47 protein-coding genes and 1 pseudogene (2 of these 48 cut by a window edge) are annotated in these 57671 nt (G+C 43.0%); 23 read left to right on the top strand and 25 right to left on the bottom strand.

Annotated elements, in window-relative coordinates; translation table 11 throughout:
* The 4 genes in view from ACQEXU_RS10705 to ACQEXU_RS10690 are tightly spaced (at most 54 nt apart) and all read right to left on the bottom strand, a layout consistent with a single transcriptional unit that may run on beyond the window.
* Positions 1 to 322 carry the 5' portion of a type I secretion system permease/ATPase gene (locus ACQEXU_RS10705; RefSeq protein ID WP_367990378.1) on the bottom strand. 1796 nt of this gene lie to the left of the window's left edge, so only the first 322 of its 2118 coding nucleotides appear in the window; its start codon is at positions 320 to 322; its stop codon lies beyond the left edge, outside the window.
* Between the two features lie 13 nt (positions 323 to 335).
* Positions 336 to 2246, bottom strand: a complete 1911-nt coding sequence (locus ACQEXU_RS10700) for a bifunctional diguanylate cyclase/phosphodiesterase (protein WP_427010792.1) — start codon at positions 2244 to 2246, stop codon at positions 336 to 338.
* A gap of 5 nt (positions 2247 to 2251) precedes the next feature.
* Entirely contained in the window at positions 2252 to 2914 is a 663-nt protein-coding gene (locus ACQEXU_RS10695; RefSeq protein ID WP_427010791.1) for a transglutaminase-like cysteine peptidase, read from the bottom strand.
* Between the two features lie 54 nt (positions 2915 to 2968).
* Positions 2969 to 4360, bottom strand: coding sequence for an HlyD family type I secretion periplasmic adaptor subunit (locus ACQEXU_RS10690; protein WP_427010790.1), 1392 nt, complete (start codon positions 4358 to 4360; stop codon positions 2969 to 2971).
* Positions 4361 to 4681: 321 nt separating this feature from the next.
* Here ACQEXU_RS10690 and pdxH point away from each other — a divergent pair, with 321 nt between their 5' ends.
* Positions 4682 to 5317: a pyridoxamine 5'-phosphate oxidase gene (pdxH, locus tag ACQEXU_RS10685; RefSeq protein WP_367990374.1), complete on the top strand. Its 636-nt coding sequence runs from the start codon at positions 4682 to 4684 to the stop codon at positions 5315 to 5317.
* A gap of 28 nt (positions 5318 to 5345) precedes the next feature.
* Here pdxH and ACQEXU_RS10680 read toward each other — a convergent pair whose 3' ends face one another.
* The 3 genes from ACQEXU_RS10680 to ACQEXU_RS10670 all read right to left on the bottom strand — a co-directional run bounded on the left by ACQEXU_RS10680 (position 5346) and on the right by ACQEXU_RS10670 (position 9445).
* Complete coding sequence (locus tag ACQEXU_RS10680; protein ID WP_427010789.1) at positions 5346 to 6059, bottom strand: helix-turn-helix transcriptional regulator; 714 nt, start codon at positions 6057 to 6059, stop codon at positions 5346 to 5348.
* Positions 6060 to 6369: 310 nt separating this feature from the next.
* Positions 6370 to 8193, bottom strand: coding sequence for an SUMF1/EgtB/PvdO family nonheme iron enzyme (locus ACQEXU_RS10675; protein WP_427010788.1), 1824 nt, complete (start codon positions 8191 to 8193; stop codon positions 6370 to 6372).
* A 145-nt stretch (positions 8194 to 8338) separates the two neighbouring features.
* Positions 8339 to 9445: a PEGA domain-containing protein gene (locus ACQEXU_RS10670; RefSeq protein WP_427010787.1), complete on the bottom strand. Its 1107-nt coding sequence runs from the start codon at positions 9443 to 9445 to the stop codon at positions 8339 to 8341.
* A gap of 450 nt (positions 9446 to 9895) precedes the next feature.
* Between ACQEXU_RS10670 and ACQEXU_RS10665 the strand changes: the two genes are divergently transcribed.
* From ACQEXU_RS10665 to ACQEXU_RS10640, 6 genes are all read left to right on the top strand, one after another.
* Positions 9896 to 10714 (top strand): helix-turn-helix domain-containing protein, encoded by an 819-nt coding sequence (locus ACQEXU_RS10665; protein WP_427010786.1) that lies wholly within the window; start codon positions 9896 to 9898, stop codon positions 10712 to 10714.
* Positions 10715 to 10901: 187 nt separating this feature from the next.
* Positions 10902 to 14021 carry a bifunctional proline dehydrogenase/L-glutamate gamma-semialdehyde dehydrogenase PutA gene (putA, locus tag ACQEXU_RS10660; protein WP_427010785.1) on the top strand — a complete coding sequence of 1040 codons (3120 nt, stop codon included), beginning with the start codon at positions 10902 to 10904 and terminating at the stop codon, positions 14019 to 14021.
* Positions 14022 to 14042: 21 nt separating this feature from the next.
* On the top strand, positions 14043 to 14741 hold the full coding sequence (locus tag ACQEXU_RS10655) for a 1-pyrroline-5-carboxylate dehydrogenase (protein WP_427010784.1): 699 nt from the start codon (positions 14043 to 14045) through the stop codon (positions 14739 to 14741).
* A gap of 71 nt (positions 14742 to 14812) precedes the next feature.
* Complete coding sequence (putP, locus tag ACQEXU_RS10650; protein WP_427010783.1) at positions 14813 to 16300, top strand: sodium/proline symporter PutP; 1488 nt, start codon at positions 14813 to 14815, stop codon at positions 16298 to 16300.
* A gap of 173 nt (positions 16301 to 16473) precedes the next feature.
* Entirely contained in the window at positions 16474 to 16701 is a 228-nt protein-coding gene (locus ACQEXU_RS10645; protein ID WP_367990366.1) for a hypothetical protein, read from the top strand.
* 115 nt (positions 16702 to 16816) lie between these two features.
* Positions 16817 to 17293 carry an Lrp/AsnC family transcriptional regulator gene (locus ACQEXU_RS10640; RefSeq protein WP_427010782.1) on the top strand — a complete coding sequence of 159 codons (477 nt, stop codon included), beginning with the start codon at positions 16817 to 16819 and terminating at the stop codon, positions 17291 to 17293.
* 49 nt (positions 17294 to 17342) lie between these two features.
* Here ACQEXU_RS10640 and ACQEXU_RS10635 read toward each other — a convergent pair whose 3' ends face one another.
* Both ACQEXU_RS10635 and ACQEXU_RS10630 read right to left on the bottom strand, forming a co-directional pair.
* Positions 17343 to 18047 carry a DUF445 domain-containing protein gene (locus ACQEXU_RS10635; protein WP_427010781.1) on the bottom strand — a complete coding sequence of 235 codons (705 nt, stop codon included), beginning with the start codon at positions 18045 to 18047 and terminating at the stop codon, positions 17343 to 17345.
* A 121-nt stretch (positions 18048 to 18168) separates the two neighbouring features.
* On the bottom strand, positions 18169 to 20022 hold the full coding sequence (locus ACQEXU_RS10630; RefSeq protein ID WP_427010780.1) for an ABC transporter ATP-binding protein: 1854 nt from the start codon (positions 20020 to 20022) through the stop codon (positions 18169 to 18171).
* 307 nt (positions 20023 to 20329) lie between these two features.
* Here ACQEXU_RS10630 and ACQEXU_RS10625 point away from each other — a divergent pair, with 307 nt between their 5' ends.
* Positions 20330 to 21307, top strand: a complete 978-nt coding sequence (locus ACQEXU_RS10625) for an arginine deiminase-related protein (RefSeq protein ID WP_427010779.1) — start codon at positions 20330 to 20332, stop codon at positions 21305 to 21307.
* Between the two features lie 43 nt (positions 21308 to 21350).
* Here the strand turns inward: ACQEXU_RS10625 and ACQEXU_RS10620 are convergent, their stop codons facing one another.
* On the bottom strand, positions 21351 to 22271 hold the full coding sequence (locus ACQEXU_RS10620) for a DUF368 domain-containing protein (protein WP_367990360.1): 921 nt from the start codon (positions 22269 to 22271) through the stop codon (positions 21351 to 21353).
* A gap of 642 nt (positions 22272 to 22913) precedes the next feature.
* On the opposite strand from ACQEXU_RS10620, the gene gltS reads away from it, so the two are divergent.
* Entirely contained in the window at positions 22914 to 24140 is a 1227-nt protein-coding gene (gltS, locus tag ACQEXU_RS10615) for a sodium/glutamate symporter (protein WP_367990359.1), read from the top strand.
* Positions 24141 to 24211: 71 nt separating this feature from the next.
* Here the strand turns inward: gltS and ACQEXU_RS10610 are convergent, their stop codons facing one another.
* Positions 24212 to 25252, bottom strand: a complete 1041-nt coding sequence (locus ACQEXU_RS10610) for an NAD-dependent epimerase/dehydratase family protein (RefSeq protein WP_427010778.1) — start codon at positions 25250 to 25252, stop codon at positions 24212 to 24214.
* 774 nt (positions 25253 to 26026) lie between these two features.
* On the bottom strand, positions 26027 to 26764 hold the full coding sequence (locus ACQEXU_RS10605; RefSeq protein WP_427010777.1) for a PilZ domain-containing protein: 738 nt from the start codon (positions 26762 to 26764) through the stop codon (positions 26027 to 26029).
* 132 nt (positions 26765 to 26896) lie between these two features.
* On the opposite strand from ACQEXU_RS10605, the gene ACQEXU_RS10600 reads away from it, so the two are divergent.
* A complete protein-coding gene (locus ACQEXU_RS10600) occupies positions 26897 to 27175 on the top strand; it encodes a GNAT family N-acetyltransferase (RefSeq protein ID WP_427010776.1) in 279 nt (92 codons plus the stop codon).
* Positions 27176 to 27177: 2 nt separating this feature from the next.
* Entirely contained in the window at positions 27178 to 28158 is a 981-nt protein-coding gene (locus ACQEXU_RS10595) for an oxidoreductase family protein (protein ID WP_427010869.1), read from the top strand.
* 16 nt (positions 28159 to 28174) lie between these two features.
* On the opposite strand, the pseudogene ACQEXU_RS10590 reads toward ACQEXU_RS10595, so the two are convergent.
* Positions 28175 to 28669, bottom strand: a pseudogene (locus tag ACQEXU_RS10590) (GNAT family N-acetyltransferase).
* Between the two features lie 225 nt (positions 28670 to 28894).
* Between ACQEXU_RS10590 and ACQEXU_RS10585 the strand changes: the two are divergent.
* Positions 28895 to 30073 (top strand): MFS transporter, encoded by a 1179-nt coding sequence (locus ACQEXU_RS10585; RefSeq protein ID WP_427010775.1) that lies wholly within the window; start codon positions 28895 to 28897, stop codon positions 30071 to 30073.
* Positions 30074 to 30106: 33 nt separating this feature from the next.
* Here the strand turns inward: ACQEXU_RS10585 and ACQEXU_RS10580 are convergent, their stop codons facing one another.
* The 8 genes from ACQEXU_RS10580 to ACQEXU_RS10545 form a co-directional block, all read right to left on the bottom strand.
* Entirely contained in the window at positions 30107 to 30949 is an 843-nt protein-coding gene (locus tag ACQEXU_RS10580; RefSeq protein ID WP_427010774.1) for an energy-coupling factor transporter transmembrane component T family protein, read from the bottom strand.
* The gene (locus ACQEXU_RS10575) at positions 30946 to 32640 is read right to left on the bottom strand and encodes an ABC transporter ATP-binding protein (RefSeq protein WP_427010773.1); all 1695 of its coding nucleotides are present in this window, start codon (positions 32638 to 32640) and stop codon (positions 30946 to 30948) included. Before ACQEXU_RS10575 ends, ACQEXU_RS10580 begins: the two co-directional genes overlap by 4 nt.
* A 7-nt stretch (positions 32641 to 32647) precedes the next feature.
* A complete protein-coding gene (locus ACQEXU_RS10570) occupies positions 32648 to 33196 on the bottom strand; it encodes an ECF-type riboflavin transporter substrate-binding protein (RefSeq protein WP_427010772.1) in 549 nt (182 codons plus the stop codon).
* A 156-nt stretch (positions 33197 to 33352) separates the two neighbouring features.
* Positions 33353 to 35155 (bottom strand): tetratricopeptide repeat-containing diguanylate cyclase, encoded by a 1803-nt coding sequence (locus ACQEXU_RS10565; RefSeq protein WP_427010771.1) that lies wholly within the window; start codon positions 35153 to 35155, stop codon positions 33353 to 33355.
* 161 nt (positions 35156 to 35316) lie between these two features.
* Positions 35317 to 36447 carry an HlyD family secretion protein gene (locus tag ACQEXU_RS10560; RefSeq protein WP_427010770.1) on the bottom strand — a complete coding sequence of 377 codons (1131 nt, stop codon included), beginning with the start codon at positions 36445 to 36447 and terminating at the stop codon, positions 35317 to 35319.
* The gene (locus ACQEXU_RS10555; protein ID WP_427010769.1) at positions 36447 to 36839 is read right to left on the bottom strand and encodes a DUF3302 domain-containing protein; all 393 of its coding nucleotides are present in this window, start codon (positions 36837 to 36839) and stop codon (positions 36447 to 36449) included. Before ACQEXU_RS10555 ends, ACQEXU_RS10560 begins: the two co-directional genes overlap by 1 nt.
* Positions 36840 to 36935: 96 nt before the next feature.
* Positions 36936 to 38516 (bottom strand): diguanylate cyclase domain-containing protein, encoded by a 1581-nt coding sequence (locus ACQEXU_RS10550; protein WP_367990345.1) that lies wholly within the window; start codon positions 38514 to 38516, stop codon positions 36936 to 36938.
* Positions 38488 to 39978 carry a hypothetical protein gene (locus tag ACQEXU_RS10545; RefSeq protein WP_367990344.1) on the bottom strand — a complete coding sequence of 497 codons (1491 nt, stop codon included), beginning with the start codon at positions 39976 to 39978 and terminating at the stop codon, positions 38488 to 38490. Before ACQEXU_RS10545 ends, ACQEXU_RS10550 begins: the two co-directional genes overlap by 29 nt.
* A gap of 747 nt (positions 39979 to 40725) precedes the next feature.
* Here ACQEXU_RS10545 and ACQEXU_RS10540 point away from each other — a divergent pair.
* A complete protein-coding gene (locus ACQEXU_RS10540) occupies positions 40726 to 42606 on the top strand; it encodes a S8 family serine peptidase (protein WP_427010768.1) in 1881 nt (626 codons plus the stop codon).
* A 10-nt stretch (positions 42607 to 42616) separates the two neighbouring features.
* Positions 42617 to 43069 carry a hypothetical protein gene (locus ACQEXU_RS10535; protein ID WP_427010767.1) on the top strand — a complete coding sequence of 151 codons (453 nt, stop codon included), beginning with the start codon at positions 42617 to 42619 and terminating at the stop codon, positions 43067 to 43069.
* 363 nt (positions 43070 to 43432) lie between these two features.
* Here ACQEXU_RS10535 and ACQEXU_RS10530 read toward each other — a convergent pair whose 3' ends face one another.
* Together ACQEXU_RS10530 and deoD are read right to left on the bottom strand one after the other, a co-directional pair.
* Positions 43433 to 44902 (bottom strand): transposase, encoded by a 1470-nt coding sequence (locus tag ACQEXU_RS10530; protein ID WP_427010766.1) that lies wholly within the window; start codon positions 44900 to 44902, stop codon positions 43433 to 43435.
* 71 nt (positions 44903 to 44973) lie between these two features.
* A complete protein-coding gene (deoD, locus tag ACQEXU_RS10525) occupies positions 44974 to 45684 on the bottom strand; it encodes a purine-nucleoside phosphorylase (RefSeq protein ID WP_367990340.1) in 711 nt (236 codons plus the stop codon).
* Between the two features lie 300 nt (positions 45685 to 45984).
* Here deoD and ACQEXU_RS10520 point away from each other — a divergent pair, with 300 nt between their 5' ends.
* From ACQEXU_RS10520 to ACQEXU_RS10510, 3 genes are read left to right on the top strand one after another with little or no spacing between them, the layout of a single operon-like run.
* Positions 45985 to 46935, top strand: coding sequence for a YbgA family protein (locus ACQEXU_RS10520; RefSeq protein ID WP_427010765.1), 951 nt, complete (start codon positions 45985 to 45987; stop codon positions 46933 to 46935).
* Between the two features lie 20 nt (positions 46936 to 46955).
* Complete coding sequence (gene phrB, locus ACQEXU_RS10515) at positions 46956 to 48371, top strand: deoxyribodipyrimidine photo-lyase (protein WP_427010764.1); 1416 nt, start codon at positions 46956 to 46958, stop codon at positions 48369 to 48371.
* A 1-nt stretch (position 48372) separates the two neighbouring features.
* On the top strand, positions 48373 to 49278 hold the full coding sequence (locus tag ACQEXU_RS10510; protein WP_367990337.1) for a L,D-transpeptidase family protein: 906 nt from the start codon (positions 48373 to 48375) through the stop codon (positions 49276 to 49278).
* Positions 49279 to 49349: 71 nt separating this feature from the next.
* Here the strand turns inward: ACQEXU_RS10510 and ACQEXU_RS10505 are convergent, their stop codons facing one another.
* The gene (locus tag ACQEXU_RS10505) at positions 49350 to 49610 is read right to left on the bottom strand and encodes an Lpp/OprI family alanine-zipper lipoprotein (RefSeq protein WP_367990336.1); all 261 of its coding nucleotides are present in this window, start codon (positions 49608 to 49610) and stop codon (positions 49350 to 49352) included.
* A 466-nt stretch (positions 49611 to 50076) separates the two neighbouring features.
* Between ACQEXU_RS10505 and ACQEXU_RS10500 the strand changes: the two genes are divergently transcribed.
* A complete protein-coding gene (locus tag ACQEXU_RS10500; RefSeq protein WP_427010868.1) occupies positions 50077 to 51420 on the top strand; it encodes a DEAD/DEAH box helicase in 1344 nt (447 codons plus the stop codon).
* A 148-nt stretch (positions 51421 to 51568) separates the two neighbouring features.
* Here the strand turns inward: ACQEXU_RS10500 and ACQEXU_RS10495 are convergent, their stop codons facing one another.
* Entirely contained in the window at positions 51569 to 53200 is a 1632-nt protein-coding gene (locus ACQEXU_RS10495; protein WP_427010763.1) for a methyl-accepting chemotaxis protein, read from the bottom strand.
* A gap of 375 nt (positions 53201 to 53575) precedes the next feature.
* Between ACQEXU_RS10495 and ACQEXU_RS10490 the strand changes: the two genes are divergently transcribed.
* The 5 genes from ACQEXU_RS10490 to ACQEXU_RS10470 all read left to right on the top strand — a co-directional run.
* Positions 53576 to 54397 (top strand): phosphate ABC transporter substrate-binding protein, encoded by an 822-nt coding sequence (locus ACQEXU_RS10490; RefSeq protein ID WP_427010762.1) that lies wholly within the window; start codon positions 53576 to 53578, stop codon positions 54395 to 54397.
* A 79-nt stretch (positions 54398 to 54476) separates the two neighbouring features.
* Positions 54477 to 55406 carry a phosphate ABC transporter permease subunit PstC gene (gene pstC, locus ACQEXU_RS10485; RefSeq protein WP_427010761.1) on the top strand — a complete coding sequence of 310 codons (930 nt, stop codon included), beginning with the start codon at positions 54477 to 54479 and terminating at the stop codon, positions 55404 to 55406.
* A 3-nt stretch (positions 55407 to 55409) separates the two neighbouring features.
* Complete coding sequence (gene pstA / locus ACQEXU_RS10480; RefSeq protein WP_427010760.1) at positions 55410 to 56285, top strand: phosphate ABC transporter permease PstA; 876 nt, start codon at positions 55410 to 55412, stop codon at positions 56283 to 56285.
* Positions 56286 to 56327: 42 nt separating this feature from the next.
* Positions 56328 to 57077 carry a phosphate ABC transporter ATP-binding protein PstB gene (gene pstB / locus ACQEXU_RS10475; protein WP_427010759.1) on the top strand — a complete coding sequence of 250 codons (750 nt, stop codon included), beginning with the start codon at positions 56328 to 56330 and terminating at the stop codon, positions 57075 to 57077.
* Between the two features lie 456 nt (positions 57078 to 57533).
* Positions 57534 to 57671: the 5' portion of an undecaprenyl-phosphate glucose phosphotransferase gene (locus tag ACQEXU_RS10470; RefSeq protein WP_427010867.1), read on the top strand. It continues 1263 nt past the right edge of the window; only the first 138 of its 1401 coding nucleotides appear in the window; it begins with the start codon at positions 57534 to 57536; its stop codon lies beyond the right edge, outside the window.

Here is a 57671-nt window from a genome sequence, read left to right as displayed (position 1 = left end):
CATAAGAAATCGAGATGGGAACTAAGCCCGATGAACCAGTAACTATTTCAGCCTCACTTCGATCTTTATTGAAGCTGTTTAGTACACACGCATCTCCACTTTTTAGTAACAAAACGACAGGGAGTACGAGCTCAGAAATGTCGTTGAGTCCAGAGCGATTCTCTTTTGCAACTAAGCCCGCTCGCTCAGCTGAGCGAGGAAATAAAAATGGTGTCAGTTTGCCATCAGTGAGTGGCAAACCGTTTATCAGAGCTTCTGGTGAATTCGCTAATCCGTAATAACGGCTAACATAAATTAACGAATTAAGCAGCGGATCTTGCATTCATTACAACCTTTTATTTATCCACTATGAAGCCTTGGAAGACTTCGATGAAGTGCTCGGACAGGAAGTCGAGCTGAGTTTGAGTTTCCACTCTTGATGCGATGGTTTTAATGCCTAAGTTATGCGCAGTTCGAGAAATTGACGTCAGTGTGAATTTTTGTTTCTCATCATCTAAATGGTGAGTGTAGAGGTAATCCAACTTGACATACGCCGGGCGGAACTCGTTGATGTAATCTAGAGAATGGAAATGTCGACCATAATTGTCGACACCGAAGTCAGCCCCAGCATTACGAACAGCATTACAGAACAGTGCTGTGTGGTGAGGTGAATTGATAAAGCAACTTTCCGGGATCTCAAAGTGAAGTTTGTCAGCAACAGATTTGTGCTTGTTGAGTAACTGTGTCACCCAACGAATAAAGCTAGGCTGGGCAATACTGCTTTGAGCGATGTTGACGGCAACTGGCTCTTCATATGCACCTTGCTCTAGTTTATTCACAATCGCTGTAATGACATATTCGTCGAAAATATGACTTGAGTTTAATTGTTCAAGGGCAAAAAGATACTGGTTGGCACTGTAGCGTTCACCATCTTTTTCTATGGTTGAGAACACTTCTCGGTGATATGTTTGCCCCCAGCTATTGTTAGCAGCTTGAAAGCGGAAGCTGAACCATTCATTGTTAATGGCTTCCTCGACAAGGTTCTTCCATTGTTGTTTACCCATTAGGTTCTGAGGTGTCTCACTCGAGACATAGCCATAAAGAAGGTCTGGATTAGCTTTAGATGTCGCCAACGCGTTATCAAGCATGGTGAGTACTTCTGTTGATGTTCGCCCTGACTCGTTGTGGACTACCCCTAGTGATATATCAGCTGAAGCCATGCCTGTTGGGTCGGCACTGATATCTTGGACGTAAGTGACAATGCTTTCAGCCACTAACTTGAGCTCAGAGTCCTCCATATTTGGCAAGATGAAGCCAAACTCTTCAGTTGAGATTCGCGCGATGGTGACATTTGGAGATGTCAGAGAGACTTTCAAATGATCGGCCAATTGGCGGATCATTCCATCACCCGCTTCATAGCCTTTGTCATCGTACAATTCTTTGATAAAGCGCGCTTCTAAAATGGCAACACCGCCGTGGCCACCTTCGCCGAGCCAAGAGTTGAGCTGACTCATGTAGTAAGCTCGGTTGCCAAGTTGAGATACTGGGTCGATGTATGCGCGCTCTCGCAGCTGTTGTGCTTCTTTGGCTTGCGCTTTAAATGCCAGTTCCACTTGCGCTGACATGCTGTTAATACCATCGACAACATAGATAAGATCTTTGGTTGCAGGACGAGGCAGAGGATCGCCAAATTGATTTCGAGCCACTTGCTCCATTTTTTCAACGATGAGTTGTAGTGGACGTAATGCGCGCTTGAGAATAAAAGAGATAGCACCTAATCCAATAAGAAAAATTAGGCAAAATGCGATAACAAGGCGTTCAAAAGCGTTCCAAAGCTGGGTGTAGGCATCCCCAGGGTGGCTGACGATCTCGACTTCCGCGAGCTGCATCCAACCGCTTGTTACTACGCGCTTATCATGGATTTTTTGAAACAAGTTTAATTTAGTAAACCATTGAGGGACATCATTAGGTTTAATTGGGTATGAGCGAATGATCTCATCACCTGTATCGAGAAAAATAAGTCGTACGACGGAGTAACTGCTGCCATCAAATAAGGCGTTAATCACCGATTCAACTGCGACTTGATCCTTATCTTCTAAATAGGGTGCAAGGGCTAATCCAACGGTATTGATGGTATTGTTTACTTCTGAGCGTTGTTGCTGCTCTAGGTTATTTCGCGTGGTGTTGAATTCGATGATAAATACAGATGCCATCAGCATCAAAAACACCGCTATCATTCCCGCGACAAGCTGTTTATATAAAGTCATATTGCCTACTCATCGTAATTGACTATCGGTTTATTCAATTTCAGTGAACGCTCACGTGCCCGCAGATCATTCCACAAGCTGAGACGTGAAGATTTACCAGCCAGTTGGCCTTTCTTCGACTTCATCAGCCAGAGGTTTTTACCGTTAAAACTGTAGATCGGTAGTAGATCCCGTCTCGTAGAAGCGGGCTTAATCACTGGATTAATATTGTCTAAAATAATGGGTTCTGCACTCGGCTTGGAGTAGTACGCGAGAACCATATGGAATTGATTTAGCTCAATAGCTTTAACATACACAAGGCGTAGTTTCTTATCTGAGACACCCAGTTCAAGCAGGGAGAAGTACTTCGCAATTGTGAAATCTTCACAGTCACCAGCGTTACTTCCAAGAAATTCTAGAGGTGTTGCCCAGTAGTCATTCTTACCCCATAAACGAATATCATTGACGAAATTAAGCTGATTAAAGAAATTGTTAACCTTGGTTAACTTATCTCTTTCTCCCAAATTTTTATATTGACTCATTTCTCGTCGCCATGTTTCTACTCGGCGACCAGCTCGGTCGCCATAGGTCGCACGCACCGCATTTACCCACTGTTGTTCTCGGGTATTTAGCGCCATAGACGTGGTTGATGCCGTGATAAGAATGAGAGCGGCGAGCCAATATTTCATTCAATGCCTTTACTGGCAGCTTAGTGTGTAAGTAACGTTTGGTTTGAGCATAAACTATTCCTTTAATGCGTTAGTTCGAGCACTTAAAATCGGTTTCATTAAGTATTCCATTACTGTTCGCTTACCTGTGATGATATCCACCGAGGCTGTCATCCCGGGGATAATTGGCAGAGACTCATCATGGTTGAGTGATGTTTCTTTAGTGCGAACCCTGACTAGGTAAAAACTGTTGCCTTCTTCATCTTGCGTAGTATCAGCACTGATGTGCTCGAGCGTGCCTTGTAATCCACCGTATTTAGTAAAATCATAAGCACTAAACTTAACAATGGCAGGTAAGTCTGGTCTTAAAAAGGCAATATCTTGCGGCGCTATTTTGGCTTCAACCAGCAACGTATCTTCACTAGGGACAATTTCGATGATGTCCATACCCGGTTGAATTACCCCTCCGACGGTATTGAAGTTAAGCGTTTTGACCGTGCCATTGACGGGAGAAACTACTATGGTGCGATTTACACGGTCTTCAAGGCCGACAGTCGACTCGGTCATCGCAGAAAGCTTATCTTGCGCCTGATTCAGTTTCTCTTGTTGCTCTGAGCGAAATTTTTGGGCCGCATCAATTCGGCTTAACATCGCCTCTTTGATCGCAGACTGTAAGACGGGTACCTTGAGTTTACTGGATGTCAACTCACGTCGAGTATCGTTGACTTGTCGTTGTAGTTTCAACAACTCAATACGAGGTACAACCCCTTCATCAGCCAGCGGTTTGGTGATGTCTAACTCTTTCTTGGCGAAGTTATAGCTTTCTCGGAGATTTCGTACTCGAGCCTGAATTTCAATTAAATCCTGTTGCTTTTGTTTGACCTGTTGATCGATAAGGGATATTTGATTTCGTAGATTATTGAGATCTTGTCGGTATTCTGCTTTTTGACGAGCAACTAATCCGGGACGTTGCTTAGCAAACTCCTCTGGGAAAACGAGTTTGCTGTAATCAAGGACGACGTTCTTTTGCCAGTTTTGTTCGTTAAATTGTTCGTTAACCGTTACGCTGGTCATGGATGCAGACAGTTGAGTAACACTTGCTGTTAAGTTGGCGACCTGTTGCTCTCGCTCACGAAAATCTGAGCGGAATCGGGTATCATCAAGTAATAGTAGCTGCTGCCCTTTTTTTACCTGCTGGCCTTCACGAATGAGAATTTCTTTTACAAGACCACCTTCAAGGTTTTGAATGACCTGAACTTGGGAAGAAGGGACGACCTTACCTTGGCCGACTGTCACTTTATCGATTTGTGCCCAAGATGCCCAAGCAATAGCAATAGCAAAAAATAAAACAATCACCCAAAGCATGACTCTTGCGTTGCTAGGCGTATTGAGAAGTAGCGCGGCTGTTTTATCATCAATGTAGTCAAGTTCAGTGGGGGAGAGCTTATTATAATCGCTTTTGCTCATTGTGATTCCTTGTCACTAAAAAGTGTTATTTAACTGATTTTATTACCCATTGACCCAAATGTTAAGGTGTTGAGAACAAAACATCATGCGCTATCTTATGGTACTTAAAGCTTAGATATATACCGATGTAAGCTCAAGATACACCTTTTGTTCTAAAATCGGGATTATTTCCCTGCATTATCATGCTAAATATTGACTGGCTCACTATCGAAAGGTGCTTCCTATGTGATGAACAGGGATGGTACAGGTACAAATCTGGTTTGATGGTTGTTTTCTTCAATTTATAGGCGCACAATCAGCAAAAAATGTTGAGGAGTAAAGATGGAACTTGAAGACATTCGTCGTGAGTACAGGAAAGGTGGCTTAAGACGCAAAGACTTGTGTGCGAACCCAATTGAGCAGTTTAATGTTTGGCTGCAGCAAGCGATAGATGCCCATCTTACCGATCCAACGGCGATGACAGTCGCAACGGTCGACCGCACTGGTCAGCCATTTCAACGTATTGTTCTACTAAAGCATGTTGATGATGGGGGCTTTGTTTTCTATACCAATTTAGGTAGTCGAAAGGCAGATCAAATTGAAGGAAACAGTAAAGTCAGCCTTCATTTCCCATGGCACCCGATTGAACGTCAAGTCCACATTACTGGGACGGCTGAAAAACTCACGGCCTTAGAGAATATGAAGTATTTTGCCTCTCGCCCAAAAGAAAGCCAGCTTGCGGCAATCGCGAGTAAGCAAAGCAGCCGGATTTCTGCTCGAGGTGTATTGGAAGGTAAATTCTTAGAGCTTAAAAAGAAGTTTGAAAAAGGTGAAATTCCAGTACCAAGTTTTTGGGGGGGATATCGTATCCGACCTGAAAGCATAGAGTTTTGGCAAGGTGGTGAGCACCGCTTGCATGATCGCTTCTTATTTTCCAAAACCGATGAACGTTGGGACATCGACCGTTTAGCCCCTTAATCATTGCCTACCTAAATGACTGCGCCGCTTATGCGGCGTAGTCACAATTTAGAACCACAGAAAGTTGTGTTTTTAATAGCGTTTGGGGGATACGTGAACCAAACCCCTTGTCTAAAGCCAAATCGATAAGATGGGCTTTACTATGTGCTCCAAACTTATGCCTTAACCTGACGACGTAGCTTTCAAATGTTTTAATCGAAATGTTCATTGCATTGGCGATGAACTTAGGTTTTTTACCATAAAGCAATAAAAACAGTATTTCTGACTCTCTAATGGTTAGGTTGCATAAGCCATCTTCATGACTACTAGGGAGGTGGTGCAGATTTGGCGGGGCAATCATACCTGTTGCTCGGCAAACCCAGTGTCCTACTTCTAGTACTGCTGTATCGGTTAAGTCTTGCCCATAGAAAATGGTGCCTTGAACGGTGCCATTTTCATCAAACCATGGTGTTTTAGTAAAAATGTGGGCATGCCAACAACCATCAGGATATGGATGTATGTCTAGAACTTTCAATGATTTTTGGGTCTGAATGACATAGCGATCTTGTTCTTGGAAGCTATGGGCAAAACGAGTTGTTGCACTGGGCATGTCAAAATCTGTACGACCAGAGCATTCTCTAGATGAAGCTAGCCCCACTAATGAAGCATAGGCATCGTTGGCGTACAAAAATACAGAATCAAGGTCCTTGCATCCCCAATATCCGGGAAGTTGCTTGAATAGCGATACTAATTGCTTGTCCAATTTATATGCATCCTAAAGACTATCTTAACGATGATAATCGATCCGAAAGTTTTTGTAATTAACTAATTTATTAGTTAATTGTTCTGGATAAAAAAATGCCAGCCACTGTTTTGGCTGGCAAATACAAGATTCTCTCTTGTTGACGTGTAGAAGAGGTTCTATGCACTCAGCGAGGGTCTTGCTGAGGATAGATGTATCATCAGATACAAAACTCCTTTGCTTCGCATGGGGAGTTCGTTGTTAATGTAAGCTTTCATTTGGCAACAAAAAAGGGGGGAATCCCCCCCTTTGTATTAGCTGGATGTGGCCACTAGTTAATTTCTCGAACGATACGGAAACCAACGTAGTTAGAAGTGGATGACGGCGAAAGGAACAGTTGTTGGTGTGCTGCCGCCATCTCTGGAGCTGAATTCCATGCTCCGCCTTTTGCGATGCCTCGACTATCGCTTGTCCATTGCCATACGTTACCAATAGCGTCATAAATCCCAAGTTTGTTTGGTTTGAATGCGCTCACTGGAGATGTGCTCTTGTTTGACCATGGAGTACCACTCCAACCGGTATTCGCTCGTCCTGCTTCGAATTTATCTCCCCACCAATATTGATTATGGCTGCCAGAACGTGCGGCGATTTCCCATTCATCTTCAGTTGGTAGGCGATATTTAAATCCAGTTTGCTTGGTTAGCCAATTGATATAAGCCTTAGCGTCATTGCGGCTGACACAGACAACAGGAGAGTTTTCATATTGCTTAAAGCCAGGGTTGCGCCAGTAACTCCCTGAAATTGGTGTAATTTCACCATCTTTAATGGTTGTACACGTATTTTTTAGCTCAGCATCTGATTGATAGTTGGTTTGATTTACAAAGGATTCAAATTGATTCACAGTGACAGGTGTCGCGCCAATGCCGAAAGCATGATCAAGGAAAATCTGATTTGACGCATGCTCTCCAACTAAATATTCGCCAGGTAGTAACGCAATCACTTCTGGTGCTTTACGCCCGCCACGCATACTGTCGGCAAACTTATCACCAGCCGAAAGAATATTTTTCTTTTCCACTAGGTTTGCGCGCAGTGAGTAATTGGATGTAATGCGAAGCTCTTTTTGGTAGGAGTGGTAGCCGTCTTTCTTAATGACAATGTTATGTAAGCCAACGGGCAACAACACCTCGACTGGAGTACTGCCATAACTTACACCATCTACTATGACTTTATCACCATACTGGTTTGAACGAAGCGATAAGCTGACCCATGCAACTTCTTGTTCACTGCTTTGTTGAGCTGCTTCATAACCAGGCGCAAAACAGTATGTGTTTTTAATACCTAGAAGCTTACAAGCTGCACTTTCTGAAGGGCGTGCTTCTAATTGGACATCCAAAATATTCCGGTAACGCTCACCATCATAGAATCCTTGTTCAACTACGGAGTGTCGTAATACGTGCGTGTTTAATGACACTTGGTCGATATGTTGTTTGGCAAGGCTCGACTCGGTTGTAGAGTCTATCAATGCATTCTGGAACTGCTTTACCGCTTTTTGAAGCGCTAATTCTTTGGTCTGGCTATCGCATTGAGCGAGGGTCATTGAAGATTGGCAGCGATTTGTGAAGCTGACATTAAGAGTTTGACTCTGCTGCAACTCCTCTTTCATGCGCTCTGCGCGTGCACGCAGCTTGGCAATATCAAGCTCATTGATGCTTTTCTTGATGTGTTCAACGGTAGTCTGCTTAGAGAATAAGTTAGCACTGAGCTCTTCAAGTTCTTGTTCTGCTTCGAGGCGGTATTTTTGATTTTGTTTTACTTTAGCCCAAGCATCTTGATAAGCCTGTTGAGATGCAACAATATCGATACTTGGCTCATCAATCATTCGCTGATAATCACGCTCGAGATCAGCTTTGGCTTTTGTCATTTCAGTATCAAAGGATTTCGCCTGCTTGGCCAGTGTCTTCAATTGACGTTGTTGGTCGTCTACCAGCTCTTGTTGTTTATCAAGCTCAGCTTTGGCATTCGATAATTCTGAATGTTTAGTAAATAGCTGGTCATCTATTGCGATAACCGAGGTTGGTAACTCTTCAGCCAAAGTTGGCGTCGCAACCAAGCAAGGAGAAATAGCTAGCAAAATAGCGGATAAACCTTGTCGCATTGTCTTTCTTCTACTTATTAATAAATTGGCTAATGAATTCATTCTAAACGCAAACGCCATCTTGCCTGAAGTTACTTTGCTGTAACTTAGAGTCAACATGGCGTTTTTAGTACATCTTTGTGATTTGAAACCGAAAATGAGTACGTTAGCTATTGGTGTTTGGTCTTAGTTTTACCCATACCGTATCGTTGCTGTGTACGCTGATGACTCGGTTGTAAGTTTGGTAACCATCTTTCGAAACGGTGACTTGATGATTTCCTTTTGGAAGAACAACTTCGACAGGTGTACTTCCGTATTCGATACCATTAATAATTACTGCATCGTTATATTGGTCTGAACGTACGATCACATTCACCCAGCTTTTTTCTTGCTTCTTCGTTTGTGTGGTTTGGCGTTCGCCTTTCAAACAGTAACGTGAAGATACGTTGAGCAACTTACATGCGGCCACTGCTTCCGGTTTAGCTTGAAGTTGTGCTTGCATTTGAGTGAAGTAGCTGTTGTTACCTTCAAAACCACTGCGAATAAGTTGGCTTTCCTGAACGTGAATATTCAGTTGGACATCTTTAGCATTCTGTTTTGCCATTGTGGATTCAGTTAAGCTATCCATCAGCTTGGCTTTAAAGGTTTTGACGGCTTTTTGTTTGGTAAGGTATTTACCTTGGCTTGCACATTCACCCAAGGTCATTGTGGCAGAGCAGGTTGTTTTGTAGCTGGTTTCTAAAACTTCGCTCTCACGAAGCTCAGCATCAAGACGTTTAACGCGCGCCTCTACTTTTTGCTCTCGTAGGTAGGAAAATTCGGTATTTAGACGGGCTTGTTTTTGTTTTACCTGCGATAAGCGCATTTCGTTTTCAGCAATTGCCTGTTGGTTTTCCAACATGGCATTTTGGTTGTTTTTTACTGCTGTCCAAGCGTCTTGGTATTTTTTCTGGAAGCTAACAAGGTCAGTCTCTGGATCATCTAAAAGGCGGCTATACTGTTTGTCCAGCGCAGACTTTGCTCGGTTCCGCTTGGCATCTAAATCCTGTTGTTCACGCTTAAGTTTAGCCTGCTCATTTTTAAGCAGTTGCAACTTATCGGCTTCTGAGTCGAACTCAGTGGCCATAGTATCGATTTCTGACTGTTTATTGCTCAATTTGTTATCGATTGCGGCGACAGGATCTGTCTGTGCAGCTTCTTCCGCTGAAATCGATGTCGAAACCCAAAAAGGGGTTAGCGCAAGCAAGAGCGCTGGGATGCGACGTTTTATCATAAGTCCCTGCAACAATTAACGTTTAACTCACCAATGGTAAAAGTAAATAGACAAACTTTTGACGTTGTTGCTCTAAAGTGTAGAACAACGGATTTTTTCGTCCTTTATTAACCTACTACTTAATAATAATTTAGAATAAATTCTAAATCATTGTAAGTCATAATAAAGTACTGTTATTCATTTTGAGCTGATTCACGAAATATGCAAGTGAAGTTTCTCGATCTATGTTTGAGAAAATCAGCTGAACAGACATTCGCCGTAATTTATGTGCACTTGATCATTGTTCCGAAATAGAAAAGATACAAAATTTCAACATTATTAACTTACAAAATAGCATTCTTAGTGTGTTGCTATGCATATAGTGAATGACAGATAGCGAAAATTTCGAGTTAGTTCACTTTTGTTATACCATTCGAAATGAGAAGTGTTTTTCATTGCCGAGTGTTCCAAATGACAGCTAAGCAGCTCCTAACCACGGTTTCGACTGACAAACTTTTGTCGCCCAAGCCCGCAGAACTGGTCACATTACCTTCACATATGGATTGTCATGATCACAGTTACACTCAGGTCGTGATTGGGTTAAAGGGACAAGCTGAATTTGAAGTAAGTGGGATGGGCAACTTAGTGGGGCCGGGCCAAGGTTGTGTGGTGCAGTCTGGTGCTGGGCATGCATTCGGCGGTGTGGTAGGGCAATCCGATATTTTAGTGTTGAATATGCCTTTACCGAGTGATGATGACCCTTTAATGCTGAAAAAGCTTAATGAGCTGAGTCATTCGGAGACTTACTTCCAATTAGATGGTCAGATTCAGAAGTTGATTCATATGCTGGTCAATGAAATGCAATCGAGCCCTGATGACTTGCTTCTCAGCCGCGCCTGCAATGATACTGTTATCGCTTTGCTGCAGCGGCATATCTCTTCCTTTGAAACTCATCGAAAAGACTCACGTTTTGACCTAGATGCCATTGATCGATATATCGAACGTCATCTAGGGCAGAAAATCTCGGTTGCACAATTAGCAGGTAGTGTATTCCTAGGGGAAAGCCAATTCCATATGCTATTTAAAGAACAAATGGGAATCACTCCACATCAATATGTATTGGGCAAACGTATCGATATGGCCAAGCGTTTTATCGAGCAAGGAAGTTTATCATTAGGGCAGGTTGCTGAGTTAACGGGTTTTTCTGGTCAAAGCACATTTACCCATACTTTTACTCGCCTTCAAGGTTTGTCACCATCTCAGTACAAGAAACAAATTAATGTTAAATAAGAAAACATTTGCCAGATATTATTTTGATTAATTTGGTGTGACTCTGTATTTATTTTGTTAAAAAGCGTAGTTTTTAGCAAAAGACTCGGAGTTTTTGACAAGTATTCCGCACCCGCTCAAAATACACTGCATGCCATTGTAGAAAATCTGAGTAATTTTTGCTCAGGTATGAGATTGAGGAAGACGGATGTTTACTGCGACAGATGTACTGAACGCCGAGTTTGCCCAGCAACCGCTGGATAAGCTGTGGTCGCTGATCTCGCCACTGTATATGGTGGACGAAACTCAATGGCTAAAACAACTTTTACCTTTGGCTACGCCTTCAGAGCGTGAAAAAGAGCAAATCAGCCTAAAAACCACTCAGTTAATAGAAGCGATTCGAGCGGATAAAAACTCGATTCAAATGATTGATGCCTTGTTATTGGAGTACAGCTTGGATACTCAGGAAGGTATTCTATTGATGTGTTTGGCTGAAGCTTTGATGCGTATTCCAGATGCGGCAACAGCTGATGCGCTGATTAAAGACAAGCTCAGTGTTGCGGATTGGAAATCTCACCTTAAGAGTTCAGATTCTGTTTTTGTTAACGCGTCTACCTGGGGGCTACTACTCACAGGTAAAGTGGTTGGTTTGTCTGATGGGGAAAAGCAGAGTCCTGCTCAAGCTGTAAATCGCTTAGTCAATAAGCTTTCAGAGCCTCTGATTCGTAAAGCGATGCACCAAGCCATGAAGATCATGGGGCATCAGTTTGTTTTAGGGCGAAGTATTGCTGAAGCGCAGAAAAATGGCCGCCCAATGCGTGATAAAGGATTCACGTATTCATACGATATGCTTGGCGAAGCTGCGTTAACTTCAACGGATGCAAACAAGTATTTCAAAGACTATTTAATGGCGATTGAAGCGGTAGGTCGCGATCGCTATGGGTTAGATACCAGCCCTGCTGCGTCTGTTTCTATCAAACTTTCTGCTTTGCATCCACGCTATGAAGTTGCCAACGAAGAGCGTGTTTTAACAGAGTTATATGACACGCTGATACAGCTTCTGAGCCGCGCGGTAGAGCTGGATGTAGCCATTACGATTGATGCGGAAGAAGCCGATCGCTTAGAGCTATCATTAAAGCTGTTTGAAAAAGTGTATCGCAGTGAGTTAGTTAAAGGGTGGGGTAAGTTTGGCATCGTTGTTCAGACATACTCAAAACGTGCTTTACCTGTTTTAGTTTGGCTCAATGCCTTGGCAAAACAACAAGGTGATTTAATACCACTTCGTTTAGTTAAGGGCGCTTATTGGGATAGTGAGATCAAATGGTCCCAGCAAGCAGGGTACGCCAACTACCCTGTTTATACTCGTAAAGAAGCAACAGACGTTGCCTATTTAGCCTGTGCTCGATTCCTGTTGAGTGAGCATGTTCGAGGCAATATTTTCCCACAGTTTGCGAGCCATAATGCGCATACTGTGACGGCTATTGCGGTCATGGCAACGCATAAAGACTTTGAATTTCAGCGTTTGCACGGCATGGGAGATTCCTTGTACTTCCATGCGATGGAGAAGTATCAACAATCAGTTCGCATCTACGCGCCTGTAGGGAGCCATAAAGATCTGTTGCCATATTTGGTGCGACGCTTATTAGAAAATGGTGCCAACAGTTCATTTGTACATCGTCTTGTCGATGCTCGCTGCCCTGTGAGTTCACTTACTCATCACCCCGTTGACATGCTGTGCGCTTTCGGAACATTACACAATGCCAACATTCCTTTGCCTCCAAACGTGTTTTCAGAGCGTAAAAACTCTCTCGGAGTCAATATTGATGTCGAAAGCGAAGCACAAGGATTTGAGGCTCAAGTCCATAGGTTTTTATCTAAGCAGTGGAGTGCTGGTCCCGTCATTAATGGAATGATTCTTAGCGAAAGCATGATCAAGGAAAGTGAACGGCTTGATGTCGTTAAAGCGCCTTATGATCGTCGTATTGAGGTAGGGTTTGTTGCTCATTCCAACCTTGATCATGTTTCCGAAGCAATCACAGGAGCGCACAACGCTTTTTATTCATGGCAGCGAAGTGATAAAGCTACGAGAGCATCAGCGTTGGAAAGGTTAGCTGATTTGTTGGAAGAAAACCTTGCCGAACTCGTGGCGCTTTGCCATCAAGAAGCAGGGAAAACGATCCACGATAGCATCGATGAAGTGCGCGAAGCGGTCGATTTTTGCCGTTATTACGCAAAACAAGTGGAAGCGTTAGGCTCACTAGAAGTGACGGGTTTTGACGGCAGCGTTCGAACCGTATCGCGAGAAGGTCGAGGCGTGTTTGTTTGCATCAGCCCATGGAATTTCCCATTGGCTATTTTCCTTGGCCAAGTGGTCGCTGCTTTAGTTGCTGGGAATACCGTAGTTGCAAAACCTGCAGAACAAACCACTCTTATCGCCGCTCGTGCAGTGGAATTAATGAAAGAGGCGGGTTTTCCCGACGGAACCATTCAATTGCTTCCCGGACGAGGAGCGGATATCGGTACGGCGTTGACCTCTCATCCTGCTATCGCTGGGGTTGCGTTTACTGGCTCCACAATCACCGCTCAACGAATTAACCAAACGTTAGCCGAGCGCGATGCTCAACCTGTACCTTTTATTGCAGAAACAGGTGGACAGAATGCCATGATTGTTGACAGTACGGCACTGCCTGAACAGGTCGTACGGGATGTGATTCGTTCAGCATTTGCTTCGGCAGGACAACGTTGTTCTGCATTGAGAGTGTTGTATGTGCAAGAAGATATTGCCGACCGCATCGTTGCTCTTATTCAAGGTGCTATGCAAGAGCTCAAAGTGGGTATTCCTTATCTGCATAGCACCGATGTTGGTCCCGTGATTGATGCGACGGCCAAAGCGAAACTGCAAGGTCATATTGAACACATGACGAATAGTCAGCGAAAAGTTGCTCAACTTGAACTTGATGAGGTGTGTGAACATGGTGATTTCATTGCACCGTCAGCATTTGAAATTAACGGTATTGACTGCCTAGCGGAAGAACAATTTGGGCCAATACTGCATATTATTCGCTACAAAGCGAACCAACTGACTCAAGTTGTCGAAGAGATTAATCAAACTGGGTTTGGGTTAACTATGGGAATCCATAGCCGCAATGAAACGACCTACCGTTGGATTGAAAAGCATGCAAGAGTCGGGAATTGCTACATCAATCGAGATCAAGTGGGTGCAGTTGTTGGGGTTCAGCCCTTTGGTGGACAAGGGCTATCGGGCACTGGCCCTAAAGCTGGTGGCCCTCACTATTTGTTCCGTTTTACTCAAGTAAATTACCAATAATGCGCAATTAAGGAGAACACTATGGTGCATCAAGTAACACGTTTTTCCGATGCGTATTCTGCGTGGGAAAACTGGAATTTAACCGATTTCGATTCTAAAAGTGAGTGTTTACTCTCTTTTAAAGGAGCACTTGAACAAAGTGTTCCGAATCTTGGTGAAGTAGTTTCATATCACCTCCAACAAGCATCGACACTACTGGCGCAGCCTCACGCTTTGGTTGGCCCTACGGGAGAAACCAACGAGTTATATACTGCTGGTCGTGGTGTGGCGTTAATCATTCAAGATGAAAGTAGTCTCAATGCAAAACAGTCTGTGGTGGCGATGTTTAGTGCGGCACTCATTTCAGGAAACAGTGTGATTTTGTGCAGTGATGATTCTGAGCTTACTCAGGCTTTGGAAACGGCTTATTCACACTCTTCTTTACCGGCGAATCTTATTCAATTCGCCCCTTTTGATGCATGCCATCAATTGATGGAATCTGATGTACGTAACGTTGCGTATGTTGGCCATTCCACACTTGAACGCAGCATCAACTGCCAACTTGCAAAGCGTACAGGTGCGATTGTGAGTTTGGTGTCTGAAACGGATCTGGCTGCATTGCCTGTCGCTCACGATCCATACCTTTCTCTTCGGTTTATTACCGAAAGAACAAGAACAATAAATATAACCGCTGTGGGCGGGAACGCGACCTTGTTAGAGCTAGGAAGCGAAGCTCATTAACGCTATACGCCGGTGCCCCTAAAGACGCAGGGGCATCTATGCGAGGCGATCTAATTTAAGAGGACATACTAATGGAAAATAGCTTTGCTATTACGACCACCTTTGTTGCGTATCTAATTTTGATGCTGGCAATAGGTGTGATTGCATATCAACGAACGAAAAACTCGACCGATTATTTCTTGGGCGGTCGTTCCTTAGGGCCATGGCCTGCTGCATTGTCTGCGGGGGCGTCCGACATGAGTGGTTGGTTGTTACTTGGCTTGCCAGGATACGCATATGCTGCTGGTATTGAGGCATTTTGGCTAGCGGGTGGCTTGCTCATTGGTACGTGGCTGAACTGGCTTGTTAATGCAAAACGTCTTCGCACGTATAGCATAACTACCGATGCGTTGACGTTGCCGGAGTTTTTATCGCGTCGCTTTAACGACCATTCGAAACTGATTCAAGTAATTTCTGCCTTCTTCATTCTTCTATTCTTCCTTTTCTACACCAGCTCAGGCTTGGTAGCTGGCGGAAAATTGTTTGAAACAGTATTTGGTCTTGATTACACAACGGCGGTGATCATCGGCACTCTATGTGTGGTGTCTTACACTTTATTTGGTGGTTTCCTTGCTGTGTCATGGACAGATTTAGTTCAAGGATTGTTGATGGCAGCCGCTTTGATGATTGTCCCTATTGCTGCAATGGAAGGTGGCTTTAGCGATCTCAGCCAGCAAATGGAAGCGATAAATCCTGAATTACTCACCTTGTGGAACGATTCAAAAGGTGAGCCTTTATCTGCCATTGCTATTATTTCATTGGTTGCATGGGGTCTAGGGTATTTTGGTCAACCACATATTTTGGCACGTTTCAAAGCGTCTCGCTCAAATCGAGATCTAACAACAGCACGTCGTATCGCGGTGATTTGGACGGCACTTTCGATGGCAGGAGCCATGCTAGTAGGTATTGTCGGCCTGATTTATGTCACTAATTCAGGTGTTACAGTGGATGATGGCGAAAAAATCTTCATGCTGTTGGTGAATTCGTTATTCCACCCTGTTATTGCTGGTATTTTACTGGCTGCTATTCTTGCTGCGGTAATGAGTACTGCCGATTCACAACTTTTAGTGTCTTCATCTGCACTAGCGGAAGATTTCTATAAACAAGTGTTTAAGAAAGATGCAAGTTCTGAAGAGATCGTTATGGTTGGCCGTGTGGCTGTGATTGGTATTTCCATTGTTGCTTTAGTATTAGCAATGACACCAGACAGTTCTGTATTAGGTCTCGTTTCTTATGCTTGGGCAGGCTTTGGTGCCGCATTTGGTCCTGCTCTGGTACTAAGCCTTTACTGGTCACGTATGAATCGTAATGGTGCGCTGGCCGGTATTGTCATTGGTGGGGTTACTATCGTGGTTTGGAAACAGTTGTCAGGTGGTTGGTTTGATGTCTATGAAATCGTACCGGGTATCATATTCTCAACGATTTCTATCGTGGCTGTCAGTTTGCTGACAGGGGAGCCAGATGACACGGTGAAAGCACAGTATGCAAAATTCGAAAAACAGCTTGAAGAGCTCGAATAACATTGGTTCATCACTTATCTAACAAAACGGCCTTAGTAGGGCCGTTTTTGTTTTGCCAGTTTATTTTTGAGGTTAATCTCACGTTTTTGGTGTTTGTTCGCAAGGAAGGGGAACTTGGGCGCTGACTCTGTGTCCACACACTGAATCACACCGTATTACTCAGGGAGAACATCATGCCAAAAGCTTACTGCCAATGCTGCCAAAAACAGACAGCACATAAAGTGGTGATGAAGCGTTGTCAGGATGAACACTCATCTGTTTTCAAAAATATTCAGTGTTTTTTCTCCACACTTATTCAGGGTGATCACTATGTGAAAATGGAACGCACGTATTTTTGCCGCAGTTGTAATCACCAAACACTGTCTGCTGGCGTAAACTTTTCCAATATCAAAGCCGCTTAAACGCCTATCTCTCTTCACTGACCTTAGACCAATAGGTTGAGGTGAGGGACAGCTATCTCTGTGGATTCATTTCTATTATGATGCAATGAGCATCTATAATAAGAAGAGCCACTATATGGATTTAGACAGAATTGATAGAGAAATCCTTCGCATCCTGCATCTTAAAGGAAGGTTACCGGTTGTCGAGCTTGCAAGGATGGTGAATCTGACAACGTCTCCGTGTTCAGACCGAGTGAAAAGACTTGAAAAAGAAGGTTATATCAAGGGTTATCATGCGGAGCTGAATGCAGAGAAGTTAGGCTTAGATGTACAGGTCTTCATTCATATCCGATTAGATCAAACCAGCTTTTCTATTTTTGAAAAATTTGCAGCGGCTGTTGCAGATATGCCAGAGATTGAGGAATGCTATTCGCTCTCTGGTGATTTCGATACCATGATCAAAGTGCGAGTAAAGGACATGAAGGCATATCAGAGTTTTATGTCGACTAAACTAGGAACTCTGCCTGGAGTGATCCAAACTCGGAGTGAAGTTGTGATTGAGGAACATAAGACCAGCTTTGGGCTCAATCCGGATTTAATTTCTTCACTGTAGTTATGCATGCCAAAAGTTAAAAAGGGAAGCCTCTGCTTCCCTTTCTTGGTTATAAAAGCAAGGTGCTAATGACGCCGATAAGACCGCCAAAAACGCCGCCCCATACGACAAGCCAACCAAGGTGCTCTTTGATCATTTTCTGAACCATTTCTTTGACAAGTTGCGGAGTCAGTTCATTGAGACGTTGATCGATGATGTTTTCAATGTTTTGTTTGATCTCATCCATCATCGCAGGTGCTTCTAATTGATCTTTTAGCGCATTCTTCACAGAGTCGCTACGGCTGATCTCAACGACAGATTGCTGCATTTTTTCGACAAAAGGTTCTTTGAGAGGCAACAAAGCTTCTGTTCCACCAAACATGGCTAGCATGCCGCCAAACGAGGAATTCGCAATGACTTCTACTAATGAATCAAATGTTGGGTTGAAATCGATGTTCTCGATGACGGGTTCGAGGTTCAACGTCGGTGTACCAGCCATTTCTTTATTCAAGAATTTATCGATGTTTTCACGAGTAAAGAACTGCTCCATCATTAAGGTCTTGATGGCTAACTTAAAGTCTTCAAAGCGAGCTGGGATAACCCCCGAGCCATACAAGCCGGGTACTTTCTCAAAGAGCATGTGAATGGCAAGCCAGTTGGTGATAGCACCGGAAAAGGCAAATAAGCCTGCGTAAAAGGCAATCTCGTGACCAGTGGTGTAACCACCGGCTAATAGTGCTAGCGCAATAACATTAGTTAGTAAACTTTTATTCATTGTTGTCAGTCAGTTGATGGAAAAATTGGCAAGAGTATATTGAGTCGCGTTGCAAGGGACAAGGGGTAAAATAAAGGCAGATCATATGAGCTGCCTCTGTTTGGTCGTTTAGGTAACTAGCTTAAGCACTGTGTTTTTCTATGGCCTCATCGCCAATAAAACCTCCAGTCTGGTGTGCCCAGAGTTGAGCGTATATGCCTTTATTATTGATTAACTCTTGATGAGTACCTTGCTCTGCGATTTGGCCGTTATCAAGAACGATTAGACGGTCCATTGCAGCGATCGTCGACAGGCGGTGGGCAATTGCAATAACTGTTTTTCCTTCCATTAACTCATTGAGGCTTTCTTGAATCGCCGCCTCAACTTCGGAATCGAGGGCTGAAGTTGCTTCATCCAAGACCAGTAATGGGGCGTCTTTTAATAGTACTCGGGAGATAGCAATACGCTGGCGCTGTCCTCCCGACAGTTTAACACCGCGTTCGCCGACTTGAGCGTCATAACCCACATTGCCAAATGGGTCGTTGAGTGTTTCGATAAACTCGTGTGCATGTGCTTGCTTGGTTGCTCGAAGCAGTTCTTCCTCTGTTGCATCAGGATTGCCATACAAAATGTTGTCTCGGATAGAGCGGTGCAACAAAGATGTGTCTTGTGTCACCATACCGATTTGAGCACGTAGTGAATCTTGACGAACGTTTGAAATGGTTTGACCATCGATCTTAATGCACCCTTCTTCAATATCATGGAAGCGAAGCAATAGATTAACCAAGGTTGATTTGCCTGCGCCTGAGCGTCCTACCAAGCCGACTTTCTCTCCGGGTTGAATGCACAGATTAAGGTTGCTAATCACGCCTTTCTTTTTGTCGCCATAATGGAAACTCACATTATCAAATTCAATGCCGCCTTGCGTGACTTGAAGTGGTTTCGCATCTTTTTTATCTTCAATATCAATCGGTTTTGATAGTGTTTTCATGCCGTCGACAACAGTACCCATGTTCTCAAATAGCGCACCAACTTCCCACATGATCCACATCGACATCCCGTTAAGGCGCAGTGCTAAGCTAATGGCAACCGCAATGGCACCGATGGTGATGGAACCATCCATCCATAGATAAATAGACAGCGCACCAACCGAAAACACCAAAATGTAATTGGTGATCTCTACCGCAACATCGAAACCAGTTACTAGCCTCATTTGACGGTAGACAGTTTTGAGGAAACCCTGCATGCCTTCTTCAGCGTATTCGGTTTCACGTTTGCTGTGTGAGAACAGCTTAACGGTCGTGATGTTGGTATAACTATCCACGATACGTCCAGTCATGGTTGAACGAGCATCCGCTTGTTGTGTCGCGACTTTTTTCAGCTTAGGGACAAAATAAACTTGAATGCCTACGTAAGCGCAGAGCCACAACAACATTGGGATCATTAATCGCCAGTCTGCTTGTGCAAGTAAAAACACCATTGAAGTGAAATAAACTGACACATAGACAAAGACATCCATGGTCTTCATGACAGTTTCACGAACAGCAAGAGAGGTTTGCATCACTTTCGTGGCGACTCGGCCAGCGAAGTCATCTTGATAGAAGTTCACGCTTTGTTTGAGTAAGTAACGGTGAGCCAACCAACGTACAGACATCGGGTAGTTCCCCAACAGCGTTTGATGAACAAGTAGCGAGTATCCAATCACAAGAACAGGCATGACAACCAATAATAGAAGGCTGTAGAAAATGAGTTCACTACGATTGTCTTGCCAGAATGTCTCAGGGTTACTTTGTGATAACCAGTCAACCAAGTTGCCCATCGCACCAAAAAGAGAGACTTCTACAATAGCGACAATGGTGGCTAACAAAGACATCAGAATAAGCGGCCCTTCAAAGCCTCTTGTATAGTGTCGGCAGAAGGCAAAGATCCCTGATGGTGGCTGTGTGGGTTCTTGATCGGGAAAAGGTTTGGTGAAACCCTCGAATCGTTTAAACATGCTAATTCCTAAGCGTTTTAAGTGATTGATTGGTATGCACTTGTCCATTTGGAGAAGGGTGAAGATATGGTATACCGTTGACGTACAAATTGTAACCAGTGAATTTGCAAAACTTATTCTTTGTTATGCATATTATCCGATATTATGCATTGCAAATTGATATGCGCAGTAATATTTACTGTTGTTTGGCTTGTTTGCAGTAAAATAATTAAACCTAACTACCATCATTAACGATAATTCAGTAAATGTTATTTTAACATTATGCTTACAATTGCGATTATCTAGTGAGAATAACGAGTTTGTAGCAATGTTGAAACAGCAAACCCATCTGAAAAATGAATCTATTTCAGTACAGAATGCAAATTGTGTTGTGATGGTTCCGCCAAAAGAGTTTAAGTTCAATGCGGAAACAGCAAAAGATAACGAGTTCCAACATCATGTCGACTTAACGGATGCGCAGATCCGCCGCCAAGCGATGGTTGAGTTTGATGCAATGGTGGCGTCTTTGCGCCGTGAAGGTATTCAAGTCGTGGAATTTGACTACCCGGAAAGTGAGGTTGAAACGCCAGATGCTGTATTCCCTAACAATTGGTTCAGTACGACTTTGGCTGGCGAATTTTTTGCTTTCCCTATGGCATGCCAAAATCGACAACAAGAAGTGCGTTCTGAAAGTTTAATTGCTGCGTTAAACCAAGCTGGTCGTGTCGTGAAGCGACAAGATGATCTTACTTCATACCTCAAGGATGATGCGCATTTGGAAAGTACTGGTGTGATGGTTAAAGACCATGTAAATAAAACGATCTATGCCGCGTTGTCACAACGGTGTGATCGTGAAGTACTTGAAGACTATGCTGAAAGAATCGGGTATTCGCGTGTTGTCTCTTTCCAAACTGCATTACCATCCGGACACCCGATTTATCACACTAATGTGATGATGGCGATTGGCGAACATTTCTGTGTTATTTGTGATGAAGTGATCCCTGAGTTTGAGCGGCGTTTTGTTGTCAAGTCGTTGGCTAAAGACAAGCAAGTGATCTCTATCTCTATCGATCAAATGAATCAGTTTTGCGGTAATCTCTTGCAACTCGAAACGGTGAATGGTGACAAAGTAATTGCAATGTCTAAGTCTGCTTATGATGCATTTTCGCCGTCGCAGAAAGGACAGTTATCCAGCCACGGTAAGCTACTACCTTTTGATGTTTCGACCATTGAAAATATTGGAGGGGGAAGTGTGAGGTGCATGTTAGGAGAAGTGTTCTTACCCACTCGAAACCGAGTCTTGTAAGGTAGATATGAAAAAGGCAGAGCTTGAGCTCTGCCTTTTTGCTTTAGATGTCGTGCTTTTCAGCAAACTTTTCTAAGCCAAGTACCAATGCTATGGCACAGAACATCAATACAATCGCCAAACCAAGTTGAGCGGGTTGTGAAGTGATGCTTTCAAAATCAAAGGGAGATAAGTTGTGCTGCGTTAAGGGTACCATTTCCCCTTTCGAGTTCGTGCGCCATGTCAGTGTTTCTTTCCAAGGCCAAATTTTCGGTAATGTACCTATCATTAAGCCAGTCAGGAACATTAACGCAAAATCGCGATAGTTCTTAAGCAACCAAGAAAGCACGTGAGAAAAGGCCAATAAACCCGTGACACAACCAACCAAAAATAGTGCAAGCACTTGGATGTCCATTCCTTTGACTGCGCCTAATACAGGTGCGTACATGCCAATAAGTAGCAGAATGAAACTTCCAGAGATACCAGGAAGGATCATGGCACATATTGCAATAGAGCCTGCCAGAATAATATTAAATGTGGTTGGCTCTAATTGCAGTGGCTTAAGCACAGTGATGCTGTAGGCAAACGCGATTCCAAGACATAACAGCAAGAACCGGCTCAGTGTTTTGTGTTCGACCTGACGTAGAATGTGGTAAACCGACACCAAGATCAAGCCAAAGAAAAACGACCACAATGGAATTGGGTGCGTCTCTAGTAACCATGAAATTAAGCGAGCCAAGGTCGCAATGCTGGTGAGTATGCCACCAAATAATGCAATAAGGAAAAAACCATTGATATGGTTAAAAGCCGCTGAGAATCCCTCATTCTTCCAAATTTTTAAAACACTCGGATTTACACGACGAATGCTCTCAAGCAACGTGTCGTAAATACCCGTAATAAATGCAATCGTACCGCCGGAAACTCCTGGTACAACGTCGGCAGCGCCCATCGCCATGCCTTTTAAGAAAGTACTAAAGTAATTCATTCTCTGTGGTTTGTTAGGGAAGATGTGCGGAGTATACCGACTCTGATGTCAAAAAAGTACGAAAACGATCCAAATAACTTGCATGTATATGTGAACAGTTGAGTATTGATTTGCAACGTTGTTGCAATATGCATTTGCAATTTGCAAACTAATGCTTGGGTTTGGTTTCATATTGCCGATTTATTCGTCTTTTTATGTATTTCAAAGTTGGCACGCTTCGTGCTCTAGTAACATTGACCCTTATTAAGCCGAGGGTCACCTAGCCAACTGACGTTGTTAGTGAATAACTTTGTTCACACAAAAACATATGCCAAATGCCTTATTGCGTTTGGCTTTTTTTTTGCCTTTTGGTTAGCGTATAGCACACATTCCCTTTCTCATAGGTAAGACCTTGCCAAAGTTTACACTCTGCAGATTGAGAATTTCGGCAATAAACTCGACAAACCCCCCAGAACTTTTTAATAATGCCCGCTTTCTTTTTCCCTGCCCAATTAACACGGGCGTTTAATCTGTTTGTCGAGCGTGGTTAAGCCACCATACAGAGGATACTTTTCGACTAGAAAATCCGTACTAATTTTAAGAGTCAGCTAAGTCTGCTCTTGCTCGTTAAGGAAGATGAGTGAAAAACAATAAAGAGGTTATATGAATCACGTAATTTCAATTGAAACGCTAGAATCTTTCTTAATCGCAATTGGTGTGTTGTTTTTAGGTCATTTCGTTAAAGAGAAGCTGCCCATTTTGAGGAAATTCAACATTCCTGAACCAATTGTGGGTGGATTGATTGTCGCGGTTGCTATTACGCTCATGCATTTCAATGGCATTGATCTGGAGTTTTCTCTTCCTTTGCAAAACACTTTTATGCTGATGTTCTTTAGTACCGTTGGTTTGGCGGCAAACTATACACAGCTTATGAAAGGTGGTGCTAAGGTTTTCCTTTTCCTTGCAGTCGCATCGTTCTACATCATTATCCAAAATGGAGTAGGGGTGTCACTGGCAACGGCTTTAGGGCTGGATCCATTGATGGGCTTAATTGCGGGTTCGATAACCCTATCAGGTGGCCATGGGACAGGGGCGGCTTGGTCTCAAACATTTGCAGATACCTATGGTTTGTCTAATACACTAGAAATTGCAATGGCATCTGCAACCTTTGGCTTGATCATTGGCGGTATCATCGGTAGCCCTGTCGCGCAAAAGCTGATTGACAAGCACGAGTTGGAATCAGTCTATGGACGAGGTGTACACACACATCAACGTCACCCCGAAGTAGTGACTTACAACGAATATGAAGAAGACAAAGTTACTGCAAAAAAAGTGATTGAGGTTTTGTTCATCCTGTTGATTTGCGTAACTGGTGCGAAGTATCTAGAACAATGGGTAAGCACATTTGAAATTAGCTGGCTTATGATCCCAGACTTTGTTTATGCGCTGTTTATTGGTGTGTTTATCACCAATATTTTAGAAGTGACCAAGGTGAGAACCATTGATACTGAAACAGTTGATATTTTAGGCACGGTTTCATTGTCTCTATTCTTAGCCATGGCTCTGATGAGTTTGAAGTTGTGGAATATCTTCGATTTAGCGGTGCCTTTCCTCGTGATTTTGGCGGTACAATCTTGTGTACTGGGTATCTTTACCTACTTCGTTACATTTAAGGTGATGGGTTCAAATTATGATGCAGCGGTCATGGCTGGTGGACATTGTGGTTTTGGATTAGGTGCAACACCGACAGCAGTGATGAATATGGGCTCTCTAGTCAATAAATTTGGTCCTTCTCCACAAGCTTTCATGGTAGTACCGATTGTCGGTGCATTCTTCATTGATATTGTGAACCTGATTATTCTACAGGGATATATTTCCTTCATCGGTTAACACATAAAAAAGCTCTGCACTGCAGAGCTTTTTTTTAAGTGTAGAACTGTTATTCACATATTTAGCTATCGCTAATATGCATTTTCCATATAAAGACGTTCACCTCTGTTATTAACGCTCTTATGAGATAATCGCTTTTTCTCGAGTATTTGGCTTGCTCTCAACTCAATGAGGCGAAGGAGTGATTGTTCAAGTGAAAACTCAGGCTTCCAATTGAGTGCAGTTTGGGCTTTCTGAGTAGAGAATACGCCACTGTGTATTGCATCTCCAATCGGGTTTTCTTGGTGGATTAACTGGATTGTTCGACTCGTCATAGTTTCGACCAGATATATCAGCTCATTAAGTGTTGTTATCCTTTCATTTCCTATACAGAAGACGCGTATCCCTTCAGGATTTAATAAGCATAGATTGATTGCTCGAGCGGTATCTCTTACGTCAAGCCAGTCACGAGTTGCAGAGCCGTCACCAAATTTCACAATGGATTGCCCAGTCAATGCGGCATCAATTAAGATTCTTGGCATCATATCTCGACGGTCACAAATTTGTGGATTTAGCCGGAAGATGGTTATTGGTATCTGATAATTAGCACTAAATGAATGGAGAAGATGCTCAACACTCGCCTTCGATGCGCCATAAGGGTTAATCGGGCTAAACGGGCTAGTCTCATCGAGATGATCGTCAGGAGAGTTTGCTTCCCCTATCGCACTGCGCGTACTCGTGAAGACAATATGTTCTACCCAAGGGTGTTGTTTAATCACTTCAAGTAAATGAGCAGTACCGACAACGTTGTTGTCTAGAAACTCAGCAGCACTAAAGACACTAACACGATCACGGACGAGAGAGGCACAATGTATGACGGTCTTTATTTTATGCCTTTTGAATATGTTTTCCATTTGTGAGCTCTTTATATTGAGCTCAGAGAAAATAAATATGACATTATTTATTTTGGCTAAGGTATTGAGTTCTTGAATATCATGTTTTTTCTCCAAAATAGTTCTGGTTTCTTCATTTAGTAAATCAATACCTATGACATTATTACCAGAGATAATTTGTTGTCGAGCAATCTCAAAACCAACAACCCCAGCAACCCCGGTTATCAATGTGTATTTCATATTAATATGTTCGTAATTGCCAACTATATTAAATCTGAAATATAGTTAACAATTATCCTACCTCTATGCTTGTTATATTTATTGTTTTGAAGAGACAACTCTTTAACTCTTAAGCTACAAATAAATTTTTAGTTTAAGAAATAGGAAATAAGAAATGTAATGATGATATTTCTGTCGACTTAGCATGCTGTAACTGAGATGCGAAAGTTAGCCATCACCACCTCCTATCAGCCAATGCACATGACTAGGATGGGAGGTGATTAGTGTATGCCACGCAAACATAATATTAAGCCTTGCACGCTTTGATGAAGGGGGCCCACAAAATAAGAGAGAACCACATGGAACTCTACCAGTCATACGTGATAAATGACTTTAATATCAATACATTTAATCTTATTTACTATGTAAATGATTTTTTATTGTATGTGATTTACTTATAAATATTATTTTGATATGTTTATTGGTATATGTGATTTTTATTTATAAAGTAAATTAATTTTGATGAGCAAAAACAAAGATACGCTAGTTTGTTAAATGAATAAAGTTATTTGTTTTTGATTGGATGTTTTTAATTGATATGAGAAAAAATCAGGTATTATATATTTGTATAATAAATATATTCTTGATCCGATTATTAATAAATACTTAGCCAAAAGCTTTAGAAACTATAAATATATAGGAAGGTCGTTATTGTGAATCATAGTAATGATGGCACACACGGACTTTGGTCTCTATTCTCTGATCTTTGCTGTTTTGTTTACACCTTAGATATATCTATCTTAAGGTTAATTTAGTGCCATCAAATTTCAGTTGCCCAAGGAGTGATTTCGCGTTGTGCTTACCATTGTCATCAAATGCGACGCCATACCTTGCATAATGCAAGGAACGCTGCAGGTTGCATACTGTTCCTTGCAAAGGAGGAAGGGCTGAATCAGCTCGGGTACCGATACACACTTCAAGTTGAATGGGATCCCCCACTTGGAAGGTTCGTGCCAATGGTGGTGTAATAAAGCGGCAGCCACTCTTAGATAGGTCGCGGATTTCGCAGTCTGAACGATGATTCGCGCTCGTAACTTTTGCAAACAAATTCACCTCATACCTTGGCTCTTTACGAAGCTGAGTTACTTGCATCGTTTGTGGTACGGAAATCGCGGCCATGGCAATTGGCGTCTTATAGATATGTTGCATTTGGCTACGAAAATGAACGACAGCACCTTCGCCTCTCGGAGATATTGCTCTTACTGCAAGCCAAAAACCTTCTTGAAAGAAGAATTCGAGGTCATCATGGGAGATCTTGGGGAGTTCGATGAGTGCAACATTGTTTGAATGAAGACCAATAAACGTTGTTTTACAGCGGAAAGTTGTTCCTACTGGCGTCGTAATACCAACGGTAAGCTCACTGCCATGTTCAACCATAGAGAGCGCATCGGTACTGTTGAGAGTCATTACACTCTTTTCCGAGTTGGTTGGATTTACGTTGTTTTCCTTTAATGCTGACGTTTGAGAATTCATCTAGCCTCCAGTCTTCTTGCCATGGTATTGTTTTTTGTTAGCAAGCAGATTGATTTTATTTCTCCTTTATCCATAGTTCAAACATCAATCTTAGTTATTATTTTGAGCAACTTATCAAAAATAGGAGTTGGTATGGAGGATTTGGTTATTTGGGATGAGAAAACGTCTCAAATTAAAGTAAAGCTGAGTGATCAGCATTATGCCATGGTCAAAGTGATACTAGTGGATGACACCTTGACGATTACATCAACAAGTGTACCTGAATCACTCAGAGGAAAGGGGAGTGGCAGTCAAATGATGGAAACGCTGCTCGTGGATATTGAACAAAAGGGACTGAAAGTGATCCCTGCATGCAGTTATGTTGACTATTATTTGACGAAAAATCCCCAATGGGCTCATTTGAAGGCATGAGGATGCAGTGTGATTATCTATCTTTGGTACAGCAGTTAGGCTGCAGTAAGGTTGTTAAGGTTGAACTGATTCAAACGCTATGGGGTGGCTACGGTGAATTGGTTCGCTTGTTTGTGGAAGGCTCTTCCCTTGAGTCTGTCATCGTTAAACATGTGAAGTTACCTGAAAAAAGTCATCATCCACGTGGATGGAATACTGCACGTTCTCATCAAAGAAAGCTCAAATCGTATCAAGTCGAAATAAAATGGTATCGCGACTATGCTTCTGGGTGCCCAGAGTACTGCTATGTTCCAAAAGGCATTTATGTAGAGCAATCAGAGCAAGAGTTCCTCCTGGTACTGGAAGATCTATCTGCGTGTGGTTTTCCTCAACTATCTAAAGAGGCAACAAAGCCTCAATTACTCGCTTGCTTGCGTTGGTTAGCTTACTTCCATGTCAAGCATATTGGCCACAATGGAGAAGGGCTATGGGAAAGCGGTACGTATTGGCACTTGTCGACTCGTCCTGATGAGTTACAAGCACTCGAAGATCAAAATTTAAAAGCGAACGCCGCTAAAATTGATGAGAAGTTGAATGCGGTTAAGTTCCAAACCTTAGTTCATGGCGATGCGAAACTGGCTAATTTTTGTTTCAGCCATGCGGGCTCAAACGTGGCTGCGGCGGCCGTTGATTTTCAATATGTTGGTAAAGGGTGCGCAATGAAAGATGTGGTACTTTTTATCAGTAGTGCAATTGAACCAGAGCAATGCCAATTGAAAGAACAATGGTTGTTGGACCACTATTTTTCCTATGTACATGATGCTGTTGTTAAACTACGTCCTGAGTTAAATAGCTGCGATATCGAAGCTGCATGGCGACCAATGTTTGCACTTGCTTGGGCTGATTTTCAGCGTTTTGTGAAAGGTTGGTGTCCAACACATTGGAAAATCAATCCGTATACTGAAGCGCTGGCGAAAAAGGCATTACAAGAGCTGGGTAGTTGATACCCAGCCTACAACATTAACCGTTTCTTATTCTTGCCATGAAATAGGTATTAATATATTCACCATCTCGAAAGGCCGAGCATTTGGCTTCCCCTTCGATTTCAAATCCAAACTTCTTGTAGCAGGCGATAGCAACGTCGTTGTCGCTGTTGACCTCTATCTGAATGCGTTTAACTTGTAGCCAGTTGTCAGCGAGATCGACAACAGTTTGGATTAACTGACTGCCAATGCCATGCCCATGATAGTCATCATGGACACCGATGCCAAATGTTGCACAATGTCCGGTTCAGGGGCGCTGTGAATGCTCGAAACCGATGTTACCTACCACTTTTCCATCCACTTCAGCAACAAAACTGTATACGCCGCTAGGGATATTTTCTAGTCGTTTTGTCCACATCTCGATAGAAGGTTTGGGTAACTGAAGTGTCTCACGTTGCGCTCCAGGTTGAGAATAAATATCGCATAACGCTGCAGCATCACTTACTAATGTCGGTCTAATTACAATGTCCATATTCCAGCTCTCTGTCCGTTAAGTGTTTTTTTACTCTATCTATAAGTTATTGGAAATAAAACTCTTATTCACTGAGTAGCGAAAACTTTTTTGTGAGTAACTACACTTTGCCTTAATGTTTTGGGGCTGAATTAAGTGCTCTTGGAAAGGAAATGAATGGTACTCATTGCATAAATAGTGGTAGCGAGGGTAGTATCGCTAAGCAATGATTTATGGAATATAGATATGACCCCCTCAGCCCACTGGAAAACCCCTCAGAATTTTTTATTACTTATTTCGATCGTCGTACCTATCGCTTTTTCGAGTTGGATGGCACTACTGAACAATTTTGTTGTTGAACGAGCAAATTTTGACGGCTCGGATATTGGTTTGCTGCAAAGTGTCAGAGAAATTCCCGGCTTTTTGGCCTTTACCGTGGTGTTTGTCTTACTGTTCATCAGAGAACAAAAGTTCATGTTGGTTGCTTTGCTAATGCTGACCATTGGCACTGCGTTAACTGGTTTCTTTCCTTCTTTATTTGGGCTACTTGCTACCACGGTTTTAATGTCGACAGGCTTTCATTATTTTGAAACCTTAAAACAATCGCTGTCTCTGCAATGGCTGAGTAAAGAAGAGGCACCAGAAATGCTTGGTAAGCTCATTTCTGTTGGGGCATTAGCTTCCCTGATCACTTATGGTGCGTTGTGGGTGATGCTGGAGATATTCGCTCTTGATTTTAAGTGGGTGTATTTGATTTCTGGTGGTACGGGATTGGTCATTGTTTTATGGATGGCTGCGATCTTTCCGACATTTGAAACTAAGGTGTCGCAAAACAAAAAGCTTGTGCTGAGAAAGCGGTATTGGCTCTACTATGGGTTAACCTTTATGAGTGGGGCACGGCGACAAATTTTTACGGTGTTCGCAGGTTTCTTGATGGTTGAAAAGTTTGGCTACTCAGCTGCAGATATCACCATGCTGTTTTTGATTAACTACTTATTTAATTTTTTGTTTGCCAAACGTATCGGTAAATTTATTGGTGTTGTTGGGGAGCGAAAAGCGCTGTTGTTTGAATATGCGGGTTTAATCTGTGTATTTGTGGGCTACGGGATGGTTCAAACAGCAGAATGGGCGGCGGCACTTTATGTAATCGACCATCTTTTCTTCGCCTTAGCGTTAGCGATTAAAACTTACTTTCAGAAGATCGCAGATCCAGCGGATATGGCATCCACCGCAGGTGTATCCTTTACGATTAATCATATTGCAGCGGTAGTCATACCAGTGACATTTGGTCTGATCTGGCTCGTATCGCCCTCTCTGGTTTTTTATATTGGGGCTTTGATGGCCTTTATTTCGTTGCTGCTATCGTTAAATATTCCTGAGAAGCCGGAAAGTGGCAATGAGGTTAGGGTATTGCGTTGGAGCTAAAATAAAAAAAGAGGCCATACATGCCTCTTTTTGTTAGTTAAATGGGTACCAGAATAACTCTGTGTCGGTGTAGCGTTTTGTGATTGCTAGTACAACAACCATGGCGATGATGGCTAAACAGAATGTGTCTTTCTGAGTGAGAGGCTTGTAGCTATACCATGTACGGCTTTTATGGCGACCAAATCCTCTCAACGTCATGGCATTTGAGATTTCGTCTGCTCGGTCCAGACTAGAGAAGATCAGAGGGCCTAGGATTTTTGCTACGTTCTGCATGCGTGTAAATAGTGGCGCTTTTTTGGATAGATCAACTCCACGAGCTTGTTGAGCGTGCATGATGTTTATGAAATCCTGCTTCACTTCAGGCAAATACCTCAAAGTCAAACTTACCGCATAAGCGATCTTATAGGGTATGCCTATTTTATTGAGACTCGCTGCAAACTCAGTAGGGTGCGTGGTAAAAACAAACACTAACGCAATAGGGAACATGCTGAAGTACTTTAAGGTCACCGTAAACAAGTAATAGAGCGTTTCCTGAGTTAAGCTGTAATTTCCAGGTAGGGAGAGCAACAGAGTGTTGCTGCCAATAAGCTCACTGCCTTGCTGGGGAGCGAGCAAAAACATGAACAGTGCATTGAGCATGAGTACACTACCGGTACCAATCAGTAACGGCTTGTATACCTGAAAAGGAACACGTGTGGCCTTCAATAGGCTCAGACCCAGTATGATCATCATTCCGATAATGCGTAGATCAAACGTAGTGAGTACAACGGTTACCCAAGCACTAAATAGCATAAACTTAGTAATACCGTTTAACGCATGTAAAGGAGAGCCAGTATCAACGTAGTTGATACCAAATTTCATTTTGGATGCCTTCATGCTGCACTGCTCTCCTGACGAATAAAATGGCGCATAAAGCTACTTTTATCTTCGATATTCAAGTGATCTGCGAGTTGATATAAGCTGGTTGTGGCTAAGTTTGCACGTTCTAAAAGCGCTGGTTGGCTGAAGACATCCGTCATAGGGGCATCGGCGATCAGTCTGCTGTCTGAAAATACCAGTGAGCGAGTCGTGTACTCCAATACCAAATGCATGTCATGAGAGACAATCACTACAGTGATCCCTAACTTTTGGTTCAGCCCTTGGATAAAGGAGAGCATCGCGGTGTAGTTTCGGTAGTCTTGTCCAGCCGTTGGCTCATCCAAGATCAGCAGTTGTGGCTCTAACACTAGAATTGATGCGATAGTGACACGTTTCTTTTGGCCGTAACTGAGGGCCTCAACAGGCCAATGACGATACTTATTTAAGCCACAGAGCGTTAACGTTTGTTCGACTTTTTCTTGGATAATGTGCTCATCAATCCCGCGATTACGTAAGCCAAACGCAACTTCATCATAAATCATATGGTGTGAAATCATATGATTTGGGTTCTGCATGACCACACCAATTTTTTCACTTCGTTCAAAGATACTCAGGGTTTGGAGATCTTGCCCGTTAAAGTGCATTGTCCCTTCGTCGGGGTCAAGAACTCCCATGGCTAACTTGGCTAAGGTTGATTTGCCAGAACCATTTTTACCTAAAATGGAAACGAACTCACCTTGATGAATGCAAAAGTTTACATCTTCAATGGCATTTTTCTCGCCATCGTAAGAATAAGTAAGCTGGTTGACTTCTAGTAATGGTGCTCGTGGGTCCTCTGGCTTAGCGATAGCAACTGGGTGGTACCAGCTTTTAACCAATTGGTTAAAGGGTTCAAGAGACATTTTCCCCAAACTTGAAGGGTTATGCATGGCCTGAATGTGACAATGGGCGGACTTGAGTGCCGACAGGTACAGTGGTTCTCGTATACCGTGTTGACCTAACAATTCAGAAGCCAGCAATTCGTCGGGGGTGAGATCTGCAATGATTGAGCCTTGATCCATGAGGATAACTCGGTCAATGTCACGATGGAGCACGTCTTCGAGGCGGTGTTCAATAATGATCGTAGTTTTGTCATTGCTTTGATGCAGCTCATCGATGATTTCAATGGTTCGCTGGCCTGTTTTGGGATCAAGTGCCGCTAGTGGCTCATCAAAAAGTAAGATCTCTACGTCATCGACTAAGATCCCTGCAAGGGACACGCGCTGTTTTTGTCCGCCAGATAAATCGTGAGGAGAACGATTGAGCATATCGTCTAAAGCGACCATGCGAGCCGTCGCTTTCACCATAGGATACATGTCGATATTGGTGGTGAGTTGGTTTTCGAGAGCAAAAGCAATATCTTCACCAATACTCAGGCCAACAAACTGACTATCAGTATCTTGTAATACTGTGCCGACTTGTTCTGTGAAGTCATGTAAAGCAAATTTGCGGCTGTCTGCTCCATCAAAGCACAGTGTCCCGCTAATCTCACCTTGAACTGCGTGAGGAATGAGGCCGTTAAGGCATTGACCCAAGGTGGATTTACCACTCCCGCTTGGGCCGATGATGAGGATTTTCTCTCCTTTCTCTATCCTTAGATTGATATTTTTTAACGTCGGTTTATCCAGCGACTCATATCGAAAAGAGAAGTTAGAAAATTCAATGGTCATGAAAAAATTAAGCCTCGCTTAGATTGCGGCTTTGTTTATTGCGTTTAGCAACATTTTTAAGAATGAAGAAACCCACAATCGCGATCAGAAGTGTGTTACCAGAAGCAATAATGGAAAGTTGAGTGAATACTTTGGTAAAAGGTTCGGCGTAAAGTATGGTATCTAAAAATGCAGAGCATCCGTAACCAATAATGTTACCTACCAATGCTAGGAGTACGAATAGCAAAAAGTCTTTGGCTGGTAACTCCCCTTTTTGTAGGCGCTGGCGAGTCATCGCTGGGAAGAGCCCCATAATTAATCCAACAATGCCGGATCCCAATACCCAGGTCACCCATACGCCCCAACCAGCAAAAAGGTCGGTAACCCAGTGGCCGATAAAACCGACAAGAAAGCCTACAAATGGGCCAAACAGGACAGAAAACAGAGCAAGTACAGCCATTGCCGGTTTTAACGTCGTATTGGCGAAAACGGGAATGCCGAACATTGGTAGCCCACCAATGCCATACAGTGCCGCACCAATTGCAATGACGACGACGGTTTTTGCCGAAAGATTCATAGATAACCCCTTGCCCTGAATATTTAAAGAACATTACTGGTCGATTGTTGTTTAAATTTTGTGCGCCAGTAAAAAATAGGCGGGAATTATAACTTTTAGGGGCAGTGTTGGAAAGCGGCATACTTGAACTAATACCGCTTTATCTGTATGTCTAAATCAACAACATACGCAACAGTTTCGACCGTTTCTTTTCGCGTTGTAGAGCGCTTGGTCACTTAACTTAAATGCTTGGTCCAAGCTGAGTGCTTGATTGTGGTGATGGACTCCAAAGCTCGCTGTTACGTTCACTTTACTTCCATTGATGTCATAAAAATTATGTCCGTCGATGCTGGCTCTTAAACGCTCAGCGACATGATTTAGCTCATGCACAGTCAGAGACGGTAAAAGAACTAAGAACTCTTCTCCACCAATTCGGCCAAGAAGGTCTTGGTTACGCAAGCAAGATTTTGCAAGAACCGCGACCTCTTTTAGAACGGTATCACCAGTGTCATGACCAAATTTATCATTGATTTGCTTAAAAAAATCAATGTCAAACAAGATGACAGAAAGTTGTTTAGGGGCGAAGTTTTGCTCTCCCAATTCAAAGAGATAGCGACGGTTAGGTACACCAGTTAAATGGTCGGTATTTGAGAGGCGGTAAAATTGTTGCTTTTGACGATATTGACCGCCTAGCAAAGTTAACACCATCACTAAGACAAAAGCGCTGGAGATAAGACCAACTTGATTCATTTGATTATGATGGCTCAGTACGTTGTTTTCGTGTTGCAAGCGCTGGTTGTCCAATTCGGATTGCAAGAAAGCCAGCTCTTTTTGAATGTTGTTCTGATAATAAATTTCAGCGAGGCGATCAAACTGGCGTTGAGTCAAGTAGGCTCGCTCATTCAGCCCCATTCTATGGTAGATCCCTGCCGCTTTTTTTAACTGATTGATCGCGTAGATAGGGTAGCTTTGCGTTTCATTTTGGAAGTAGTTGGTGGCGGTTTGTAAGTATACTTGGCTTATCGAATACTCACCCGTAGCGAAGAAAAAACTGGCCAATGTAAGTGCATGAGACAGTTGACTGTAGCCGACATAGGTCGCATTCAACGCCTTTAATGCTGTGACATAACCTTCTGCCTTTTGTAGGTTTGAAAGCTCGGTATGGAGAGCAATTAAACCAAGCAGAACGTCGGGTTCTAAATAACGTGTACTTGCTTCTTTAACGTTAATATAAGCCTTATCGAACCAATCTAGAGACTGAACAAGCTCATCTTGGCTTCCTGCCGATAAGCCTAATTTCATGTAGGCATTGGCTAAGTTGTAATAAGCAAGTGTCGTTGCATGTTTGTCGTTTTGAGTCTCAGCCAGTTCCAATACTCGTTCTTGATACTCAATTGCCAGAGGATAGTTCTGGTTAAGGTAATACAAAATGCCGAGCTGACTTAATAAGTTAAGGAGTCGATCCTGATCAGAGGTTGTTGCAAGTAGCTTATAGGCTTGTTGAGCTTGCTCCAATGCTTGATAAAAATTGCCTTGCTGAGAATAAACAGCGCTGTACTGGATTTTGATAAATCCCACGCTTTCCATATCTTCAAGCTCTAACGCTGTTTTCTCAGCCTCTTGATACCATTTCAATGCATTGTCGTATTCAGCTTGTTGTTCATATGGCCATGCGGCCTGAATTTGGAACGCGAACAGCGCTCTTTGTTCTTTTCTGGAGCTGATGACTGGCGGATGGTAGGAGTCTATAAATTGGGTAAAGGCTTGGTGCTTTCCTTGTCCGCCCAATGCAGAAGCTAGGACAGTGGCGTATTGAATTTGCTCTAAAGGTGACAGTTGATCGTAATCGATTGGCTTAATGATCTGAATGGCTTCTTGAGGCTGTAACTTAACCAAACTTAATGCACGATCAATGATCGGATTGGCATAAGATGGAGGGAGAGAGAGCAAAAAAAATAAAAAACAAACAATACGGCTCATGCACAGCTTCCTGCTGGTTGCAAAAAGTTTGTATTCTATAAGTTACGTATCTTTTTGAGAACCTTATCCCATAACCTGTTACATATAAATTTGATCTCTGTCATTAAGTGTAGTGATAAAATGCTCAAAAAAAGCCCACTCTTCCAAGTGGGCTGAATTAATTAGTGATCGAGGTAAAGGTAGTTTTGCCAGCTTTTCATTCGAATGAGCACCTTCCTCATGACGGAGACATGGGTAAAGCTGTCTGAGTAAACAGCAACTTCCACGGCAGTCCCCATAGGCAGGCGGTATTCTGAAAGATCGTCGTTGATTTTTAATGTGACGAATACACGGCCACTGGTCCGTAATGCTTCCGTACCTAACAATGACCCTCTGGCTTGAAATTGGCTTTCACCAATTGCTGGTAACACTTCAATAACCTCACCTTTAAATACCTTACCTGGTAGGGCTCTAAACATGAACTCGGCATCAAAACCCGGACTCAGGCGTTGTAGAGAGTTTTGGCGAAATGCTGCGGTGTAGAGTTTTTCTTCGGTATGAACAAAAGTCATTACTGGAGCGAGAGGCAAAGGCACTGCCATTACGCCAGGTCTTAGCGCTAATTGAGTAACATAACCATCTGTTGGTGCTCGAACAATGGTTTGTTCTAAGTTGAACTCTGCTTTACGCAACTCAGCTAACAGTTGAGCGACTGCGGTATTTTCTCCACCCACTTCGGAGTCTAATGCAATTTGTGCTTGCTCTTGCTTGGATTGAGCGACTTCGAGTGACGCTTGAGCCGCTTTATAAGCCTGTCGACGTGTATCAAGTTGCTGTTCAGTGAAAGCGCCTTTGTCATAACCACGCTGGTATCGGTCATATTCTCTTTTGGCTTTGTCTCGATCTGCGATTGCCTTGATAGTAACGGCTTCAGCTTCTTTCACATTCGACTCAAGGCCCAATGCACCTTGGCTGGCTTCTTTTACTTTAGCTCTTAATTTTGCAACCTCGGCTTCGAACGGAATTGGGTCAATTTTAAATAGAACGTCTCCCTGCTTAAGTGGCTGATTTGGCTGTACAGGAACTTCAATGACTCGGCCACGAACACCAGATACCACAGGGGTTGTGGAGAATACTTGATTGCCCACTTGTGTAAATGGATGGTTGTAGTTCATCAATAGAATCAGAGTTCCCACCAAAACCACACCACCCAATACAGCGGTTGGAACCGTCCATTTATTAAGAGGGATATTGAATATTTTAAAAATGGCGATACATATGGCGGCATAAGTGAGGACAAGAAGTAAATCCATTATTGCTCCTCCTCATGACGTTCTGCGTGGACGGAAACGGTTGAGTGATTGTTGCTTTGATGTGTTTTTAAGCGTGCGACTTCACTTTGTAGCTGATTAACCTGATCGATGAGCTGATCAACACGATGGTGGATATCATGTTGCTCTTCTTCAAGCTTTTGGAACCCCCAGCCGCGCTCTTTGCGCCAGAGGGTGGCCCAAATCCAGAGGAATGGCCAGATAGCATGTAGGGTAAACAGGCTAACCCAGCCTGCATAGTGAATGGCATCCTGATGCGGATGTTCACGCTCTTTTGCAATCTCGTACGGTATATCGTGAATGACGATAATGCCGTAAAAGATTACCAGCGCGACAAAGATCAACAGACCTAGCGCAAAATAATCGAGAAACATTAGTTACTTCCTTGTGACGATGTTGTGATTGTATAGTGAGAATACGTTAGTTAAGTGGATGAAAACAAGCGGTTAGCATTGAAAATCTAGGTTTGTCTATTCCGTGCAAACTTGATTACGACCGTTTGCTTTTGCTCGATATAGCGCTTTGTCTGCACGATAGAAAGTGCGCTGTGTATTTTCGCCCTCACGATGCAAGGTAATGCCGATACTGACGGTAAGGCCGCGTTCTCCGAGTATTTCGTGCCAACCAAATTGGAAAATACGTTCGCGGTAGTTCTCTGCATGTAACTCTGCTTGATCCAGTGTGGCTTTTTCTAGAATGACAAGGAACTCCTCGCCACCGAAACGGACACAAGAAGCACCGCGAAATTTAAAGTAAGCCGCCAATTCTTTAGAGACATTTACAATGGCTTTATCTCCTACCAAATGACTGAGCTCGTCGTTAATCGACTTAAAATGGTCAATATCGATAACCATTAACGCGAATGGGGTATCGTGAAGTAGCAGATCTTTTAGCTTTACATCGAGCCAGCGACGGTTGTGTAAGTTGGTCAATGGATCTGTGAATACATCTTGTTGCAGCTGGGCTACGGTGTGTTTCTGGTTTTCCGTTGTTTCTTTCAGTTCGCGATTTTCTAACTCGGAGAGAATGAGTTTAAGTTGCAATTCGAAACGAGATAAGCGTCGTAGCTGCGCAGCACCAAGCTCACTGATTGGGATGTTCTTCATGAGATCGCTTTCGATGCGAAATGCTCTTTTTTGATAGCTTAATGCACGAACAAAATCCCCTTGTTGCTCACTGATGTCGCTGAGTGAATTGGACAGTTTGAGTGAAAGGAAAGGAGAGGCATATTGCTTGATGCGTTTGTGCGCCGATTCAAGTACCCAGTTCGCCATATGGGGTTTATTTGATTCGGTAAGACAATAAGCGAGTTCTAAACGGATCATATTCGATAGCCAGCTTGAATGGATATTGCCAGCAGCGTATTGGACATTCGCGAGACATTGCATGGCATCATCAAACTTCTTCTTGCGACGATACAATTTTGCACGATAAAGATAGATTTGCCCTGTTAATACTTTATCGCTGACAAGGATGCTTAGCTCTTCGCACTCTCGGATCAGATCATTTGCTGCCTCAGTGCGATTGAGCTCTATGTAGCAAGATAGCATATAGAGTTTATATCGAAGCCTGAGTGAGCGACTAGTAATGGCATGGTCAATACTGTCGATTTTTTGATAATAACGAAGTGCGCGATTGTGATCGCCGTAGGCATCACACAAGTTCCCCATTCCTAATACTGCGGTAACATAGGCATCAATGAAGCTGTTATCAACTGCGATGGTTGAGCTGGTGATGTATTCATTCAATGCGCTGGTGTAGTCACCCGTTTCAACCAATCTTTCGGCAAGGCTTGCTCGAATTTCTAAAATTAACTCTGCATCTTGGGGTAAGCTCAATAGTTTCAATGCTTGCCGTAACTCATCTAAACTCGCTTGAGGTTGCTTAAGCTCATTACGATATTCAGCACTGATGATCAGAGCTTGTGCCTTCTCTTGTGGTGTTGTCGCGACATACTGACGAATGTGGTTCCAGAAAATTAGAGCTTCTTCGCCAGAAACAGAGGAAGCGTCTAGTCCTGACTCACTGATTTTGTTGAGTAACGTTTCCATTTTCTGTGTCCTGAAGTTCTTCAAGTTGTTCTAATGTGAATGGGAAAGCCAAAATATCCTCAAACATAACTCGTGGTAGAGATTGTTTTAAACCTTTGCGATGCCAAGGGTAAATTTCAATCATTTTTGCTAGAACACGAAAGACATTAAGAGCCTCATCCCCTTTGTCTGCCAGCAATAGCCCGAGGCGGTCAGCGCTTAAACGTGAAAGCAGGTCCATACGATTGCATAATGAATGGGCGATTTCTGCACACACATCTAGGTAATGATTATCTTCGTGTTGAATGATGATCACGGAGTGTTTCGATTGCTTAAGTTCGGTTTTGCAGAGTACTAACTGCTCCCACCAAAAGGTTTCAGAAACCATTTGACTGAGCTGCTTGTCAGGGTCGTATTCATGTTGACCTCGAATACGATTAATGAGTTTGCGAGCCCGTTGTTCTAACTGGCGCTTTGAAGCTCTGGCTTTGTCTTTACTGACACGAGCCGTTTGTTCTCGGAGCATATCGATGGAGTGCTTACGATATTTTTTGAACGCAGCAAGGGCGGTTTGGTGATCCTCTTGCTCTTCTGCTACTCGAGATTGCTGGAAACAGATCTGAGAAAGTAGCTCGCCGTTATCGAATGTTGACGCAGAACGCTCGGCTTTTACCAGCAATTCTGCCGCACGTTCTGGATGGCTTCTCAGCAATTCTAGTCTAGCTCGGCTGATGAAAGAGTGAGCTTGCATCCATACTAAGTTGTGTTCTACTGCAAGATCATGGGCTTTTGCCGTCGCTTTTTCTGCATCTTCAATCCGTTCGAGCCCTAATAATGCGAGGCCACGGAAGTCCCATACTTCTGCATGCCATGTTTTATCGTCATGGTGAGAAAGTAGCTCTGATGCGCCGTCTAACACGCTGAGCATCTCAACATACTGGTTTAACAGGTATAAATCCCATGCTAGCAGTATTCGTGCTTTTCCTTCTAACCAAGCAATACGTGTATTATTGGCAACAGTAACGGCAAGCTCGTGAGTTGTACGCGCAAGTTGATATTCATGGGTGATACGCCAAACATTGCCAAGCCCAATGAGGCTCTCTATTTGGTACTCAATTTCATCAACTAAGGCTGATTGCTCTAACGCATTAATCCAAAACTGTTGTGCGGAGTAGTATTTTGCTTGTCCCCAGTAATGTAAGGCGTGGATATGAAGAATTTCAGGGAGGTAATCATCGCTGTCCATTGTGCTTAGCTTACTGTGCGCTTCTTTGATGTATCTTAGTCCTTTCCGGTAATCCATCAGGCACCAGCAACAACGAGACATGATGATTAACCCTTGGATGACGCCGTCTGGGTAAAGTATCTGATTTGCTCGCGTAACACACTGTTCAGCTGTCGCTAACACTTTTTCTGGCTCAGATTCAACTTTGTCTCTGAGTCGTGTGATTTCCGTTTCTAAAAGATGTTGGCTTTTGTCCAATTAATCAATCCCTTAACAGCAAAGTGTTGTGTTAATACCAAAGCATTATAAAAACAGCCATTGCCATATCTCCAGCAAAAGCAACGTTGAGCGTACGGTTTACTGGCGAGGTTCACACTAATGCTAATTATATCGCAGCTCGGAGTTTTTGAGTGAAACCGTTTATGCCCAATTTATATTTAAATAAAGCACAAATTGTGCCAGTAATATTCATTTTGGAAATGTTTATATAAACCAGCATGTTGTGTAGGCAAATGTAAAGCAGGAAAGAGGAGTTATTCATTTATTACATATAAGGACAATATTTTGACGCCAATTTAACTTACATTATATAGAACGGTATCGGTGTGAAAAATAATTAACTTACCTTTCAATTGTAATTAAATTTAATACCAATTTTAGTTTCTATTGTAGAGGTGTCTTAATTTATTGTTGTTTTTGTAATTTTAACTACTTGTCCAATATGTCGAAACTAAATATTGTTAGTTTAACTATAAATATGTTCTAAATTAAGGATTAACTCATTGTTAATATTAGATTTGTATTTAGTTGTTATGTCTGGGTATTGCTAGTTTTTAAGTTTTATTGTTGATAGTAAGAACCTGAACCTAAAAAATATTAATAATGTATTTTCTAACTGCGCTTAAGATCACAAATGATATTTTCGATGGTTTTGAATGGTGTTTTTTTATCTTAAATATGTTCGTGCTTGGTATTCAATCAAGCGAATATTAGAAGGATATAAAAATGTATAAACCAACATCAGTGGCGCTAGTTATTAGTGCATTGTTAGGCTCCGCATCCTTTATGTCGTATGCAGGGGTATCAACGACGGTTCTCGAAAACTCAGGAGAGCCGGCAAGTGTTGAAGCTTGTTCTGCGTTAAATGTGGACGACAACGTCGATATTTCGCGAAACAGCTTGTTACGCTGCCTTCCAGGAAATGACCCATTGACCGAACACCAATGGCACCTAATGAATACCGGTCAACGTGCATTTGCACGTAATGGCGGGGTTGCAGGTAATGATATGAACGTGTGGTGGGCGCACCGTGTCGGCTTTACTGGTCAAGGTGTTAACGTTGCCGTTGTTGATGATGGGTTAGAGCTTGCTCACCCAGATCTTGAAGGCAATATTCGTCAGGGTCGTTCAGCGAACCTTATTGCAGGAGCAAATGATCCTAGTGACCCAAGTCCAATTCGCCGTCTAGATGCACATGGAACTTCTGTTGGGGGAATCATTGGTGCAGTAAGCAACAATGGCCTAGGGGGTATTGGGGTTGCCCCAGAAGCGAACTTGCAGGGTTATAAGTATCTAAGGAAACGGTATGAATCTAACATTCCAGGTGCATGGTATATCAGCCATGGTAAACCGGGTTATACGGATGATGTAAGAGTATTTAACCAAAGTTATGGGCGTTCAGTAATGGGATCAGAATCATACGTGGAAGGCTTTCAAGAACAAACTCTGAGGCGCATGTCGATGGACTCCAACGGTCAGCTTGGTGCTGTTTTCGTAAAATCGGCGGGTAATGGCTACAACCGGACAGGTTATCGCCCTGTCGACCAAGCCGCTAACTTGCCGTGGGAAAACAGTAACCAAGAGAACTATAATGCAAACTATTGGAACGTAACCGTGAGTGCATTAGCCGCTGGTGGGACGCGTTCGTCATACTCAACAGTAGGCAGCAGTGTATTTTTAACCGCACCTGGAGGAGAGGGTGGGAGGAATTTCCCTGCTCATGTGACAACTGATCCGACAGGTTGTGAGATGGGGTACAATAATCATCCACTCTATTTTCCATATGACGGCCACTTGTTACACGGTGGTACTCCTTTAGACCCAACTTGTAACTACAACAGCACTATGAATGGGACTTCTTCAGCGGCGCCCAATACATCAGGTGCTTTTGCGGTCATGATGTCTGCATTCCCTAATATGCATCAGCGTGATATCCGACACCTTCTTGCTTCAACCGCGACACAAGTTGATCCAAATTATGGCGATCTCCAACTGCGTTACGCCACTGCAGCGGGAGCAAATCGTACGGTTGTTGGCTTAGAAGGTTGGGAAGAAAATGCGGCTGGTTATCAATACAGCCCTTATTATGGTTTTGGTCTAATTGATGTAAGTGCTGCAATTAAGGCTGGACGAGACAACTACGTGCCATTACCGTCACTTGAAATTAGCCCTTGGATTAACAGTAACCTTGAAAACCCACTTGCAATTGCTGATGCAGGAGCGAATGCAACGTCTACTACACTGGCGGTTGAAAGTGACAATACGGTTGAAGCGGTTCAGATCACCCTCAATGCGAATCATGAGCGCATTTCAGATCTGCTGGTTGAACTGGTTTCTCCATCTGGTACTCGCAGTGTGTTGATGTCACCACGTAACAGTATGATAAAAGAGCGAGCTGGATTCAGAAATAAGCTGATGTTAAGCCACAAGTTTTATGGTGAGTCAGCAAGAGGAAACTGGACACTACGTATCACCGATACCAGTAAAGATACTCGCTACGCTATAGATCTCGAGTCAAATAGACGAGTGCGTATCAATAACAATACCGAAAATGGCGAGCTGTTGGGTTGGTCATTACGTATTTTAGGTCATACAGAAGCGAAATAAGGAATCAAACATGAAAAATAGTAATACTTTGTTCACAATGCTTGTGATCGGCTCATTATGTTCGTTTTCTGCGATAGCTCAGGAGCCAACCATCAATATTAATGGTGAAGCGTACTCCGTTGTACCATCCAATCACTTATCAACAAGGTCTGCAGGTGCAAGTGCTGAAAAGTCGAATACCGTTCGTGTCGGCGACTCAGTTGTTCTTTCTGCGAATGCCGACAGTGTCATCCAACCTAAACCTAAGACGATTTCTGGAGAAATTGAGATTGTTACTGACGAGCAGCAAGCGTTAGTGATTGCCGAAAAATTTGATTTGGAATTCCTTGGCTATGAAGGGGGAATTGCATTGCTGTATGCGAAAAAAGGAACGGATGTGAAAGCATTACGGAGTGCGCTGAACACAGAGTTAAATGTTCCCGTTCGCATTCATTTGCAACCAAACGACATTAAGCCGCAATAAGGAGTGAAAAGGCCTGAGTTCGCTTGGGCCTTTTGCTTTCATCCATCCAAAGTGTAATAAGCAGGTTGTAAAATGCTTAGAAAATGGCAGAAGCTGGATGAGAGATTCGCTCGGTCTTTAGACAGAGCGCTCGAGTCAAAAGGATATATTTCATTGAGTTCAATTGTGGAGAGCCAATACTATTTCCCTCAAAAGCATCCCATGAACTTATCTCGTAATAGTCAGCGTTTCGCAAGTGAAGATAAGTTACATGAGAAGTTTGAAAGGAAACATTGGCGGTCCATTGTTGAATATGTCAAACCCATATCATCCCCATAAAAAAGAGCCGCGTATCGCGGCTCTTTTTTATGCAATTTTTAGTGATTACTGAAGCAGCTCTCTCAGTGTCAGTGGAGCGTCAGTCAAACCGAGATTTTGTGCCGCGGTTTTTCCGCATTTATCTTGATAACATAGGTTGTGCCATGCCCTGAAAATATCCAGCATCGGTAATAAGCCTCCGGGGCGAAGCTTTCGTCTAGGCTCATTAATAAATGCACCAAACAACAGTTGGAAACGTTGTTGGTAAAACTCTACTTTACGTGTTGATGCGTTAACCAGCCATTCCTCTGGATTGTTGCGCTCTCCCGCCAAATAACATATCCCTTTAGATGCTTCTTTTTGGTTAGCGATAGCCCAGCGGTCACGCCACCAACCTACGTGTACAATGTCGGTTTTGCCAAAAGTGACGTCGTTACTCCATTGAGTGTCTTCTTCGACATACATGAGGTCTACGTTTTTTTGCTGAATACGAGGCAGGCAAACGCTCAAAGCTGCTGAACGTAAGACCGGATCTTGCGGCATATAAATCGATACACGTTTGTCGTCACCACACATATCTAACACATGCAGGTAGTGCGCGTAAGAGGTATAAGGCGGTCGAATTAAAGCACCTTTGGAAGGGTAGTTAAATGTTGTCAGGTTACCCATTGGGTCTTCTACGTTACCGCGGGCTAAAATAATCTGATATTTCTGGTCAATACGCTCTCTTAAAATAGGAGAAGGTGCGGACGCAGGCATATTGGACTCAGATGAATAATCCTGCGATACGAATCTTGCTGGTATGTCGTAAGGGTTGTGGTCATTGGGGCCATTGGGTTCTTCGTCTGAAGAATAATTCACATGCTGGCACAGAATATAGCCAGTTTTTGCTTCCCCGGTGGTTATCCAAAGTACGCCATTGTTGCTCTGTGGTTGCAATGGCACATAGTACGAAGCAAGCTGATAGCTTTGTGCGTGGTTTACCCATCGCGCATCAATCATTGCCAGCTTACGGCGGCAACGACTTGCGATGTGATCGAGGTGGTCATAAAACGTTTTTGGGTTAATTTCCAACTTACGGCATATTTCACGTACCGAGTAACTCATAAAGAGCAAACCGAGTAGGTTCTCTTGAAAATTCAGTTTTTTGTTCGCCCCAGACCATTTATCAACAAACGTCGATTGGCACTGTTTGCAGCGATAACGCTGACGATCGCCACTATAACCAAAAGCATGGTAAAGATGTTTGTGGGTATGAACGGAAAGACCGAAATTGTCACAGTCTTCATTGCGACATGCGGGGAGGCCGTCACTGTGAAGGTGACGTAGTCGATGAAGTTCGTTAAGAACTTCCTGATTGTTAAGTAAGGGGGGGAAAGCGCCACATTCCCGACAAACCATAGCAGGTCGTTTTGGGTTAGCATGCTGCACAACGTATCGATGTGCCTCACTCAATCCAAAGTTGTCACACGCCAATGTTTTACAAAAGTTGAGCTGTAACCCTTCTGCTTCCAGCGGCAGTTTGCCTGTTGTCACAATCTCCCCCTCGGGATTATCTGGGCCATCAGAGAATCCTCTGATGGCGAAGTACTTCAATCGGTGGAGTCTTAGATGTTGATTGCAGTTTCAAGCGCAACCTTCATCATGTCGTTGAACGACTTTTGACGCTCTTCAGAGCTTAGTTTTTCACCACGAATGATGTGGTCAGATACCGTTAGAATCGTCAGTGCTTTAGCACCAAGATCCGCTGCAACACCGTAGATACCCGCAGCTTCCATATCGACACCCAAGATACCTAGTTTTTCCATCTTCTCGAAGATGTCAGCTTCTGGTGTGTAGAAAAGATCAGCTGAGAACACGTTACCTACTTTTACTGGTACTTCTTGAGCGCGCGCTTGGTTAACTGCTTCTTCTAGAAGACCGTAATCAGCGATCGCTGCAAAGTCGTGGTTGTTAAAGCGGATACGGTTTACTTTAGAATCTGTTGATGCACCCATACCGATCACAACGTCCATTAGATTAACGTCGTCACGAACTGCACCACAGCTGCCCACACGAATGACGTTTTTCACGCCGTATTCAGCGATAAGCTCGTGAACATAGATACAGCATGATGGGATACCCATACCGTGGCCCATTACAGAAACACGTTTTCCTTTGTAAGTACCTGTGAAACCAAACATGTTACGCACATCACAAACTTGCTTTACGTCTTCTAAGAAAGTTTCTGCAATGTATTTTGCACGTAGTGGATCGCCTGGCATCAATACTGTTTCTGCGAAATCACCAGGTTGTGCATTAATATGTGGGGTTGCCATAGTTGTTACTCCAAAGTTGCTAGCGAATTAGCTCATTTTATTACTAATTCTGTTGAACTGAAAAAATCTGTTGAGGCAATACTAGCTATATCTAGCATACTCCCATGAGAACTCTGTCACAAAAAGCCTTATTTTAGACATTCAAAAACCTATTGATAACTAATTCTGTTGATTTTGATTGAGCAATCGATTTGTAAAACGTTTGCTTAAAAAATTGAACCCAAATGCCTCTCTCATCGTATGGATAGATGCAGATTCAAATAAAAAGTATTGATGTTTGATTGAGAAAGGGGATTGTTTATGAGCCAAATGATTAAAGTCGGGGTAAGTGCTTGCGTACTTGGTGAGCATGTCAGGTTTGACTCTGGACACAAATTGAGTCGGTTTGTGACTAAAGAATTGTCACCCTATTTTGAGTTTGTTTCAGTATGCCCTGAAGTAGAGTCCGGTATGCCTGTGCCAAGACCGACTATTCGGCTTATTACCGACAAAGAGCGGATCGCCCTTGTAGAGACGAAAGACAATAGTATAGAGCACACCGATAGGATGGTGGCTTTCGCAAAACAGAAAGTGAATGCGTTAATCAATGATCAACTTTGCGGTTATGTGGTTTGTGCCAAGTCACCGACATGCGGTATGGAGCGGGTTAAAGTCTATAAAAAAGGAGGCTCAGACAGCACTGGAGTTGGCCTTTACACCAAAGAGTTAATGGTTAAGATGCCGTGGCTACCTGTAGAAGAAGATGGACGTCTTAATGATCCTGTACTGAAAGAAAACTTCGTGACCCGGGTTTTTACTTTACACGATTTCTACCAATCAATGGGTGGCACTCCTACTAGAGGAAAAATTGTTGCATTTCATTCTCGTTATAAGTTGACATTGATGGCGCATCACCCTCAATCATACAAGGAGTTAGGACGGCTTGTGGCTCACATATGTGATTATGATGTTCTTGATTTCTATAACCTTTATCGCACAGGCTTAATGAAAGCGATGGTGCATCGAGCCAGCAGAAAAAATAACACTAATGTGTTGATGCACCTGCAAGGATATTTTAAACGTGCTCTAAACAAAGCTCAGAAAGCGGAACTTCGCCAACTAATTGATGATTATCGCGCTGGGTTGTTACCTTTGCTGGCCCCTTTAACCTTGATAAAACATTATTTATCAGCGCATCCTGACTGTTACTTACAACAACAATCTTTTTTTGACCCTTATCCTCAAGCGCTACGCTTACGTTATGGCTTATGAATGCAAGGTAAATTAATTGGATGAAACTGGTTTGGTTCAGGCGCGATCTTCGCGTTGATGATAATAGGGCATTATTTGAAGCTATAAAAAGTGGCGAGCCTGTGATTGGTGTTTATGTGGCGACACCTGGCACTTGGTTCAAGCATCATCTTGCCCCTATTCAGGCAGACCTTATATACCGACGTCTCGAAGTGCTTAAACAAGAGTTAGCACAGTACAACGTCGAGCTTATTTATCATGAAAGTGATACCTATGAGCATGGAGCAGAGTTTGTTGCCCATATCGCAAAGCAATGTGGAGCCGATGCGGTTTATCTAAACAAGGATTATGAGGTAGACGAACAACGGCGGGATGAGCATCTTAGAATGCAGCTTAAATTGGAAGGGGTGGCATATCAATGCTTTGATGATAAGTGCATTTTTCCTCCAGGTTCCGTGCTCAACAAACAGGGAGAGTACTTTAAAGTTTTTACGCCTTTTAAAAAGGCTTATCTAAGTAAGTTGTATGCGATGTCTTTTTCTGTACTCAAGACTGAAACCGCTTCGCCTTTGTCTCAACTGCAAAGGGATAAAATAAACTCACTTCAACTGAATACAGGTTTCAGTTTTCCTCGGGTTTCTAGTGCTGCGTACCCCATTGATAGAGTTGTTATCCGCAATCAACTGCGCGATTTCGACCAGCAAGGGGTTGAACACTATCATCAGCAACGTGATTTTCCAGCTCTACTCGCAACAAGTCGCCTTTCCCCTTATTTGGCAATTGGTGCGCTCTCTGTACGGCAATGTATGGCCAGAGTGATGTATCGGCAAACGCCAGCTTTAAGTCGTGGTCGAGAAGTTTGGCAAAGCGAACTGATTTGGCGAGAGTTTTATCAACACTTACTTCATTTTGAACCTAAGCTCAGTAAAGGTCGGTGTTTTTTTGAATGGGGGGAGAGCTTGCAATGGGTAACGAATGACGCGCTGTTCCAAGCGTGGAAAGAGGGCATGACTGGGTATCCAATTGTTGATGCGGCAATGAGGCAGCTTAACACGACAGGTTGGATACATAACCGTTTGAGAATGATTGTCGCCAGCTTTCTGGTTAAAGATTTACATATTAGTTGGAGAGAGGGTGAAGCCTATTTTATGAGCCATCTGATTGACGGAGATTATGCTGCGAACAATGGTGGCTGGCAGTGGTGTGCGTCAACCGGATGTGACGGTCAACCTTACTTTCGGATTTTTAACCCAACTACTCAAGGGGAGAAGTTTGACCCCGATGGCGTTTTTATCCGGCGCTGGGTTCCTGAGCTACGAGATTTAGAAACACGTTATATTCATCAGCCGTGGAAATGCCCAGCTGTCAATACATTGTCATATCCCAAGCCGATAGTTGATCACAAGGTAGAAAGAGAGATAACCTTACGTCTCTATAAAGAAGCTAAGGAAACCTAAAATGCTGCGAAAAGTTCTTTCTCTCTGTTGTTGTCTGAGTCTGCCGGTGTTCGCGGCAACTTATGAACTACCGCCAGAGGGCAGCAGTTTGGTGGGGCGCACCCAATATCATAAGGTTGAGCAAGGAGAAAGCTTAGCGGATATTGCAAAGCAATATGATGTTGGCTTTTTGTCATTAATGGCAGCAAATAAGGGCGTAGACCCTTTTTTACCTCAAGTGGACTATGTTTTAACCATTCCAACTCAAATCATCTTACCCCAAGTGCCCAGAGAAGGTATTGTGATTAACTTGGCTGAACTTCGTCTTTATTACTTCAAGCCCCAAGAAAATAAAGTACACATTTTCCCGGTCGGTATTGGCCGAATCGGTCGTGATACGCCGGAAATGGAGACCAAAATCAGCCAAAAAAGACCCAACCCGACATGGACACCTCCTGCTTCAATTAGAAAAGAGTATTTAGCGAAAGGCATCGAACTACCTACGGTTGTGCCCGCTGGTCCAGAAAACCCTTTAGGTGAATTTGCGCTGCGACTGGCTTATGGGGCAGGTGACTATTTGATCCATGGAACCAATAAAGACTTTGGTATCGGTATGCGAGTGAGCTCAGGTTGCATACGTATGGATCCAAAAGATATCAAGTGGCTATTCCCTCAGATCAAACTGGGTGAAAAAGTGAAAATTATTGATGAGCCTGTAAAAGTGGCGTTGGAGCCGGATCGCAGTGTATTTGTTGAAGCTCATGAGCCTTTAACACGTAGCGATGGCAGTAAAAAAGATATGGTGGTTCCGCAGCAGCTAAGCTGGTGGTTAGATGAGTTTGATATTTCGGATGTGAAAGCGCGCGCGGTGATATTGTCGCAAAACGGTGTACCGACAGAAGTCGTCGCGCCGTCATATGTGAACTAATCAAAAGAAGAAAATTGGGTTAAAAAAAAGGGTCTGCAATGCAGACCCTTTTTTTACAACTTGATTCAGAATTACTTAGTGTAAGACTGAGCAATATTGTCGATACGCTCGTTTGCACGTGCTGCTTCTTCTTGAGCAGACATTGCAGCATCGCCAGCTTTCTGAACTTCAGTCGATAGATCTGATTTCAGTGCAGAAACTTCGTTGGTTAGCTGGCTAACTTGGTTGCTTAGCTCATCCATTTTTGCTGTTGTTGCTTCGTCCAGACCAGAAGCACAACCAGCCAGTAGAAGTACAGAAGACGCTGCAGCTGCGATTAACATTTTGTTCATCATGAACTCCTTGCAATATGTAAGTATCAAAAATTCGTCCTATACATTATCTACGATATAGTGACGAGGTAAATTGTAGACCTAATCTTACAGAAGATGTAGAAAAGAAAAGTCAAAAAAATCCAAGATTTTAAGGAATTAGTGAATAAATTGACAGCTGTCTCATAATTAGGAACTATAATTCTGGTTAATGCAATCAGGAGATTTAACATCTAGCTTCATATGTCCTGTCGCAGTTGCATACATTTCAGTATCGCTCAATCAGTCGATGGTTCTGGTTACTCACTCCTAGGTTGTGTATGAATTTCCTCACGAGAGCGCTTTACACTTTGGGTTTGACTATTTTTATGTGATCGCTATCTATTTACGTAAGTTTCGCGCTATTATAGCGCGCTTTATTTTTCACCCCCCGCGTGACCAAGCTGCTCTGAGTTATTTTGCGGCCAATGACGCGTACCAATATTGACTGGAGAATCCATTGCAGTTTAAAGATCTAGGCCTAGATAACCGCCTTCTGAAAAATTTGAATCACTATGACTTTAAAAAGGCGACAGACATTCAACGACAAGCTATCCCTGTGGCGATGGCTGGCAAAGATCTGTTGGCCTCGTCTAAAACAGGTTCTGGTAAGACACTGGCGTTTGTTTTGCCAATGCTGCATAAATCTCTCAAGACAAAAGCATTTTCTGCTAATGATCCGCGTGGTTTGATTCTAGCCCCGACTCGTGAGTTGGCGAAACAAGTCTATGGTGAGCTACGTATCATGCTTGGAGGCTTATCATATGAAGCCGCTTTGATTCTCGGTGGTGAAAACTTTAACGATCAAGTGAAAGCGCTTCGTCGTAAACCACGGTTTATCGTCGCAACGCCGGGTCGTCTGGCTGACCATTTAGAGCACCGTTCACTATTCCTTGATGGTTTGGAAACACTGATCCTTGATGAAGCGGATCGCATGTTGGATTTGGGCTTTGCCCCTGAGCTTCGCCGTATTCATAAGGCTGCGAAGCACCGTCGCCGTCAAACGTTGATGTTTTCAGCGACATTAGATCATGCTGAAGTGAATGATATCGCCTCTGAAATGTTGGATGCGCCTAAACGCATTGCGATAGGTGTTTCGAACGAAGAACATAAAGACATCACTCAAAGATTCTACTTATGTGATCATTTGGATCATAAAGAAGCAATTCTAGAACGTGTTCTTGAAGAGTCTGATTACAAGCAACTTATTATTTTCACCGCAACTCGCTCTGATACGGATCGCCTAACAGAGAAGCTGAATGAGAAGAAACTCAAAGCGGTCGCACTCAGCGGTAATTTAAATCAGACCCAGCGAAATACCATTATGAGTCAATTTGAGCGCGCGGTATTTAAGATATTGGTAACGACTGATGTTGCATCGCGCGGTTTGGATATTGCTAATGTAACGCATGTGATCAACTTTGATATGCCAAAGCATACTGAAGAGTATGTTCACCGTGTTGGTCGTACTGGTCGCGCGGGTAATAAAGGGGATGCTATTTCTCTTGTTGGTCCAAAAGACTGGGTAAGTTTTAAACGTGTTGAAGCGTATCTGCACCAAGATATTAACTTCTCTGAACTGGAAGGGTTAAAAGGCAAGTTTAAAGGGATCAAACCGCGCAAACCGGATATGCGTAAAGCTAAAGGTTCAGTGAAAAAAGCCAAACCACAAGCGAAGAAAGTAGCGAAGAAACCAGTGAAACGTGATAAAGGCTTCTATCAAAACGTCGCTGTAGGTGATTCAGTCTTTATTCCGAAAAAGAAAACACCGCCGAAAGAATCTGAAGATTAAGCTAGCGTTTTGGCATCGCACTTTTTGCTTTAGTTAGGAATAAAGCCGCGTTTGCTAACAACCCTTATAGAGAATTGAAGGCCGAGCAAGTCAATGACATGCTCGGCTTTTTTATGTTTTGCGAGTTTGTTGACTCAGTGCGAAAGCTTTATGTTCTGAAATAGGCGAGCTGCTGTTTTTGATGCTCAGCAAGGCTGGACAACTCTTGGCTTGCTGTGGCTGCTTGGGTAATCCCTGTTACATTTTGGCTAACTAACTCGTAAATATTAGTCAAGTTTGAGTTGATATCAGAGGTCACTTGCCCTTGCTCTTCAGAAGCGGTGGCAACTTGGGTGTTCACAGAGTTCAGCTGTGTGATTGAGCGACAAATGTCATTGAGAGCCTGAGCCACCTCAGTTGCAAGTCCTTGGTTGGTTTCAAGCATTGCTAAGCTTGAAGTCATACTGTCGTTTGCACTACCTGATTGTTGCTGAAGTTCTTCAATGATCACTTGGATTTCTTTGGTTGATTCCTGCGTGCGTGCGGCCAGCATTCTGACTTCATCTGCTACTACAGCAAAGCCTCTGCCACTTTCTCCTGCACGTGCCGCTTCAATGGCTGCATTGAGAGCAAGCAGATTTGTTTGTTCAGAAATACCTTCAATCACTTCAATCACTTTGCCGATTTGCTCAGATTGTTCTTTCAATGAGTTAACGAGTTGTGCGGCTTCGCTGAGCTGGTCAGCCATTTGAGTATTGGCTTTGTGGTTACGTGTAAATTTGTCCAGACTTTCTTTGGCAAGCTGATCAACGATACTAGAGGCAGAATCGGCTTCATTAGCATTCTGTGTTACTTCACTAGCCGTGCTTTCAAGCTGATTGACATGCTCCACCTCTTGTCTTTCTTGGTCTGAATTATGGCTTGATTGTGTCATGACAGCCGCGAGTTCCGTTGATGCTGAAGCGACATCATTACTCACTCGAACTAAGGCTTCAATGGTATTTCTTAACTGATGAATGGTGCTATTGACATCATGTGAGAGGACGGCAATTTCATTGTGACCAACGGGGTGGCTTTCAACGGTCAAGTTTCCGGAAGCGACCTCACGCATTACATTCTGCAGTTGCTTAATTGGTGTGACGATGATGCCCGCTAAGATCCAACTCAATATAGCTGCGATCGCTAATACCGCAATTAGCCCTAGCGTTGCATTGTTGAGGACACCGCTGTGTGATTGCTCGTTTTGTGCGACCTCATCCAGAGCAATGGTGTTCAGCTTTTTAGAGAGATTTGCGATAGCCGTAACCATCTGATTTCCCGCTTCGCGATAGGCATTTGCTGCTTGGGTATATTGCTGTTGGAAATCCGGAGAAGGGTATTGTTCGTGATGTTTAATCTGTAATAAAGGAAGCATGACATTGATGGAGTAATCGACGTAATGGTCCATAGCTTGCTGCATTGCACTGACTTCTTGCTCCATACCAGAGACCGAGTTCAATAAGGCAAGCAGTTCTCGGTTGTTTTGCTGCTTTTCTTTTAGCACCGAAGGCAGCACTTTGATTTCGTCGGCTTTAAACAAACTGTATATAGCGCTGATTCGCATACCATAAGTATTGTCTACGATTTGAGTCAGTTCATCTTTATGAGTGACGAGATCTTCGGTGGACTCTGAAACTTGGGAGAAGGCGTGTTTTAAACTTGTTGTGCTAAAGGCGATGCCTGCGATAAGCAAAAGCATAGTGAAAGCCACAGGGACAACAACCTGCATCTTAACCGAAAGGCCACTGAGTAACTGGCGCATAAAGTATCCTCTTCATTCTTGTAAATTAAATTAATTATTATTTTTGTTATTTAAGAGAGGGGATTCTAATTTTTCATTTAAATAATGCAATGTAAAAAATAATACTATCGTTTATTTTTGCGATGTATTGGTATGCAATGAGTTTTCCAATAAATTCATGTGGTTATAGGGTTTCATTCTGATTGGGATCAAGTTTTTTAATAGACCTAAGAATGATTTTTATGAACTTATGGTTAGTGTTGCAGGTGTAATAGCAAGACTAGTGAGTTGTCATAGAGGGTTCAACGAAGTGAAACACAACTGTCATATTCCCTACCTAAAGTGAGCAGCGTTCAAGTGAAACACAACGGCTAACTTGCCAGAAAGGATATTGTGATGAAAAAGACAGTTATTGGTGCTATCGCATTGTTTAGTGCTCTTACCGTAAACACTTCTGTTGCTAAAGAAACGATTTCAGCAGTAGGTTCTAGCAGTGTAACACCACTAATGGAAGTGTTCTCTGAAACGTATATGAAGAAAAATCCGGATGTATTTATTGAAGTGCAAGGACCTGGATCTTCGGCTGGCGTAAAGGCGGCAAAAAATGGGTCTGCTGATTTAGGGATGTCTTCTCGTAACCTCAAATCGTCTGAAAAAGAGTCGACATTAATCGAAGAAGTGATTGCGCGTGACGGTATTGCAGTGGTTGTGAATCCTAAGAACACCTTGAAGGCTCTGACTGCTGGGCAAGTAACGGCGATCTATAAAGGTGAGATCACTAACTGGAAAGACGTCGGTGGTCAGGATAAACCCATTGTAGCGATTACTCGTGATACTGCGTCTGGAACGCGTGGAGCGTTTGAAGACATTATGAGCCTCAAGAAGAAAATTTCAGGCAAAAAAGTGTCAGCCATTTCTCAGCGTGCGCAGGTTGCAAATGGTAACGGTGCTTTAAAAACTATGGTTGCTTCCAACCCTTATGCGATTGGTTATATTTCTTTGGGTACAGTAGATAACTCGGTTAATGCCTTATCCATTGATGGTACGCAAGCAACGGTAGATAACGTGAAAAATGGTTCTTATAAAGTTGCGCGACCATTCCTTGTTCTTTATAAGCAGGGCAAACCTTCTGCTGAAACACAAAAATTCCTTGAATGGATGTTGACCACTGAAGCGCAATCTCTGGTTGAGAGCAAAGGCTACATTTCAGTTAACTAATCTCTTTTATTTATTGCTCAGCTCGGTATAGAGCTGAGCTTTTTCTTTTTGTCCGTAGTATTACGACATATGAGTAATTATGACCATCGCAAATAGTGACAAGCTTATGGGTATTGAAGCAGCAAGGTTGAGTAAGCCGGGTTTACGTGCGAAGAAGCGTGTCGATTGGAAAGAACGCATTTTCCATGGGTTGTTTTTGACCAGTGCGGTTATCGGTATCGTGTCGTTGGCCGTTATCGCCTATTTCATTATTCGAGAGAGCATTCCTGCTTTTGAAGAGGCTGGTGTATCAGGTATTGTTCTTGGGCAAGATTGGCTGCCACCTGCATTATATGGTGTGGCGACCATGATCGTTGCCTCTATCGTCTCCACTTTTGGTGCGGTTGTTGTTGGTGTGCCTATCGGCGTTCTAACCGCAATCTTTATCGCCGAAATTGCACCAAAGCGTTTAGCTGACATTATACGTCCGGCTGTTGAACTATTAGCCGGCATTCCTTCAGTAGTGTACGGCTTTTTTGGTTTGGTTATTATTGTTCCACTTATCCAGAATGTATTTGAAGTGCCAGCTGGAAACACCATCCTAGCGGGAATTATTGTCTTAGGTGTTATGATCTTGCCGACCGTTATTACGGTTTCGGAAACGTCAATTCGAGCAGTCCCTCGTGCGTACAAAGAAGGGTCATTGGCGCTAGGGGCTTCGAAGATCTTCACCATATTCAAGTTACTGGTTCCAGCGGCACGTTCAGGCATTATGACTGGCGTGATCTTGGGGATTGGTCGTGCACTAGGTGAAACTATGGCGATCATTATGGTGATGGGGAATGCACCCGCGATGCCTCAAGGCATCTTAGACTCTGCAAGAACATTAACGGCGAACATCGCAATTGAAATGTCTTATGCAAGCGGTATTCACGCCAATGCTTTGTATGCGACAGGCGTCGTTTTGTTGGTATTTATCATGACGCTGAATGCGGTCTTGCTTTACCTAAACCGTGAGAAAGCGAGGTAAAAAATGAAAAATGCAAAACAACACGCTAAGTTGAAACAAGCACGCATGCGAAAAGACCAGCTCCTTACTATTTTTGTATGGGCAGCCGCGGCAGTTACCGTTGGATTTTTGTTTTGGATCATCTGGTACATTCTTTCAAATGGCCTGAAACATGTAGATTGGGCATTTATTAGTGACAATTACACGCGAACGGGAGATGAGCACGGTATCTTCCCAATGATAGTTTCTACAATCTACATGGTGATCGCGTCCATTGCCGTCGCAGCTCCACTTGGGATCATGACGGCGATTTACCTCACTGAATATGCGAAAGTTGGCAGTCGTTTAGTCAAAGTTATTCGCTTTTGTACCGAGTCTTTGGCGGGGATTCCTTCGATCATTTTTGGTCTGTTCGGTATGACCTTTTTTGTCGCCATTCTTGGGTTAGGGTTCTCAATTTTATCAGGTGCATTAACGTTAAGTATCTTAATTCTGCCGGTGATTATCCGCACGACAGAAGAAGCGCTGATGGCTGTTCCTCAAACTTACCGAGAAGGTTCATATGGTTTAGGAGCGCCCAAAATATACACCATATGGCGACTCATCTTGCCAAGTGCGATGCCAGGGATATTAACCTCAGTGATATTGAGTATCGGACGAGTGATAGGGGAATCGGCTCCCGTGTTCCTAACGGCAGGGATGGTTGCTCGTATCCCTGATTCGTTGCTGGATTCAGGTAGGACGTTAACTGTACACCTATACAAACTAACCACAGAACTATTTACCGTCGAGGAATGGAATCAAGCTTATGGTACAGCCACGGTTCTTATTGTGGTGGTATTACTTATTAATATGATCACTAAGTTAATGGCCAAACGTTTTAATACAGCAACCTATTAGTGCAACTGGGTTCCAAGTTAAAAAAGAATTTAGAGTATGAAGATGAATAAGTTTGATATTAAAGGGTTGGACCTATTTTATGGTGATAACCAAGCACTTAAGTCAATTAATTTGCCAATTCCCAAACGTCAAGTCACTGCATTAATTGGCCCTTCTGGGTGTGGTAAATCCACATTACTTCGCTGCCTTAATCGAATGAATGATCTAATTGAGGGGGTGAAAATTACAGGTCAATTAACCATGGATGGTGAAGACATCTATGGGAATATTGATGTTGCTGATCTCAGAATTAAAGTCGGTATGGTTTTCCAAAAGCCAAACCCATTTCCAATGAGTATTTATGAGAATGTTGCTTACGGCTTACGTGCTCAGGGGATTAAGGATAAGAAGTACATTGATGAAGTCGTGGAACGCTCTTTACGTGGTGCTGCATTATGGGAAGAAGTGAAAGATCGATTGAAGTCGCACGCCTTTGGCTTGTCAGGTGGACAACAACAACGCCTATGCATTGCAAGAACCATAGCTATGGAGCCTGATGTCATTTTGATGGACGAGCCAACCTCTGCACTAGATCCAATCGCTACGTCGAAAATTGAAGATTTGATGGAAGAATTAAAACAGAATTACACCATCGTTATTGTGACTCACTCAATGCAGCAAGCGAGACGAATCTCAGATCGTACGGCCTTTTTTTTGATGGGGGAATTGGTCGAACATGATCAGACCAATTTGATATTCTCAAATCCGAGAGATGAACGCACAAAAGGATATGTGAATGGTGACTTTGGTTAAAGTTTGAATGTCAAATTCAGGAATAATAATAAGCGATGGTAATGATTGCCCCTCATTTTTGAGGGGCTTTTTTATATAAACGTTTGGCGATTTTTTTTACTCTATTTTGTAATTCTAAAGTTTTATTTTATTTAAATAACCACATAAGTGATAAGGGTGAGCAACTGTTAATGTAATCTGATCTTAATACTCATTTAGTGTGAAATTTAAACTGCAGTGACGAACATTCAAGCAACCTCTCGAAAATGGCTAAAAGTTTGTTCTCAAAAACGAGAACGCTAGAAAACAAGCCGGGGGGGGTATTTGTTTTTCATCAAAAAATATTCAGACTATGTGCTCTGAAATGAAGCTACATCACAGTTGTAAAAGGAACTTTCAAATCTAGCGAAATGAAAGCTTTGAGAGGTACTTCAACATCTAAGTAGCAACGTATTTAAAGGAAGGGCAAATTCCATGATGAGAGATATAGGAGCAATAAAAAGCCATGGACAGGAAATTGTATGGGCTTATCGTTTAATTGATATTTTACTCATATCTCTAGCATTAATTATTTTTAAAACAGGATACTTAGGTACTTGGGATACTCAGTATCTG

It is taken from the genome of Vibrio sp. TRT 21S02 (genome assembly GCF_050113675.1).
Classification (GTDB): Bacteria; Pseudomonadota; Gammaproteobacteria; order Enterobacterales; family Vibrionaceae; genus Vibrio.
This window is presented reverse-complemented; position numbering and strand designations above follow the sequence as displayed.

Bases quoted from the DNA above. Each gene is read 5' to 3' on its own strand.
- ACQEXU_RS10700 (WP_427010792.1), bottom strand. From the start codon at position 2,246: ATGACTTTATATAAACAGCTTGTCGCGGGAATGATAGCGGTGTTTTTG.
- ACQEXU_RS10695 (WP_427010791.1), bottom strand. From the start codon at position 2,914: ATGAAATATTGGCTCGCCGCTCTCATTCTTATCACGGCATCAACCACG.
- ACQEXU_RS10690 (WP_427010790.1), bottom strand. From the start codon at position 4,360: ATGAGCAAAAGCGATTATAATAAGCTCTCCCCCACTGAACTTGACTAC.
- pdxH (WP_367990374.1), top strand. From the start codon at position 4,682: ATGGAACTTGAAGACATTCGTCGTGAGTACAGGAAAGGTGGCTTAAGA.
- ACQEXU_RS10675 (WP_427010788.1), bottom strand. From the start codon at position 8,193: ATGCGACAAGGTTTATCCGCTATTTTGCTAGCTATTTCTCCTTGCTTG.
- ACQEXU_RS10670 (WP_427010787.1), bottom strand. From the start codon at position 9,445: ATGATAAAACGTCGCATCCCAGCGCTCTTGCTTGCGCTAACCCCTTTT.
- ACQEXU_RS10665 (WP_427010786.1), top strand. From the start codon at position 9,896: ATGACAGCTAAGCAGCTCCTAACCACGGTTTCGACTGACAAACTTTTG.
- putA (WP_427010785.1), top strand. From the start codon at position 10,902: ATGTTTACTGCGACAGATGTACTGAACGCCGAGTTTGCCCAGCAACCG.
- ACQEXU_RS10655 (WP_427010784.1), top strand. From the start codon at position 14,043: ATGGTGCATCAAGTAACACGTTTTTCCGATGCGTATTCTGCGTGGGAA.
- putP (WP_427010783.1), top strand. From the start codon at position 14,813: ATGGAAAATAGCTTTGCTATTACGACCACCTTTGTTGCGTATCTAATT.
- ACQEXU_RS10645 (WP_367990366.1), top strand. From the start codon at position 16,474: ATGCCAAAAGCTTACTGCCAATGCTGCCAAAAACAGACAGCACATAAA.
- ACQEXU_RS10640 (WP_427010782.1), top strand. From the start codon at position 16,817: ATGGATTTAGACAGAATTGATAGAGAAATCCTTCGCATCCTGCATCTT.
- ACQEXU_RS10635 (WP_427010781.1), bottom strand. From the start codon at position 18,047: ATGAATAAAAGTTTACTAACTAATGTTATTGCGCTAGCACTATTAGCC.
- ACQEXU_RS10630 (WP_427010780.1), bottom strand. From the start codon at position 20,022: ATGTTTAAACGATTCGAGGGTTTCACCAAACCTTTTCCCGATCAAGAA.
- ACQEXU_RS10625 (WP_427010779.1), top strand. From the start codon at position 20,330: ATGTTGAAACAGCAAACCCATCTGAAAAATGAATCTATTTCAGTACAG.
- ACQEXU_RS10620 (WP_367990360.1), bottom strand. From the start codon at position 22,271: ATGAATTACTTTAGTACTTTCTTAAAAGGCATGGCGATGGGCGCTGCC.
- gltS (WP_367990359.1), top strand. From the start codon at position 22,914: ATGAATCACGTAATTTCAATTGAAACGCTAGAATCTTTCTTAATCGCA.
- ACQEXU_RS10610 (WP_427010778.1), bottom strand. From the start codon at position 25,252: ATGAAATACACATTGATAACCGGGGTTGCTGGGGTTGTTGGTTTTGAG.
- ACQEXU_RS10605 (WP_427010777.1), bottom strand. From the start codon at position 26,764: ATGAATTCTCAAACGTCAGCATTAAAGGAAAACAACGTAAATCCAACC.
- ACQEXU_RS10600 (WP_427010776.1), top strand. From the start codon at position 26,897: ATGGAGGATTTGGTTATTTGGGATGAGAAAACGTCTCAAATTAAAGTA.
- ACQEXU_RS10595 (WP_427010869.1), top strand. From the start codon at position 27,178: ATGCAGTGTGATTATCTATCTTTGGTACAGCAGTTAGGCTGCAGTAAG.
- ACQEXU_RS10585 (WP_427010775.1), top strand. From the start codon at position 28,895: ATGACCCCCTCAGCCCACTGGAAAACCCCTCAGAATTTTTTATTACTT.
- ACQEXU_RS10580 (WP_427010774.1), bottom strand. From the start codon at position 30,949: ATGAAGGCATCCAAAATGAAATTTGGTATCAACTACGTTGATACTGGC.
- ACQEXU_RS10575 (WP_427010773.1), bottom strand. From the start codon at position 32,640: ATGACCATTGAATTTTCTAACTTCTCTTTTCGATATGAGTCGCTGGAT.
- ACQEXU_RS10570 (WP_427010772.1), bottom strand. From the start codon at position 33,196: ATGAATCTTTCGGCAAAAACCGTCGTCGTCATTGCAATTGGTGCGGCA.
- ACQEXU_RS10565 (WP_427010771.1), bottom strand. From the start codon at position 35,155: ATGAGCCGTATTGTTTGTTTTTTATTTTTTTTGCTCTCTCTCCCTCCA.
- ACQEXU_RS10560 (WP_427010770.1), bottom strand. From the start codon at position 36,447: ATGGATTTACTTCTTGTCCTCACTTATGCCGCCATATGTATCGCCATT.
- ACQEXU_RS10555 (WP_427010769.1), bottom strand. From the start codon at position 36,839: ATGTTTCTCGATTATTTTGCGCTAGGTCTGTTGATCTTTGTCGCGCTG.
- ACQEXU_RS10550 (WP_367990345.1), bottom strand. From the start codon at position 38,516: ATGGAAACGTTACTCAACAAAATCAGTGAGTCAGGACTAGACGCTTCC.
- ACQEXU_RS10540 (WP_427010768.1), top strand. From the start codon at position 40,726: ATGTATAAACCAACATCAGTGGCGCTAGTTATTAGTGCATTGTTAGGC.
- ACQEXU_RS10535 (WP_427010767.1), top strand. From the start codon at position 42,617: ATGAAAAATAGTAATACTTTGTTCACAATGCTTGTGATCGGCTCATTA.
- deoD (WP_367990340.1), bottom strand. From the start codon at position 45,684: ATGGCAACCCCACATATTAATGCACAACCTGGTGATTTCGCAGAAACA.
- ACQEXU_RS10520 (WP_427010765.1), top strand. From the start codon at position 45,985: ATGAGCCAAATGATTAAAGTCGGGGTAAGTGCTTGCGTACTTGGTGAG.
- phrB (WP_427010764.1), top strand. From the start codon at position 46,956: ATGAAACTGGTTTGGTTCAGGCGCGATCTTCGCGTTGATGATAATAGG.
- ACQEXU_RS10510 (WP_367990337.1), top strand. From the start codon at position 48,373: ATGCTGCGAAAAGTTCTTTCTCTCTGTTGTTGTCTGAGTCTGCCGGTG.
- ACQEXU_RS10505 (WP_367990336.1), bottom strand. From the start codon at position 49,610: ATGAACAAAATGTTAATCGCAGCTGCAGCGTCTTCTGTACTTCTACTG.
- ACQEXU_RS10495 (WP_427010763.1), bottom strand. From the start codon at position 53,200: ATGCGCCAGTTACTCAGTGGCCTTTCGGTTAAGATGCAGGTTGTTGTC.
- ACQEXU_RS10490 (WP_427010762.1), top strand. From the start codon at position 53,576: ATGAAAAAGACAGTTATTGGTGCTATCGCATTGTTTAGTGCTCTTACC.
- pstC (WP_427010761.1), top strand. From the start codon at position 54,477: ATGACCATCGCAAATAGTGACAAGCTTATGGGTATTGAAGCAGCAAGG.
- pstA (WP_427010760.1), top strand. From the start codon at position 55,410: ATGAAAAATGCAAAACAACACGCTAAGTTGAAACAAGCACGCATGCGA.
- pstB (WP_427010759.1), top strand. From the start codon at position 56,328: ATGAATAAGTTTGATATTAAAGGGTTGGACCTATTTTATGGTGATAAC.